Source organism: Methanohalophilus sp. (assembly GCF_030156785.1).
Taxonomy (GTDB): Archaea; Halobacteriota; Methanosarcinia; order Methanosarcinales; family Methanosarcinaceae; genus Methanohalophilus.
In genome coordinates this window covers 1-56,252 of record NZ_JASGLW010000007.1, presented here as the reverse complement: position 1 = coordinate 56,252, position 56,252 = coordinate 1, and the positions used below count along the sequence as shown (strand labels likewise).

65 protein-coding genes, 1 tRNA gene and 2 pseudogenes (1 of these 68 running past the window's edge) are annotated in these 56,252 nt (G+C 42.5%); 37 read left to right on the top strand and 31 right to left on the bottom strand.

Annotated elements, in window-relative coordinates; all coding sequences use genetic code 11:
- The 4 genes from PWQ49_RS05230 to PWQ49_RS05215 form a co-directional block, all read right to left on the bottom strand.
- Positions 1-268, bottom strand: partial view of a hypothetical protein gene (locus tag PWQ49_RS05230; RefSeq protein ID WP_300608707.1) — the 5' end (the start) only. Its footprint begins 866 nt before the window's first position; 268 of the gene's 1,134 nt are visible here — the first part of the coding sequence; the start codon lies at positions 266-268; its stop codon lies off the left edge, out of view.
- Positions 269-349: 81 nt separating this feature from the next.
- On the bottom strand, positions 350-1,303 hold the full coding sequence (locus PWQ49_RS05225; protein WP_300608705.1) for a tyrosine--tRNA ligase: 954 nt from the start codon (positions 1,301-1,303) through the stop codon (positions 350-352).
- A gap of 55 nt (positions 1,304-1,358) precedes the next feature.
- Positions 1,359-2,090 carry a tRNA(His) guanylyltransferase Thg1 family protein gene (locus PWQ49_RS05220; protein ID WP_300608703.1) on the bottom strand — a complete coding sequence of 244 codons (732 nt, stop codon included), beginning with the start codon at positions 2,088-2,090 and terminating at the stop codon, positions 1,359-1,361.
- Between the two features lie 9 nt (positions 2,091-2,099).
- Positions 2,100-2,366: a PRC-barrel domain-containing protein gene (locus PWQ49_RS05215; protein WP_300608795.1), complete on the bottom strand. Its 267-nt coding sequence runs from the start codon at positions 2,364-2,366 to the stop codon at positions 2,100-2,102.
- A 177-nt stretch (positions 2,367-2,543) separates the two neighbouring features.
- On the opposite strand from PWQ49_RS05215, the gene PWQ49_RS05210 reads away from it, so the two are divergent.
- From PWQ49_RS05210 to PWQ49_RS05195, 4 genes are all read left to right on the top strand, one after another.
- Entirely contained in the window at positions 2,544-3,296 is a 753-nt protein-coding gene (locus PWQ49_RS05210) for a ribonuclease H-like domain-containing protein (protein WP_300608701.1), read from the top strand.
- Between the two features lie 15 nt (positions 3,297-3,311).
- Positions 3,312-5,102 (top strand): excinuclease ABC subunit UvrC, encoded by a 1,791-nt coding sequence (uvrC, locus tag PWQ49_RS05205; protein WP_300608699.1) that lies wholly within the window; start codon positions 3,312-3,314, stop codon positions 5,100-5,102.
- 75 nt (positions 5,103-5,177) lie between these two features.
- A complete protein-coding gene (locus PWQ49_RS05200) occupies positions 5,178-5,600 on the top strand; it encodes a universal stress protein (RefSeq protein WP_300608697.1) in 423 nt (140 codons plus the stop codon).
- A gap of 36 nt (positions 5,601-5,636) precedes the next feature.
- Positions 5,637-6,341 carry a YkgJ family cysteine cluster protein gene (locus tag PWQ49_RS05195; RefSeq protein WP_300608695.1) on the top strand — a complete coding sequence of 235 codons (705 nt, stop codon included), beginning with the start codon at positions 5,637-5,639 and terminating at the stop codon, positions 6,339-6,341.
- A gap of 7 nt (positions 6,342-6,348) precedes the next feature.
- Here PWQ49_RS05195 and PWQ49_RS05190 read toward each other — a convergent pair whose 3' ends face one another.
- The 7 genes from PWQ49_RS05190 to PWQ49_RS05160 all read right to left on the bottom strand — a co-directional run bounded on the left by PWQ49_RS05190 (position 6,349) and on the right by PWQ49_RS05160 (position 13,006).
- Positions 6,349-7,452 (bottom strand): TIGR04013 family B12-binding domain/radical SAM domain-containing protein, encoded by a 1,104-nt coding sequence (locus PWQ49_RS05190; protein ID WP_300608693.1) that lies wholly within the window; start codon positions 7,450-7,452, stop codon positions 6,349-6,351.
- Positions 7,453-7,461: 9 nt separating this feature from the next.
- Positions 7,462-8,571 (bottom strand): site-2 protease family protein, encoded by a 1,110-nt coding sequence (locus PWQ49_RS05185; protein ID WP_300608691.1) that lies wholly within the window; start codon positions 8,569-8,571, stop codon positions 7,462-7,464.
- Positions 8,572-8,573: 2 nt separating this feature from the next.
- On the bottom strand, positions 8,574-8,978 hold the full coding sequence (locus PWQ49_RS05180; protein ID WP_300608689.1) for a DUF126 domain-containing protein: 405 nt from the start codon (positions 8,976-8,978) through the stop codon (positions 8,574-8,576).
- A complete protein-coding gene (locus PWQ49_RS05175) occupies positions 8,968-10,158 on the bottom strand; it encodes an aconitase X catalytic domain-containing protein (RefSeq protein ID WP_300608687.1) in 1,191 nt (396 codons plus the stop codon). The genes PWQ49_RS05180 and PWQ49_RS05175 overlap by 11 nt, the downstream gene beginning before the upstream one ends.
- 9 nt (positions 10,159-10,167) lie before the next feature.
- Entirely contained in the window at positions 10,168-11,436 is a 1,269-nt protein-coding gene (locus PWQ49_RS05170) for a UbiD family decarboxylase (protein WP_300608685.1), read from the bottom strand.
- A gap of 183 nt (positions 11,437-11,619) precedes the next feature.
- On the bottom strand, positions 11,620-12,144 hold the full coding sequence (locus PWQ49_RS05165; RefSeq protein ID WP_300608683.1) for a DUF5806 family protein: 525 nt from the start codon (positions 12,142-12,144) through the stop codon (positions 11,620-11,622).
- Between the two features lie 61 nt (positions 12,145-12,205).
- The gene (locus PWQ49_RS05160) at positions 12,206-13,006 is read right to left on the bottom strand and encodes a sugar phosphate isomerase/epimerase family protein (RefSeq protein ID WP_300608681.1); all 801 of its coding nucleotides are present in this window, start codon (positions 13,004-13,006) and stop codon (positions 12,206-12,208) included.
- 105 nt (positions 13,007-13,111) lie between these two features.
- Here PWQ49_RS05160 and PWQ49_RS05155 point away from each other — a divergent pair, with 105 nt between their 5' ends.
- From PWQ49_RS05155 to mtrH, 10 genes are all read left to right on the top strand, one after another.
- A complete protein-coding gene (locus PWQ49_RS05155; protein WP_300608679.1) occupies positions 13,112-14,095 on the top strand; it encodes a peptidase U32 family protein in 984 nt (327 codons plus the stop codon).
- Positions 14,096-14,117: 22 nt separating this feature from the next.
- Positions 14,118-14,495 carry a DUF5402 family protein gene (locus tag PWQ49_RS05150; RefSeq protein WP_300608677.1) on the top strand — a complete coding sequence of 126 codons (378 nt, stop codon included), beginning with the start codon at positions 14,118-14,120 and terminating at the stop codon, positions 14,493-14,495.
- A 173-nt stretch (positions 14,496-14,668) separates the two neighbouring features.
- Positions 14,669-15,574, top strand: coding sequence for a tetrahydromethanopterin S-methyltransferase subunit E (mtrE, locus tag PWQ49_RS05145; protein WP_300608675.1), 906 nt, complete (start codon positions 14,669-14,671; stop codon positions 15,572-15,574).
- Positions 15,571-16,290: a tetrahydromethanopterin S-methyltransferase subunit D gene (gene mtrD, locus PWQ49_RS05140; protein WP_300608673.1), complete on the top strand. Its 720-nt coding sequence runs from the start codon at positions 15,571-15,573 to the stop codon at positions 16,288-16,290. The genes mtrE and mtrD overlap by 4 nt, the downstream gene beginning before the upstream one ends.
- 1 nt (position 16,291) lies before the next feature.
- The gene (gene mtrC / locus PWQ49_RS05135; protein ID WP_300608671.1) at positions 16,292-17,107 is read left to right on the top strand and encodes a tetrahydromethanopterin S-methyltransferase subunit MtrC; all 816 of its coding nucleotides are present in this window, start codon (positions 16,292-16,294) and stop codon (positions 17,105-17,107) included.
- Complete coding sequence (locus tag PWQ49_RS05130; protein ID WP_300608669.1) at positions 17,104-17,430, top strand: tetrahydromethanopterin S-methyltransferase subunit B; 327 nt, start codon at positions 17,104-17,106, stop codon at positions 17,428-17,430. Before mtrC ends, PWQ49_RS05130 begins: the two co-directional genes overlap by 4 nt.
- Positions 17,431-17,434: 4 nt before the next feature.
- Positions 17,435-18,157, top strand: coding sequence for a tetrahydromethanopterin S-methyltransferase subunit A (gene mtrA / locus PWQ49_RS05125; RefSeq protein WP_300608667.1), 723 nt, complete (start codon positions 17,435-17,437; stop codon positions 18,155-18,157).
- Positions 18,158-18,162: 5 nt separating this feature from the next.
- Entirely contained in the window at positions 18,163-18,390 is a 228-nt protein-coding gene (locus PWQ49_RS05120) for a tetrahydromethanopterin S-methyltransferase subunit F (protein ID WP_300608665.1), read from the top strand.
- Between the two features lies 1 nt (position 18,391).
- Positions 18,392-18,619, top strand: coding sequence for a tetrahydromethanopterin S-methyltransferase subunit MtrG (gene mtrG / locus PWQ49_RS05115; protein WP_300608663.1), 228 nt, complete (start codon positions 18,392-18,394; stop codon positions 18,617-18,619).
- 12 nt (positions 18,620-18,631) lie between these two features.
- Positions 18,632-19,588, top strand: a complete 957-nt coding sequence (gene mtrH / locus PWQ49_RS05110; protein WP_300608662.1) for a tetrahydromethanopterin S-methyltransferase subunit H — start codon at positions 18,632-18,634, stop codon at positions 19,586-19,588.
- A gap of 148 nt (positions 19,589-19,736) precedes the next feature.
- On the opposite strand, the gene PWQ49_RS05105 is transcribed toward mtrH, so the two are convergent.
- From PWQ49_RS05105 to PWQ49_RS05085, 5 genes are all read right to left on the bottom strand, one after another.
- The gene (locus PWQ49_RS05105) at positions 19,737-20,882 is read right to left on the bottom strand and encodes a HEAT repeat domain-containing protein (RefSeq protein ID WP_300608660.1); all 1,146 of its coding nucleotides are present in this window, start codon (positions 20,880-20,882) and stop codon (positions 19,737-19,739) included.
- A 171-nt stretch (positions 20,883-21,053) separates the two neighbouring features.
- On the bottom strand, positions 21,054-22,202 hold the full coding sequence (locus tag PWQ49_RS05100) for a HEAT repeat domain-containing protein (protein WP_300608658.1): 1,149 nt from the start codon (positions 22,200-22,202) through the stop codon (positions 21,054-21,056).
- A 106-nt stretch (positions 22,203-22,308) separates the two neighbouring features.
- Positions 22,309-23,412, bottom strand: coding sequence for a S1 family peptidase (locus PWQ49_RS05095; RefSeq protein WP_300608656.1), 1,104 nt, complete (start codon positions 23,410-23,412; stop codon positions 22,309-22,311).
- Positions 23,413-23,637: 225 nt separating this feature from the next.
- A complete protein-coding gene (gene nth / locus PWQ49_RS05090; RefSeq protein ID WP_300608654.1) occupies positions 23,638-24,264 on the bottom strand; it encodes an endonuclease III in 627 nt (208 codons plus the stop codon).
- Positions 24,265-24,347: 83 nt separating this feature from the next.
- Entirely contained in the window at positions 24,348-24,701 is a 354-nt protein-coding gene (locus tag PWQ49_RS05085; RefSeq protein ID WP_300608652.1) for a helix-turn-helix domain-containing protein, read from the bottom strand.
- Positions 24,702-24,820: 119 nt separating this feature from the next.
- Between PWQ49_RS05085 and PWQ49_RS05080 the strand changes: the two genes are divergently transcribed.
- On the top strand, positions 24,821-25,003 hold the full coding sequence (locus tag PWQ49_RS05080; RefSeq protein WP_300608650.1) for a hypothetical protein: 183 nt from the start codon (positions 24,821-24,823) through the stop codon (positions 25,001-25,003).
- 46 nt (positions 25,004-25,049) lie between these two features.
- Here PWQ49_RS05080 and hdrB read toward each other — a convergent pair whose 3' ends face one another.
- Both hdrB and hdrC read right to left on the bottom strand, forming a co-directional pair.
- On the bottom strand, positions 25,050-25,943 hold the full coding sequence (hdrB, locus tag PWQ49_RS05075) for a CoB--CoM heterodisulfide reductase subunit B (protein WP_300608648.1): 894 nt from the start codon (positions 25,941-25,943) through the stop codon (positions 25,050-25,052).
- A 4-nt stretch (positions 25,944-25,947) separates the two neighbouring features.
- The gene (hdrC, locus tag PWQ49_RS05070) at positions 25,948-26,430 is read right to left on the bottom strand and encodes a CoB--CoM heterodisulfide reductase subunit C (protein WP_300608646.1); all 483 of its coding nucleotides are present in this window, start codon (positions 26,428-26,430) and stop codon (positions 25,948-25,950) included.
- A gap of 259 nt (positions 26,431-26,689) precedes the next feature.
- Between hdrC and PWQ49_RS05065 the strand changes: the two genes are divergently transcribed.
- Entirely contained in the window at positions 26,690-27,505 is an 816-nt protein-coding gene (locus PWQ49_RS05065; protein ID WP_300608644.1) for a protease inhibitor I42 family protein, read from the top strand.
- A 606-nt stretch (positions 27,506-28,111) separates the two neighbouring features.
- On the opposite strand, the gene PWQ49_RS05060 is transcribed toward PWQ49_RS05065, so the two are convergent.
- From PWQ49_RS05060 to priS, 9 genes are all read right to left on the bottom strand, one after another.
- Positions 28,112-28,234, bottom strand: a tRNA-Ser gene (locus PWQ49_RS05060).
- Positions 28,235-28,346: 112 nt separating this feature from the next.
- On the bottom strand, positions 28,347-29,447 hold the full coding sequence (locus PWQ49_RS05055) for a TIGR00375 family protein (RefSeq protein ID WP_363321813.1): 1,101 nt from the start codon (positions 29,445-29,447) through the stop codon (positions 28,347-28,349).
- A 65-nt stretch (positions 29,448-29,512) separates the two neighbouring features.
- Positions 29,513-30,289, bottom strand: a complete 777-nt coding sequence (locus tag PWQ49_RS05050) for a proteasome assembly chaperone family protein (protein ID WP_300608643.1) — start codon at positions 30,287-30,289, stop codon at positions 29,513-29,515.
- On the bottom strand, positions 30,271-30,450 hold the full coding sequence (locus PWQ49_RS05045) for an RNA-protein complex protein Nop10 (RefSeq protein ID WP_300608641.1): 180 nt from the start codon (positions 30,448-30,450) through the stop codon (positions 30,271-30,273). Before PWQ49_RS05045 ends, PWQ49_RS05050 begins: the two co-directional genes overlap by 19 nt.
- 6 nt (positions 30,451-30,456) lie before the next feature.
- On the bottom strand, positions 30,457-31,254 hold the full coding sequence (locus tag PWQ49_RS05040; protein ID WP_300608639.1) for a translation initiation factor IF-2 subunit alpha: 798 nt from the start codon (positions 31,252-31,254) through the stop codon (positions 30,457-30,459).
- A gap of 11 nt (positions 31,255-31,265) precedes the next feature.
- The gene (locus PWQ49_RS05035; protein ID WP_300608637.1) at positions 31,266-31,442 is read right to left on the bottom strand and encodes a 30S ribosomal protein S27e; all 177 of its coding nucleotides are present in this window, start codon (positions 31,440-31,442) and stop codon (positions 31,266-31,268) included.
- A gap of 7 nt (positions 31,443-31,449) precedes the next feature.
- Positions 31,450-31,728: a 50S ribosomal protein L44e gene (locus PWQ49_RS05030; protein WP_300608635.1), complete on the bottom strand. Its 279-nt coding sequence runs from the start codon at positions 31,726-31,728 to the stop codon at positions 31,450-31,452.
- Positions 31,725-32,438: a hypothetical protein gene (locus tag PWQ49_RS05025; RefSeq protein WP_300608633.1), complete on the bottom strand. Its 714-nt coding sequence runs from the start codon at positions 32,436-32,438 to the stop codon at positions 31,725-31,727. Before PWQ49_RS05025 ends, PWQ49_RS05030 begins: the two co-directional genes overlap by 4 nt.
- Positions 32,425-33,651: a DNA primase catalytic subunit PriS gene (gene priS / locus PWQ49_RS05020; RefSeq protein ID WP_300608631.1), complete on the bottom strand. Its 1,227-nt coding sequence runs from the start codon at positions 33,649-33,651 to the stop codon at positions 32,425-32,427. Before priS ends, PWQ49_RS05025 begins: the two co-directional genes overlap by 14 nt.
- Before the next feature lie 111 nt (positions 33,652-33,762).
- Between priS and rqcH the strand changes: the two genes are divergently transcribed.
- Both rqcH and PWQ49_RS05010 read left to right on the top strand, forming a co-directional pair.
- Positions 33,763-35,772 (top strand): ribosome rescue protein RqcH, encoded by a 2,010-nt coding sequence (rqcH, locus tag PWQ49_RS05015; protein WP_300608629.1) that lies wholly within the window; start codon positions 33,763-33,765, stop codon positions 35,770-35,772.
- Between the two features lie 9 nt (positions 35,773-35,781).
- Complete coding sequence (locus tag PWQ49_RS05010) at positions 35,782-36,822, top strand: mRNA surveillance protein pelota (RefSeq protein WP_300608627.1); 1,041 nt, start codon at positions 35,782-35,784, stop codon at positions 36,820-36,822.
- On the opposite strand, the gene PWQ49_RS05005 is transcribed toward PWQ49_RS05010, so the two are convergent.
- A complete protein-coding gene (locus tag PWQ49_RS05005) occupies positions 36,819-37,679 on the bottom strand; it encodes a diadenylate cyclase (RefSeq protein WP_300608625.1) in 861 nt (286 codons plus the stop codon). The two genes, PWQ49_RS05010 and PWQ49_RS05005, sit on opposite strands and share 4 nt — an antisense overlap.
- 36 nt (positions 37,680-37,715) lie before the next feature.
- Between PWQ49_RS05005 and thpR the strand changes: the two genes are divergently transcribed.
- Positions 37,716-38,351: an RNA 2',3'-cyclic phosphodiesterase gene (gene thpR / locus PWQ49_RS05000; RefSeq protein WP_300608623.1), complete on the top strand. Its 636-nt coding sequence runs from the start codon at positions 37,716-37,718 to the stop codon at positions 38,349-38,351.
- Here thpR and PWQ49_RS04995 read toward each other — a convergent pair.
- Entirely contained in the window at positions 38,345-39,364 is a 1,020-nt protein-coding gene (locus tag PWQ49_RS04995) for an FAD:protein FMN transferase (protein WP_300608621.1), read from the bottom strand. The genes thpR and PWQ49_RS04995 overlap by 7 nt on opposite strands.
- A gap of 347 nt (positions 39,365-39,711) precedes the next feature.
- On the opposite strand from PWQ49_RS04995, the gene mmcA reads away from it, so the two are divergent.
- The 10 genes from mmcA to PWQ49_RS04945 all read left to right on the top strand — a co-directional run bounded on the left by mmcA (position 39,712) and on the right by PWQ49_RS04945 (position 48,064).
- On the top strand, positions 39,712-41,283 hold the full coding sequence (gene mmcA / locus PWQ49_RS04990) for a methanogenesis multiheme c-type cytochrome (protein ID WP_300608619.1): 1,572 nt from the start codon (positions 39,712-39,714) through the stop codon (positions 41,281-41,283).
- A 14-nt stretch (positions 41,284-41,297) separates the two neighbouring features.
- Complete coding sequence (gene rnfC / locus PWQ49_RS04985; RefSeq protein WP_300608617.1) at positions 41,298-42,656, top strand: Rnf electron transport complex subunit RnfC; 1,359 nt, start codon at positions 41,298-41,300, stop codon at positions 42,654-42,656.
- Between the two features lie 2 nt (positions 42,657-42,658).
- Positions 42,659-43,582 (top strand): Rnf electron transport complex subunit RnfD, encoded by a 924-nt coding sequence (rnfD, locus tag PWQ49_RS04980; protein WP_300608615.1) that lies wholly within the window; start codon positions 42,659-42,661, stop codon positions 43,580-43,582.
- A complete protein-coding gene (rnfG, locus tag PWQ49_RS04975; protein WP_300608613.1) occupies positions 43,575-44,144 on the top strand; it encodes an Rnf electron transport complex subunit RnfG in 570 nt (189 codons plus the stop codon). The genes rnfD and rnfG overlap by 8 nt, the downstream gene beginning before the upstream one ends.
- Positions 44,145-44,158: 14 nt before the next feature.
- On the top strand, positions 44,159-44,776 hold the full coding sequence (gene rnfE / locus PWQ49_RS04970) for an Rnf electron transport complex subunit RnfE (protein WP_300608611.1): 618 nt from the start codon (positions 44,159-44,161) through the stop codon (positions 44,774-44,776).
- A 1-nt stretch (position 44,777) separates the two neighbouring features.
- A complete protein-coding gene (gene rnfA, locus PWQ49_RS04965; protein ID WP_300608609.1) occupies positions 44,778-45,368 on the top strand; it encodes an Rnf electron transport complex subunit RnfA in 591 nt (196 codons plus the stop codon).
- Positions 45,365-46,162, top strand: coding sequence for an Rnf electron transport complex subunit RnfB (rnfB, locus tag PWQ49_RS04960; RefSeq protein ID WP_300608607.1), 798 nt, complete (start codon positions 45,365-45,367; stop codon positions 46,160-46,162). Before rnfA ends, rnfB begins: the two co-directional genes overlap by 4 nt.
- Positions 46,163-46,168: 6 nt before the next feature.
- Positions 46,169-46,516, top strand: a complete 348-nt coding sequence (locus PWQ49_RS04955; RefSeq protein WP_300608606.1) for a hypothetical protein — start codon at positions 46,169-46,171, stop codon at positions 46,514-46,516.
- 82 nt (positions 46,517-46,598) lie between these two features.
- On the top strand, positions 46,599-47,555 hold the full coding sequence (locus PWQ49_RS04950) for a replication factor C small subunit (RefSeq protein ID WP_300608793.1): 957 nt from the start codon (positions 46,599-46,601) through the stop codon (positions 47,553-47,555).
- An 8-nt stretch (positions 47,556-47,563) separates the two neighbouring features.
- Complete coding sequence (locus PWQ49_RS04945; RefSeq protein ID WP_300608604.1) at positions 47,564-48,064, top strand: small multi-drug export protein; 501 nt, start codon at positions 47,564-47,566, stop codon at positions 48,062-48,064.
- A gap of 9 nt (positions 48,065-48,073) precedes the next feature.
- On the opposite strand, the gene PWQ49_RS04940 is transcribed toward PWQ49_RS04945, so the two are convergent.
- Positions 48,074-48,292, bottom strand: a complete 219-nt coding sequence (locus PWQ49_RS04940; protein ID WP_300608602.1) for a histone family protein — start codon at positions 48,290-48,292, stop codon at positions 48,074-48,076.
- Positions 48,293-48,430: 138 nt separating this feature from the next.
- Positions 48,431-48,766: a hypothetical protein gene (locus PWQ49_RS04935; RefSeq protein ID WP_300608600.1), complete on the bottom strand. Its 336-nt coding sequence runs from the start codon at positions 48,764-48,766 to the stop codon at positions 48,431-48,433.
- A 192-nt stretch (positions 48,767-48,958) separates the two neighbouring features.
- Here PWQ49_RS04935 and PWQ49_RS04930 point away from each other — a divergent pair, with 192 nt between their 5' ends.
- From PWQ49_RS04930 to PWQ49_RS04895, 8 genes and pseudogenes are all read left to right on the top strand, one after another.
- On the top strand, positions 48,959-49,543 hold the full coding sequence (locus tag PWQ49_RS04930; protein ID WP_300608598.1) for a hypothetical protein: 585 nt from the start codon (positions 48,959-48,961) through the stop codon (positions 49,541-49,543).
- Positions 49,544-49,663: 120 nt separating this feature from the next.
- Positions 49,664-51,304 carry a methylamine methyltransferase corrinoid protein reductive activase gene (locus tag PWQ49_RS04925; protein WP_300608596.1) on the top strand — a complete coding sequence of 547 codons (1,641 nt, stop codon included), beginning with the start codon at positions 49,664-49,666 and terminating at the stop codon, positions 51,302-51,304.
- A 760-nt stretch (positions 51,305-52,064) separates the two neighbouring features.
- A pseudogene (gene mttB / locus PWQ49_RS04920) lies at positions 52,065-53,555 on the top strand ([trimethylamine--corrinoid protein] Co-methyltransferase).
- Between the two features lie 28 nt (positions 53,556-53,583).
- Positions 53,584-54,231 carry a B12-binding domain-containing protein gene (locus PWQ49_RS04915; RefSeq protein ID WP_300608594.1) on the top strand — a complete coding sequence of 216 codons (648 nt, stop codon included), beginning with the start codon at positions 53,584-53,586 and terminating at the stop codon, positions 54,229-54,231.
- A 189-nt stretch (positions 54,232-54,420) separates the two neighbouring features.
- Positions 54,421-55,461: a DMT family transporter gene (locus PWQ49_RS04910; RefSeq protein WP_300608592.1), complete on the top strand. Its 1,041-nt coding sequence runs from the start codon at positions 54,421-54,423 to the stop codon at positions 55,459-55,461.
- Between the two features lies 1 nt (position 55,462).
- Complete coding sequence (locus tag PWQ49_RS04905) at positions 55,463-55,759, top strand: hypothetical protein (RefSeq protein ID WP_300608590.1); 297 nt, start codon at positions 55,463-55,465, stop codon at positions 55,757-55,759.
- 1 nt (position 55,760) lies between these two features.
- The gene (locus PWQ49_RS04900) at positions 55,761-55,907 is read left to right on the top strand and encodes a hypothetical protein (protein ID WP_300608588.1); all 147 of its coding nucleotides are present in this window, start codon (positions 55,761-55,763) and stop codon (positions 55,905-55,907) included.
- Between the two features lie 240 nt (positions 55,908-56,147).
- Positions 56,148-56,252: pseudogene (locus tag PWQ49_RS04895) on the top strand (dimethylamine corrinoid protein 3); the annotation flags it as partial.

Sequence of the window (56,252 nt, the reverse complement as noted above, 5' to 3'; positions counted from 1 at the left end):
TGACGGAATCCCTGTAATTTCTTATTTCGTCGTAATCATTGTTCCCTATAACAGAATCAATGCATTGTAGCATCTTTTCATGAATCCCGGTTAATTCCTCTAGCTTTGCCTGCAAACTGGCAGTTGTTTCCCGAACCTGCTCGGTTTTTTCAATTGCAGCACTCTCTACCGGAAGTACCTGCTTGCAAGCTTCCATGAAATCACGCATATCACGAATGAAGTCACGTTGTACCGGTAACTCTGTAGAATCCTGAAATGTGTATTTCATAAAACCCCGCTCGATTGGATTCGCTTATTTTAATCTGTGTTGCAAATGATAAATAAATTGCGTCAACAAGAAATGGAGAAATTAGAGAAGAACTTCTCTAACTGGCTCAAGGATCATGTTCATGTATTTTGCAGCACCGTTTTTCAGATCCATAGGGTGGAGAGTACCATTCTCAAATACGGATTCAAGTTCTTCATAGCCTTTACATTCAAGATCCCCGCCGAATTTAGCCGGTCTTTCAAAAACAACTCTTTCATAACGCGGGATGATGTGATACTTGAATAAGGCAAGAACTGGATTATCATGTATTTCACCTGCGGGACAGAATGCCTTTTTCATCTTCTTTTTTATTGCAGCTTCATTATCATCAACCGAGATGTAGTTTTCACTGGATGAAGACATCTTTTTTCCATCAAGTCCCAGTAATATAGGTGTGTGTATACATATTGGAGATTTATATCCCAGACTAGGAAGACCTTCCCTTGCAAGCATATGGATCTTACGCTGATCAATTCCACCAAGGGCAACATCAACTCCTAGCATAGCAATGTCAATTGCCTGCATAATTGGATAGACCATCTGGGATACTTTCGGATCTTCCATTTTTCTTCCGACTTCATCCATGCTCCTTCGGGCACGATTCAGGGAAGAAGAACATGTAAGTTTCAGGACATTCAGCATGTAGTCAGAACTTAATTGGAAATCCGATCCATAAACAAAATTGGTTTTTTCGGGATCAAGCCCCAAAGCGAGGAAACATCTTTTGTTGTAATCCGCGATCTTGCGCACTTCTTCAAGAGTCCCTTTCTGATTAAGGTAAGCATGCACATCAGCAAGCAGAACGGTGACGTTAAATCCTACTTTTTGCAAATCCAGGAGTTTGTTGACAGTAAGTACATGACCAAGATGGATTTTGCCGCTTGGTTCATAACCTGTATAGACAGACGGGGATTCCGTGGATTCCAGCAGCTCTAATAATTCCTTCTCGGTTACGATTTCCTGTACATTTCTTTTGATAAGATCAATTTTCTCCATAGATTCACCGCACATCGCTAATGTGAAACAGATATAAAAATATGCACTTCCTTATTCAATCCAACGTTATATATCTTTTGAGATAATCCACTCCTTCATCGGTGCTAAACAGAGGGATATCCCATTGCTGTGTAATTCGGGATCGTGTAGATACAGTATTCTTCTCTCTTAAAGGATCGAAGCCTGTTATGGTATATTCTTCGCGGTGAACTGTTATCCCGCGCCTCTGCCACGCAGGAACTCTGGCTATATTGATACCTCTCTGAAATAACAATTCGTGAATATCGCTGGATTTTTTTCCGTATAGCTCTTGGAAAGCCTGCTTTTGAGTCATTCCTTCGGAAATAAGAGTATAGAATCCATAGGAAAAGAGGCAATTCCTCCATGCTTCAGTTTGTCTCCACTGCATGTAAGAAGTAATTTGATCCGGTTGTACGGGTATTATTCTTGAATCAAAAGATATAGGAATATCAAGTTCCATTAAAAGAGTAAAAGCACTACTCAAAAAGCTGGGAATAATAGAATCCAGTTTTTCAATCCTGCCGTTAAAGGGGATGTCGTAAAATACGATACTTGCCTCATCTGAAAAAGTGTATGAGAATGCGGGATTTAAACCGCTATTTGTAAAAAGAAGCTCCAGTGATCCTGCCATGGCAGAGGCAAACTGCTTATCGTAAGGCTTCTCGAATCCAATCTCATTAAGTGTATTCTTGAAGTTCCTTCCGTCAATGCGAATGATGATGGGAGGCGCGCAACGCAAGTCAGAATAGATCTCCCGGTCTTTCATGATGAAAGATCATTCCTCTTCTTCAGTTTCTTTTTTCTGAAATCTGTTGACAACATCTCTGATAAGGACAATATCACCACATGTTACAACCCAACGATAGGGTATTATAACACCCATTGTGGGAACATCAAACATTTTCCTGTTGATATCGGTAATCGCAAGACCGCTTACTTCCCCTCCCTCTACATTAAGTACAACGTCATTTACTTTTCCCACATGAGTACCAGAAGTGGTGTAGACATTCAGGCCGAACAATGATGTGATATCTGCGCGCATGTTATTCCCTGTCAGCTTTGTTATTTTAGAGGTCATACATAAATTGTACATATAAATACATTTTCTCAAACAATAAATAGTTTGGCTAAAAGCTTACTTAACATTGGTTTTTTACTTATTTACTACCAACAGGTATATATGATTTTCATCACAGCCTCCATTTCAAGGTGATTTCTCATGCTAACAAGCTCATATATTCACATTCCGGGCATAGGCAAGGTAGTTGAAAAGAAAATCTGGTCTACCGGAACACGCTCATGGGATGAGTTTCTTGAAAGAAAACATGAGCTGCCACTTCCCTGTTCCAAATCTGAGAAAATATGTCAGGGTATAGAGGAATCAATGGATAGACTAGAAGCAAAGGATTCGGAATATTTTGCCACCAGCCTTCCCTCTTCGGAACACTGGCGAGCTTTCAGATCATTCTCTGATTCTGTTGCATATGTGGATATTGAAACCACCGGGCTTTCACCTTCCAGTTCAAAAATTACAGTCATTGGGATTTACAATGGGAATGATGTGAAGAGTTTTGTTAGCGGAATTAATCTTGACGATGCGATTGAGGAATTATTGAAATACAAGTATCTGGTAACTTTCAATGGAGCACGTTTCGATTTGCCATTCATAAAAAAAGAATATCCGCAAATTGAGTTTAAGCATCTGCATGCGGATATTATGTACTCCTTGAGAAGAATCGGGTACATAGGCGGACTCAAGCAAATCGAAGAGGATCTGGGGATTTCAAGGACTGAGGATACTATAGGAATCGACGGTTTAGAGGCTATTAGGCTCTGGAATCGTTATGAAAGAGGAAACGATGATGCACTTGACCTTCTCCTGGAATACAATCGCGAGGACATAGTAAACTTGGAAAAGATCATTAAACTCACATACGAAGACCTCATGGATTATACTTTTGAAAGCCAGTAAAATAAAAGGATGTAAATGAAGCCTGATATTTCAAAAATCCCGAATCTCCCAGGTGTTTACCTGATGAAAGATAACTCAGGTAACATAATATACATAGGGAAAGCAAAAGATCTCAAAAAAAGAGTTGGTCAGTATTTCCATTCTCCTTCAAATCTTACACCTAAAACCCGAAGAATGGTGGAAAAAATATCAAACATAGATTTTATTGTCACCTCTTCTGAAATCGAAGCCCTGATTCTGGAAGCCAATCTGATCAAGAAAAACCGACCGCATTACAATGTGGATCTCAAGGACGACAAACGCTATCCTTACATTAAAATAACCCTGAATGAAACTTATCCCCGCATTTTCCTTACACGCCGGCGTTTGATGGACGATGCTGTTTATTTTGGCCCCTACACAAGTGTAAAACCTGTAAGGAAAACGCTGGACATAATTAACCAGTTATTTAAAATCAGAAAATGCAGAAAAAAGCTTGCCGAAAAACCGCAGAGAGCCTGCCTGAACATGCATATAGGTAGATGCATGGGTCCATGTACCGGGAAAGTTGACAGGGATGAATACCGGAAAAACGTGGAAACGGCTGTGAAGTTTCTGAAAGGTGACACAAAGGAATTGTTGTGGCGACTTAATCGGCAGATGGAAGAATACGCTGCAAGGCAGCAATATGAAGCCGCTGCAGCGGTCAGGGATCATATAAAAGCTTTGCATGACTTTGAAAAACAGCAACGAAGTACTGCCGGAATTAATGATCAGGATGTCATAGGGATTGTCTGTGACGAGAAAAATGCCTTTGTACAGATATTTTTCGTCCGCAGCGGAAACCTTGTTGGAAAGGCTGATTTCATCTTGAATCGAGGAAAAGCGGATATTGATGAGATTATTTCCGGTTTTGTAGTACAATATTATCGTGATTCTCCCGTTCCTCCTGTAATAGTTGTGCAGGAGGAGCCAGGCGAGAAGATCCTTCTTGAAAAGTGGCTCACAAAGTGTGCCGGGAAAAAAGTTAGTATCCAGACCCCTGTGAAAGGAGAAAAAAGGAAGCTTGTTGAAATGGCCATCATGAATGCTTCCATGGCAATGGAAAGAGAATATTCCCTGAAAGCTACAGATGCATCTCCGGAGGAAGCATTGATGATACTCAAAGAAAAATTGGGATTGGATAAAATACCCCTACATATCGAGGGTTTTGACATTTCCAATATTTCCGGAACCGATGCTGTAGGTTCCATGGTAGTTTTCCGTAATGGTATGCCCGCAAAAGCGGATTACAGGCACTTTAACATTAAGACAGTTGAAGGAATTGATGATTTCTCAATGATGGCAGAAGTAGTGGGTCGCAGGTATAAGCATATCAATGAGGATGATAATAATAAGCCAGACCTAATTCTCATAGATGGTGGGGAGGGGCAGGTTAATGCCGCCCAGCAGGCGCTTGACAATCTTGGTATCTTCATTCCGCTTGTGGGTCTTGCAAAGAAATTCGAGCACATTGTTTTCCCAAAGCATACAGAAAAAAAAGTTCTTATTCTGCCGCATACATCTCCTGCGCTTAAATTACTGATGCAGGTAAGGGATGAATCCCACCGGTTTGCAGTTACATCGCACCGCAGGAGACGAAGTTCGCGCTTATCCCATTCTGAGCTGGATGCAGTAGAAGGACTTGGAAAAGAAAAGAAGAAAGCATTGCTCCAGCACTTTGGTTCCGTGGAAAAAATCAGGCTTGCATCAGAAAAAGAAATAATGGAAGTTCCGGGAATTGGAAAAAAACTGGCTACCAGAATTCTCAGCTATCTTAAAGACTAAAGCGATAAATAACACGATAGTTATTTAATGCATACAACCAAATTTCTTAGTGGGATTTATTCAGGGAGGGGTTAGATGAAATGCAGCAGGATATTGATAGCTGTGGCAGGCACAGCGCATTCTCATGAAATACTTAAGACCGGTCTTTCGACCGCAGCAGTTCTTGGTGCAGATGCCAACATAATCTATGTCATAGAACCACCTTCACTGCTTTCCGGACAATCCACATGGGCACCTCCAAGAAGAATACTCAAGGAAGTGGGAAAAGAATTGTTTAAAAAAGCCCGAGATATCGCAGAAGAGAATGGTGTTTCCATAAAGACAACCATAGCAGAAGGCAATGCTGCCGAAGAGATAATTTCCTTTGCCAAGAAAAAGGATATGGATCTTATCGTAATCGGGGCCGTAGGTGAAAGCGGATCATCCATTGTCCGCATGGGAGGCGTTGCAGGAAAAATAGTCCGTAACGCCAGCAGACCTGTGCTTGTTGTCCACTGACATGTTTTAAATAGAATGTGTTCCCACGCCCTAAGGATGAAAAACTCCTCTCACAAAGAAATTATGCGGGAAATAGATTCTGCCAGTGATGAGCTTCAGGAGCTGGAAGCATATCCGCTTGAAAAGCTGGCGGAAATCGTAAAGGAAGTAGGGTTTGAATGTGAGAGGTGCACACGCTGCTGTACCAAAGAATATAATGACCATGTGTTCCTGCTGGAAAAAGATGTGGATAAAGTTCTTGCTGTTGATCCGGATTGTATCGTTCCTGCCCCGTACTTTGATTTTTGTGATAAAAATGGAATTTTCTATGTTGAGGGATATGCACTCAGGTACAAGGAAGACGGGACCTGCACATTCCTAAAAAACGGCCTTTGCAGCATCTACAGTGAACGGCCATCTATTTGTAGGATTTATCCTTATATGCTTCACAGGGAAGTAGATGGAGAGGGAAATCTTGACTGGAGACAGGTTTCAGGGCTCAACGAGCATGGCTACTATCATGTTGAAACGGATGATGAAACCAGCCTTGACATCGCCCGCCAAGTCAAAGAGTATGAAACTTTGTACCTGAAACAGAGACTCGAGTTTTTCAAAACAATCCTGAAGCACTTTACCAAAAATAAGTTGCGTCATGTACAGAGGCAATATGATCTGCGAATGCGAGACTTTGAGAACGGGAGAGAAGTTGATGTGCTTGTTTACCATAAAGGCAAATTGCATCTCCATAGCCACAAAATCTGAAAACTTATTATTCCCAGCTACCGATTACCTTTCCTTTCTGGGCGAGCCTCCCCAGAACGCGATGCACTTCTTTTGAAACAGGTGAAGGTTGTGTATTTTCATACGGCGTTGACGGAAGAGGAGTTAGGTAATGGGCACGTACTTTACCGCCTTTGCGGGTAATATATTTTATCATCTCCACTGTGAGTAACTGTTCCTCTTCTGATTCTTCCGGAAAACCGATTATAAAATCAACTGCTGGGATGATTCCATGGGTAAAGCATCGCTCAACCGAATCAATGACATCCGATGTGCTATGTCCTCTCCAAATTGCCTTTAAGATCCTCTCACTGCCAGACTGGGCGCCAAGACTAATGGTTTCATTGGTGCAGTACTGGGTGATGAGTTCAAGTGACTTGTCTGTAACAAATTCAGGTCTCACTTCCGAAGGGAAAGTCCCAAAATATATTTTTTTGTTTTCAAGGGATGCAAGAGATGACAGAAGTTTTTCTACTTTGTCAAATTCCGGTTTAATCCCATTGCCACCGTATGCAAAAGCATTGGAAGATGTAAACCTCAGATCATTGTAATGTTTTGCATACTTAATAATAGTATCAATGCTTCGATGTCTAACCTTGCTTCCGAAAAGCCGGGGTGTCTGGCAGTATTTGCATCCCCATGGGCATCCGCGGCTTATTTCAATCGGACCCCGCAGCCCATCGGGATCAAAACAGGGATAATTGTCAAGGTTTACATGGAGTCGTGCGGGAGTTCGTACAAGTTTTCCGTTTTCCATATATGCTATCCCTTTAACAGCAGCGATGTCTCCGCTACCTCGTATCGTATTTACAAGTTCCGGAAGGGTTTCTTCACCTTCACCAACAACCACATAATCAAAGTGCTTCAGGGCATCTTCTACTGCTCCCGAGGGATGAGGGCCGCCGGCTATGTAAATTGAATCTGTATCGGAACTATCAACTTCGGAATAAATGCTTTCTTTCTGGGGTGTGCTGAAACTGTATATCATTATTCCATCAACAGGTTCTAGCACAAAATCGGATTGCGGAAGCAGGGGAGCAAGCACAGCAAGACTATAGGTATTTTTCTTGTACCAGCGCAGATGAACATCCATAATACAACCTCAAAGGGTAACCAGCGTGAAGGGAACCAGGGTAAAACAGAGTGATCCGAGAATAAATGTGATTACTCCCACAGCCATCCGCCCACGGTCCAGTTTTTTTGAATCGTCAAGGGGGGTAGGATGTCCTGCAGCAGCGAAAAATAGGAGGAAGAAGGACCAGAATATCCACACTGATGCATTTGCTTTCATAACGTAAGCCACATAAAGGGCTACGAGAGCTAATACAATCGGCGTGGCTGAAGAAATATGTTTTGCCCTTTCACCGAGCATTGCCCGCATAATATGGCCGCCATCAAGCTGTCCTGTAGGAAGCAGGTTCAACAGTGTGACAAACATTCCCACCCAGCCCGCAAAAGCCACAGGATGCAATATTTCCCCGTTATATCCAACCATTCTTCCCAGAAATTCAAATAATATTGGAAGCTGCAGATCGATAACCATGGTTCCGGGTTTAGGAGTATATTCTATTGCGGGAAGCATGAGCCCGATTAAGGTTACAACAATTGAAACCATCAGACCTACCAGAGGGCCTGCAACAGCCACGTCAAATAGTGATTTTCTGTCGGGTATCGGTCCCTTGTGTCGGATAACAGCACCCATGGTTCCGATGATTGTGGGGAAAGGGATAAAGTATGGAAGAGTAGTTTTCATTCCCCTGCGTTTTGCCATAAGGTAATGTCCCATCTCATGAGAGCCCAATACTGCCATTATTGCTATTGTAAAAGGCAATCCTTCGAAAATTGCCAATGGGGATGAGAAGATATCAGCACCAAACATAGTGGCACCTGCAAACATCGTGGTGAAGATGGTGATTACTGCCAAAATGATATTTGTTAGCGGGAACTTGTTATCTTCTTGTGCGAAAGGAGTTGCCACCAGGATGTCTTCGCCAAGGTTTGAAGTCAATTGCATATGGTAGCCTCGTGATGCAAATACTGGCCATAGGGATTTCTGAAGAATGGAGATCTCCACGCGGGGAGTCCCGTATAAATAAAGAGACCCATCATAGTATGCTACTTCGTAAACCTTGAAAAAAGGATGAACCTGCGCATATAGAAGCTCTAGCTCCTGCGGATATTCCAGATCACTTTGCGAGATTTTACCTGACATGTTTACTTATCTTCAATTTCAATCAAACCAAGGTTTCCGTTCACCTTGATAATATCCTCATCCTTCAATAAACTATAAGGGTTTTTCTCCAGCCTGTCAACAAGAGGAATTTCGGAAATGATTGCACCCACTGCAACTATGGGTTCCGAGTCGAGGTTAATCATGGCGGCTGGAGCAACTTTGTTTTTACTTAGCTGGTAGATGACATAGGAACCCACTGTGGAACCTTTTCCATAAGGAAATACCAGAACTTTGCCTGAAATGGATTTGCCATAAAGCATATGATTTGGGTCTATTATTTTCCCGGATTCAGGATCAACGTTTCCAAGGAAGGAAATGGGATCTTTCGACAGGAGAACTTTTCCTTCTGCAATTCCTCTTGATATTTTCCTGCCCTTAATTATCATCGGAAACCACCTTTTTGATGCAATGTTCCAGATCGCAAAGTGTCGAATTAATCCTGCACATCCCCGGTATGTATGAATAGGCTTTTCCGGAGTTTACGGCCATGTGATGAAAATTATTCGCAGCCGGTGAGACTATCATGCAGGTATCACAAAGCACCTTTGCCCCACTTTTCTCAATTGTCTCAACAAGATCGGGATATTTTGTGGCAACTTCCCGGGATGTGAAAACCCAGAATTCCTTATCCACTGTTTTTCCCTTAATCATTTGGGCAATTGATTCAAGCTCTTTTGGCGAACAATGAGGACAACCCGCGGCGGCAACATCGCATTCCGAATTGCCGTCACTACCGCCAACGGTTGCATAAACCTCTTCAATATCAGCTCTCTCAATTACCACTACTTCCTCCGGAAAATCATATTTCATTTTCCGGGCTTCAGGGGTCACATTTTCAACATGGTACAATGCTACGGCGCCCGAAGCTGCCATTGCAGCACCAAGGGATTTTAGTTCATCATTTGTGGGATTCGAAGTCAGCGAGAATATAGGTACCATGTTACCACTTATTTTGCCTGCAACATATCCCAGTGCGCCGTAATCGGCACCTTTGAGATTGCATTCTACACGGATCCCGATATTGGGAATGCGTTTTTCATCTAGGTGGTAACCATAATTTGCGGTTTTGCCCACAAGTGCTGCCGAAAGGGCCGAAGGACCGCCTTCACGGTTTGTTCGGGCACCTATTACCGAATTTGCATAGGATACGGCAGAGGATTCACTCCATGCAAGGTGATCCCCATAACCCACGGAAAAACCTTTCAGATAATAGGGGGTGCACGTGCACATGGTGTTGATACCCAAGCGTCCGTATGCTTCTACAATCTGTTTCTGCTTTTTGGCGAAATCCCTGGATATACCCATTTCATTCCAGCGTATCATGTCCATGCCTGCCGGATTTAGCACAGAAGGGACTTTGACATGTCCTTTGAGATCGGAAATCCATTCAAGACCTGCATCACCTATGGTCTTGTAGGATACACCTGCTATCTGGGCACTTTTTATTGGGATTAAGCAATCTGCTCCGTAAATGTCTCCAAGTGCCACCAGTATTTCCATTGCTTTTCTGAGGGTTTCACCTTCTTCACCTTCAAGAATACGCTCTTCATCAGTAGTAAGATACATAAAACAGCCTCAATCAAGCGGCATTTTAGCCCTTTCAAATTTATCGGATTCAGCAAGGACTTTGGTTGCATCAATACCAACCTTGGTGGTAGTCCCGTCTTTTGCTCCCCGGGGATCAAGGGAGCTGCCCCTCACATTGGGTATTATCATGATGTCAGAATCGCCTTTAACACGAGTTGCTACTGCGAATTCCACATCCTTTATATCAAAGATGTCAATATCCTCATCCACAACAATCACATGTTTGAGGCTGGTATGAGCTGCAAATGCCGCCATTATCGCATTCTTTGCATCTCCTTCAGTCTGCTTCTCAATCTGGACAATTGCATGCAAATAGCAGCATCCGCCTTCGGTGAGGACTACATTCTTGACAGTTGTAACTTCGGATACCGCACGGAAGATTTTGGGTTCATAGGGAACGCCCATCATAAGCAGGTGTTCTGAACCTGCGGGCAGTATTCCATGATAAATGGGATCTTTACGATGAAGAATACGGGTAATGTGGATTACAGGTTCCTTACGAACCAGATCGTATGTTCCGGTGATGTCAACAAAAGGTCCTTCATCCACCCTTTCCTCTGGATCGATATAACCTTCAAGCACGATCTCAGCATGTGGAACTTTTACACCGTTACTGCATTCAAAAAGCTCAACGGGCCTTCCCAGAAGAGCGGAAGCATAATGGAATTCCCTCCCTTCGGGAACTCGGGTTGTTGAGGCAAAAGTGATTGCAGGATGGGGGGCAATAACAATTGCAACCGGTAAAGGCATGTTTTTTTCTGATGCTCTTTTGTGAAGTACGTAGGTGTGCCTTGGAGGCACAAGACGAGCGGCTAATTTGTTTTTTCCAACAACCTGAAGACGATGGATGGCTGCGTTCATGATACCTTCAAACTCAGAGACAACTATACCGGCTGTGATGTAAGGTCCACCGTCCTTCTCGAAATGCGTCATAATCGGCAGTGAGGATAAATCCACTTCATCTTCGATAACTTCCATTGTCGGTGAATCTTCTACGATCTGCACTTCACCATCTGGCTGGACTTCAGATAATCTCTGGATGATGGAAGAGCGGTCAACTCCTAACATCGATGCCAATTCTTCGCGACTACCAAGGACATTCATGATAGCTCTTGAGCCGTCTACATCATGGAAAAAAACAGGGCCTTCGGTGTTATGTGCAATTGAAGGCGCTTTGTATTTAGCGGATACAGGATCTTTAACTTCGGTCAGTCTACCGGAAGAGCGAAGCTGTGTGATGAACTCTCTGAAACTCATTATAGGTACTAATCCGAGAAATGATAAATATGTTATTCTATGAAAGGATGTAAGTCCCTCATTGATGAAATGGGAAGGAACCAAAGGAAAGGAGGTTTTGAGGGACTTCTAGCCTTTGCACTACTTCTAAGTAAGCACAACTTGTATATAAACAATTTTATTTGATTTAAATAGGATGTCTTTTTAGATAGCATAGTCTTCATACTCATCGTGTTCTTCATTTTCTTCGAGGGACTCGTTAATGCGCTTGAGAACCTCTGCAATTAGCTTCTGGACTTCTTCCGAATGTTCTTCTGGTGCCTGAACACCTTCAACTTCTATCAATTTTCTAATGTCCGAAATCACATCATGGATGAGCGAAATCATCTGCTTTCTATCAAGAAGTCCTGCATAATATGCATAAAAGAAAGTGACTCCACTGCGCCTGATTTTTTTCTGAAATGCCGAGTGTGCATTTGATACTTCCTGCCTTGAATAAGGACGCTCCACGAAGGGAACCAAATCTGGCAGGTTCTCACCGATCCAGGTCATTTCAGCCTGATTAGACGTGTTCCTGAAATCGGCACATAGGCGGGCAATAACCCATTCCCGTGCAGTTAAATGTGTAGTGGATTTCAGGTAGTGTGTGACATCAGAATATGACTTCTGCTCCAGTTTTTTGAATTTTTCATATGGGTTCAGACAGGCACCTCCAATACCGTATTGCAACCAGTATTATACATTGTTGTGCCTTTAAAGTTTATTCTTGTCAAAAAAGATTAATACCAACTCAAAGGATTTCACTTATAACTCTTTTTCCTTCAAGCACGTCCTCAAGAGAAAAGACTTCTAGATTATAGATCCCTTTGAAATCATGAAGCTCTTTCAAAACACTGTAGTCAATACACCCTCCTCCGGGTGCCATATGAGCATCTCCACAATATTCATCAGTCCAGCAACCATGGTTATCATGCAGGTGCACATGCACCACATGTTCCGATATTTGTCTGGCAAAGTGGCGTAAAAGAGCCTGATCACTCCTGCATGTGAGATTGGCATGACCCACATCAAAGGTAATCCCCAGAGCAGGTGAATCAACTGCATAGACGGCCCTCAACAGTTCGGCATAATCACAACACAGGTTTTCTGGGTCTGTTCCTTCCTTGTTTTCAAGACCAAGAACAACATTTCTATCAAGTGCAAAATCAGCAAGCTGTTTGAGCGCATCTATCATCTTCCTGAACGAATGTTCACGATCAGCATGGATCCTGCCTGGATGAATGACAACCGCTTTTGACCCAAGTTCGGATGCAAGCGAAATGGATTCTTCAATCAGCCTGAAGTGAAGTTTTTTCATTGCAGACAAATCAACTACAATTTCGAAGGGGTAATTGGGCGTATCGGCAAAATACGGGGCATGAATTGAAGTTTCAAGATTGCATGTAGAAAGCTCGTCAATAATTATCTGAATCGCTTCATAGTTAAGCTCATCACTATTATAGACCCCTAATTTAGGAATGTACAATTCCACAGAATCAACATGCTCATCAAGTATGGAGAGGGGGGCAGCAAATGACGATGCTCCAATCATATTAAAGTACGTTCCGATATTGATTAATAACATTTTTGGTGAAAACAAAACTTGGTGAAAATAAAACCAAAATCCTTATCTAAAAAAACCTGTTATGCCTCAACGATGAAACTTTATGTTCCCCATGTAGGTCATATGGAAGGTCTGCGGAGTTTACTTGAAGGTTCTGATGACATTTATGCTGTTTATATGGCAGGTTCTCCTGACTATATCGGCACAGGACGCACAAACTTAAGCGCACCTTCGATTGAAGACATCGCAGAGCAGGTTGAGTATGCCCACAGTAAAAACGTAAAACTTGAAATTGTGCTCAACAGTTCCTGCATGGGAGGGCAGCAGCTTTCTCCGGAAGGCTACCGCACAATAAGCTGGTATTTTGACCGGCTCAATGAAATGGAAGTAGATTCAGTTACAGTAGCAGACCCTTACCTTGTAGAAATGTTGAGCAGGGATTACGACATAGAAGTTGTAGTTTCGGTACTTTCATTTGTGGATTCTCCACAGAAAGCAATGTTCTACGAAGAGTTGGGTGCAGATACCATTGTTGTGGATCCGGTGGTAAATAGGGATTTCCAGAAACTTGAAGCTATCAAGGAATCTGTTTCCTGCAACCTTAAATTGTTGGTTAATGAAGGTTGTCTGTATCAGTGTCCCTTCAGGTATGCCCACTTCAACTTCTTTTCCCATGCCAATGGTCCCGGACCCAAACCCAATGTTCTCGATGACTATTATTACTACAAATGCCTCTCAATCAGGCTGAGGGACCCTGAACAAATCATAAAGTCTCCTTGGATTCGCCCGGAGGATCTTCCCCATTACCTTCCTATAACAGACACGTTCAAAATAGGTGGAAGAACTCACTTTATCAACTGGATCTTGAACACTGTCAATGCTTATTCAAACCAGCATTATGACGGGAATCTGCTGGATCTGCTTGACAGTATCCGGGATCTCCGGGAAGTCTTTGAAATCCCTAACTCTGAACTTGATGGTACTATCAAACAATGGGAAAACTGCAGCAAAAACTGCAAGAAGTGTGGATATTGCAAAAGGCTCTCTGAAAAAGTTGTACGGGTCATAGAAAGATAAACGGCATAAATGAGGAAATACAATGACAATTGCGGAATCTCTTCTATCTGTCAGAAATGATCTGGAAAGAAAATTAAGGGAAATGCTTGGAATCCCCGTATTTCTTGCTGAACTTGATGCCTTTGCCCTCCCCTGTGGATGCAGTGGTGCCACTATAAACATACGTGGACTTCGTGTTGATGATGTTGATGTTTTTGAGGAGCACATCCTGAAATTCATTGATGAATCTGCGGAAAAAATGGAAATGGATCCCTTTTTTGTTTTTGCCAGATTGATCCCGGGAACTGCAGAAATTGCATCCCTGAACATACGAATGCTTTGCGATAGCTGCTATCAGGAATTCGGTAGAATTGAAGGAAAGCAACCAAGACCTGATATTTATGTCCTCAGAACTGCATAAAACCTATCATTTTGTATGGATTTCCGAAAGCTTTATGAATTATATAATATAATCCCATGCATCCCTGTATTAGGTAATCTCATATTCATAAACTGGAGTACATGACTCTTCAGGATTGCTCTTTATTATAATACAAGGAGCTATGTTAACTAAACAAAGGAGGAGAAAAGCGAATGGAACCACTTATGGGTATGGGTGTGCTTGCAATAATAGGAGCTGCAGCAACTATTGCTGGCGCATCTGAAGACCTTGAGTCGGACGTCGGGTCACAAAGTAACCCTAACTCACAGGTCCAATTAGCACCCCAAATGAATTACCCTCATCGGATTTTCAATAAAGCTATTTCTGGTGAGCCTCCCTCTAACGCAATGTTAGGCGCTGTTGGCGGTACAGTTACCTCCGTGCTTATGAATGCATATGGTCTATCTGTAGTATTTGCAATTGCTGCAGGAGCACTCGTTGCTGCACTCATTCACGGGACTTACTGTACATCCGCGTATATGGGAAGAAGTGCAAGTCAGAAACGTTTCAGACAACCAATCTACCTGGACATAATACGCTCCCATGTCCCGGTAATGATGGGATTCGCATATATTACTACATTTTGTATTCTTGTCGTATCCTATCTTATGACAGCTGTTCTCGCTCATCCGTTCCCACTGCCACTTCTGGCATTTATCTGGGGAATTACAGTTGGTGCAATCGGTTCTTCAACCGGTGATGTCCACTACGGTGCAGAGCGTGAATTCCAGAACGTAGAATTTGGGTCAGGTCTCAATGCCGCAAACTCCGGTAACATTGTCCGCAAGGCAGAATCGGGTTTAAGGAACGGTATTGATAACTCATGGTTCTGTGCCAAGTTCGGCGGACCTGTAACAGGTATCGCATTTGGTATGACCGTATTCCTGAGTGGCTGGATTACAGCTGTTTTCGATCCATCTACCGGCACCACTGCTGGATGGCTTTCTGTTATTGCAGGTGCTATAATCGTACTTGCCCTTATTATCTGGAACAGAAGGATTGAAGTCGCAGCGCGCAATACCTACGGACCTTACAAGGAAGACGAGGTGGAAGCATGATAGATATAGCCGGAATTCTTATTGATAACATCTTGTTTGTCGCTTTGATCACTCTTGGTGGCGTACTGATTTCATGGAGTGTTCACTTCGTGCCTGTAGGTGGTGCACCTGCAGCTATGGCACAGGCAACTGGTATCGGAACCGGAACTGTTCAACTCGCTGCTGGTGCGGGTTTAACCGGATTGGTGACAGCCGGTGCAATGATCAATGTAACCGATAGCCTTCCACTTATCCTTGCATCTGGTGCAGTGGGAGCAATGATTATGATTTCAGTTACAATGATTGTAGGTACCTGGGTATACACCTATGGTGTAGGAGTGCCCCCTGCCTCTGCAAAGGTAGATTATGATCCAATTACAAAAGACAGACAGGATATTTATGTGTCACAGGGAACAGAAGGTCATGGACTCCCAACGGTCTCTTTTGTAAGCGGTGTCATCGGAGGAGGTCTTGGAGGTATTGGTGGTGCAATGGTTTACTACTCCCTTGTGAACATCACTACCGGTCTTTCAGCTACTAACCTGATGGGTCTTGCAAGTATCTTTGCAGTAGGTATCTTCTTCGTGAACGCGGTAATTCCATCCTACAACATTGGTGGTACCATCGAAGGTTTCCACGATCCAAAATTCAAGAGATGGCCAAAGGCTGTAATCACATCATTCATTGTCACATTTATGTGTTCAATTGTAGGTGTAATCGCCATAGGAGGACTATAAAATGTCTGCAGGCGGAAGTGGAGGAGGAGCCCCCGAGGCAATTCCCCAGAATAAACTTATCGCATTCGGCGTAATTGCCGGATTAGTTGGTGTGTATCTATCCCATTACCTTGTAGCATATGTCAGCACTGCATTCTCCTTTATAGGAGGACTTGCTGCAATTTGTGCAATTGTATGGGGTGCAGCAGCAGTAAGACGTGTAGCCAGTTATGGTCTTGGTACAGGTGTACCCTCTATTGGTATGCTCGCTCTTGGTATGGGTGTCGTAGCCAGCATGTTTGGCCTTGCAGTAGGTGGCATTGCCGGCCCTATAATAGCCCTGTTAAGTGCAGCAATCATTGGTCTTGTAATCGGAGTACTCGCAAACCGTGTAATCGGGATGGGACTCCCAATCATGGAACAGTCCATGACAGAGATTGCCAGCGCAGGATGCCTTACAATTCTCGGACTCAGCGCATCCATGACAGGAACATTCCTGTTTGACGCAGTCCTTAACAACGTTGTTGCAACTGGATACATTGCAGTAATCTTCATTGCGGGCGGTCTTGCTATCCTACACCCATTCAACGCAAACCTTGGACCTGATGAAAAACAGGACAGGACTCTTATGACAGCAGTTGAAAAAGGAGCTATCGCAATGATAATTGCAGGTATTGTATCTATCACAACTGATGGAGCTGCATCAGCACCTACTATCCTGATTGGACTGTTCATATGGTATATGGCATTTGAACAATACAGGAAGTATGTTGATAGGGATGCATATGATGTCGTTGGAGTTGGTCTCCTGCCTACTGAAGAGGAGGGATCAGAATGAGTATGGTACACGTTGCTCCTGAAACACATCTGGTCATGGATCCGATTGGCGGACTGGTCGCTGAAGAGCGGGAAGATATTATTAGCTATTCCATGGACCCGGTAATGGAAAGAATAGATGAATTAGATAAAATTGCTGATGATCTGGTAAACTCACTTGCTCCGGACAGGCCACTGCTTAACTCATTCAGTGGAAGGGAAGGTGCTGCATACAAAGCAGGTATCTATGGAAATGCTTTTTATGGAATTGTTGTCGGGCTTGTGGTTGCTGGAATTATGGCACTGGTTCTCTATATAATGAGCCTGATTTCAATAGGATTGTGATATTATGGTTGACAAAAGAGAACCCGCAGCAGGATGGCCTATCCTGAAAGGTGAATACGAGGTAGGAGATCCACAGAACTGTGTTGCAGTAATAACTCTTGGATCACATCTTGACGGCGCTCCCCAGCTAGAAGCAGGAGCTGCCATTACAGGTCCCTGTAAAACTGAAAACCTTGGTCTTGAAAAGGTAATAGCCCATATTATTTCAAACCCCAATATCAGGTTTTTGATAGTAACCGGTTCTGAAGTAAAAGGTCATATCACCGGAAATGCATTCCTGATGCTACACAAAAACGGTGTCAGTGAAAACCGTATTGTGGGCGCAATCGGTGCAATCCCTTATGTGGAAAACCTGACTGATGAAGCCATAAAGCGGTATCAGGAACAGGTAGAGTGCATTGATCTGATTGGCACCGAAGATATGGGTCAGATAACCGCTAAGATAAAAGAATGTGCTGCAAAAGATCCAGGTGCCTTTGATGCAGATCCTCTTGTCCTCGAGGTAGGCGAAGAAGGCGAGGAAGAAGCAGAAGTTGGCGGACTTAAGCCAATGGCATCCGAACTCGCAACTATAAGGAACAGGGTCCTTGATATTGAAAGGGAAATGATCAACATTGGAAACCTGAATAAGTTCCATGCAGGTGTCCATGCAGGTAAGATTGAAGGAGTGATGGTAGGTCTAGTGATTACACTTTCACTTCTGGGACTTTTATTGTTCGGGAGGTAAGTAATATGGCGGAAGAACAATACGGACAGGGCGTGCCAATGGTCATCGAGCCTTCAATGGGAGCTATAGATTCCAAGGTTGAAAGCATCCGCTACAGGGCACAGCTTATTGCAAGGAATCAGGTACTTGATTCCGGTGTCTCCGCAACAGGAGTAATCGGATTTGCAGCTGGATTTATCTTTGCCATATTAATGGTACTGGTACTCCCACTCCTTTTATGGGGGGTGATGTGATATGGATAGTGTACAGGAAAAAATCCCGGCAGTTGTAGTGGATCCAGATGATTTCAATGAGGTCCTCAAACGCCTGAACGAAATCGATGAAAAAATCGAGTTCGTGAACAGTGAAATAGCACAAAGAATCGGAAAGAAAGTGGGAAGAGACATTGGTATTCTCTACGGAGCCGTAGCAGGTATCATAATGTTCTTACTCTACATTTCAATATCACCAATACTCTTCTGAGAGGGAAATAATATGTTCAAATTTGATAAGAAACAGGAAGTTTTCGACATATGTGGGATCAAATTCGGCGGACAGCCTGGCCAGTACCCCACTGTGCTTGTCGGTTCCATGTTCTACAACAGGCACAACATTGTGACTGACGAAGACAAAGGAATATTCGACAAGGAAGCTGCAGAGAAACTCTGGGACAGCATGATCGAGATGAGGGATGTTACCGGAAATCCATGTGTCAATCAGATTGTGGGTGAAACACCGGAAGCCATCAAGAACTACATCGATTGGTTCATTGAGTATGATGACGAGACTCCTTTCCTCATTGACTCATCTGCCGGAGAAGTACGTGCAGCAGCAGCAGACTACGTTACAGAAATTGGTGTGGCAAAACGCGCCATTTATAACTCCATCAATGCAAGTATCGACGATGATGAGATCGAAGCAGTAAAGAGAAGTGACATTGATGCTTCCATTGTACTGGCTTTCAATGCAGTTGACCCAACCGTCAATGGTAAACTTGAGATTCTTGAAGTCGGTGGTGCGGGACACAGTATGGGTATGCTTGACATCGCCAAGGAATGCGGAATCACAAAACCACTTGTCGATGTCGCAGCAACTCCACTAGGTGCAGGAGCCGGTGCATCAATGAGGGCAGTTATTGCTATCAAAGGGCACCTTGGTCTTCCGGTAGGAGGTGGATATCACAACCTTGCTTCTGCATGGGACTGGATGAAAGATTACAAGAAACAGTTCGAGACAAAGGAACAGCGCAAAGCAGTCTACATGCCTGCAGACATTGGAACGAACCTTGTCCCACAGACACTTGGTTCAAACTTCCAGCTGTTTGGTCCTATCGAGAACACACCTCTTGTTTATCCTGCTACCGCAATGGTAGACATTATCCTCGGCGAGACAGCCAAAGAACTCGGCCTGGAAATCATGGACGAGAACCACCCTGTGAACAAGCTGGTATAATCCGGCTTCGTTCACTTTTTTCTTTCTTTTTTTGCTCTAACTAAAGACAATCTTCAGATTGATGATTGTGAGCCACAGGCTCAAAAAATCAGAACTTGAACATTTTTGTGCACCCTATAGAACTGAATCTAAAAGGATTCAGCGTAAATTAGGGATTGGTACGGATTTTCCAATACAATAGCAGAATCACCACAAAAAGCAACCATCCTGTTAATCCAGGCGTATCCTGTGTTGCTGGTTCTTGGACCGGGAGGTCATGCGGTTCAATAATTCCATACTCAAACATAACAGGTACATTTTCAATGCCAATTTCCTGCGCATGTCGATCAAAGATGTCATAAATTTCGTTTAGCCCAGATTCACTGACATTCGAACCTACTACGAGTCCAACTGAAATAGAGCCGCCATAATTGTATCCATATGAAGATACTGTGCCTTCAGACCTTATATACTCATCCATTTCTATTTCCGAAGCCTCTACAACAATCTTCAACTTGTCGAGGAAATCCCGTTTTTCAGCTTCGATATAAAAATCTGGTTTTTTCCCATAATTGGTGAGATGAAGCCTCCCATTTTCACTTTGATTTTCAATCGCTTCTATGGAGGACTTTGCAAGAGTTCGAACCTGTTCTGATTCATCGTTCAGGAGCATACCAAGTGGCACAATAGCCCTTTCATCACCAATATCACCAAGGGTTTGAATGGCACGAGACTTCACATCTGGATCATCACTCTCAAGTAATTCTATTAGCGGTCCTACGGCAGGTTCTCCGATTTCGCTCAAGGCATATCTTACGTCACGGTGCAAAACAAAACTCTCATTATCTGACAATACCTGAATAAGGGAGGGTACCGCTTTTTCACCATATTCTATTAAGAAAATTACTGCTAATCTCCGTTCATATTCAACATTGTCCTGATTTTTGGCATAAGCTACTAGCATATCAATACTTTCTTCCCCAATGTCCACAAGAGCAATTTCCGCCGCACCACGGACGTTCACATCGTTGTCCTCAATTAGATAAACAAGAGGCTCAATTGCCCTTTTATCCCCTATTTTACCAAGTGCAAGCGCAGAGTTTTCCCGGATATCCGGATTGTCATTTTCCAATGCCTGAATAAGTGATCCTACGGCAGGTTCCCCGATATCAACAAGACCCTTTACAGCATCAGACCTTACGGATATGTTTCCATCGGCTAATTTTTCTATTAGCTTTTCAATTGTGGCTTCATTTTCGGACGCGACAGGATTGGTATCAGCGTATGTAATAGTTGTGACTAATATTATAACCAAAATTGCTAAAAAGAAATTTTTTGTTAACATTATATCTACCTTGAATGCAGAGAATTTCTACAGAGCCATCATTTTCAAATCGACAGGAATGGGGCCTTGGACCAAAAAATCCAGAACATTATCGTTTTCAAGTGTCTTATAGAACTGAACCTAAAAAATTCAGAAAAGAAATCAAGGGCAAGTACGGACTTTCCCATATAACAACAGAATCACCATAATAGGCAGACACCCTGTAAATCCGGGAGTCTTCTGAGTTACTGGTTCTCCTTCGCCAGCTACAGGTTGCCCCTCACCAGCTACAACATCTCCGTACTCAAACATGACAGGTACATCTTCAACGCCAATCTCCTGTGCATGTCGATCAAAAATGTCGTAGATTTCGTTTAACTTGGATTCATTAGCACCCGAATCTGCTACAATTCCAACTGAAATATATCCGTAATAACTGTATCCATAACCATATACAGGACCTTTAGGCCGGATGTATTTGTCCATTTCTGTTTCTGAAGCAGTTACAATAATATCCAGTTTGTCGAGAAAATCCCACCTTTCATCTTCGATATAGAAATCTGGTGTTTTCCCATAACTTACAAGAGACAAATTTTCATCTTTACTTTGATTTTCAATCGCCTCTATAGCGGACTTTGCAAGATCTCTGACCTGTTCTGATTCATCGTTCAGGACTTTGCCAAGCGGTTCAATTGCCCTATCATCACCAATATCACCAAGGGTTTGAATGGCACGGGATTTTACATCGGGATCAGCGCTATCAAGTAACCCAATCAAAGGTTCTACGGCAGGATCTCCGATCTTGTTCAGGGCAGATCTTACGTCAGGATGTAGCAAAAAGTACTCATCATCAGACAGTAACTGAATAAGTGAGGGTACTGCCTTTTCACCATATTCTCCCAAGACAATTACTGCTATTGTTCTGGAATATACAGCATTGTCCTGATTTTTGGCATAGGATACTAACAGATCTATGCTTTCTTCCCCGATGTTCCCAAGAGCAATTTCCGCCGCATGACGCACTTCTCGATTATCATCATCTAATAGATCAAGAAGAGGTTCAATCGCCCTTTCATCTCCGATTTTACCAAGTGCAATTGCAGAGTTTTTCCGGATATCCGGATTGTCGTTTTCCAATGCCTGAATAAGAGGGGCTACGGCAGGTTCCCCAATATCAACAAGACTTCGTACAACTTCTGACTTTACGGACACATTTTCATTAGCCAGGTTCTCTATTAGCACTTCAACTGCAGTCTCATTTTCAGAAGCATCCGGATTGGTATCGGCGTCTGTTAATGGTGTGATTAACATTAGAGTTATGGTTGCTAAAACTAATATTTTTGTTAGCATGATTACCTACCTTGATTAAAATATTTGTAAAACAAAAAGTAAAAAGTGTTATGCTTCAGATAATACTTCAATATGTAAGGGGAACAACACCTAAATCTTCAGTAATCCCACTTATTGGCGAGAACAGTGAGTAGGAAGTTCCGATCTTCCCGCTTTGTATTCCGTATATGCAGACTGTGGAAGTACCAGTTATCTTAAACACGGGTGCTCCGCTATCTCCACTGTCAGAGCTATACTCGGCTTTACATTGGTCATATAATATGTCATAACCAGGGTATGTTGTCATATAATGAATATCTGTTACTCGACCACTTGAAGTTAGTCCTGAAGTTATTCCTGAAATTCTAACATAATCCCCAACCTCTGGATCATCAAAAGATGTTACGTCCATCAATTGATTAGTATCATCATAATAAATTTTGTTATCAACGCTTCTATAATCATCCTCTATGAATGCCGCATCTGCATATTCAAATTCGAGTCTATCTACAGTACCTACTCTTTTTGTGGTACTAACATAAGGTTGGTAAAACATACTTCCAATACCACCAGCATTAATTGCACTGTGACCTGCAACCAAAAAGCCCTCTTCACTTGGATTATCTTCATCTCTTACTGCAAAACCAAGAGTTGAACTAAATCCACCACTTCTCACAACTCTAATTCCACCAATAAGTGGATTCCACGTACTAGTTCGTGACGTAACTTCAATTTGTGGTGAGTATTGGAATACAACGGGAACTTCCTCGATTCCATCTTTTTTGGCTTGTTTGTTGTATATTTCGTAAATTTCATTCATCGTTGATTCATCAATTTCAGATCCTTCCAATATATCAACAACCAAATACCCTTGATAATTATAACCACATGAGACCAAGGGACCTTCTGGTTGCATATATTGAAGCATTTCTTCGTTCACTTTCCTCCCACTGCTGTCCAGCTTATCAAGCCACTCTCGCTTTTCCTTTTCCTCTTTTATTTCAGGTATTTTCCCTTTTGTCTTGAGAACTTTGTCATCCTTTTCTAGTTTTTCATGGATATTTAGACCATAATCTGGCAATTTCTTTTCTTCGTTATCATCATTTGGAGCAGCTGAGCCCGATAATGACATTCCAACCAAAAACACACTTATTAGCAAAATGTGCAGTATTGATTTTGTACTTCTTCTCATACTTTGCCTCATTCAATTTACCCCAGAAGCAAAGCTATGTTTATATAGTGTAAATGGCAAACTTAGCCTTGCCTCAAGGCACGGGGTTCAACAATCGTTGTTAGGTCAAGTTGAACCCCCAAACATATTTTCGATGTAGAGTAAATCCTATGGAGTATAACTTATAAATATTTTGTGACCATATCGTCCAACTGAAAAGAGAAAGTGCCTTTTTTTCACTAAAGCTTAGTCGGATTTATTTACACCGAGCTTTGCGCACATATCATCTATGGGACATACACCGCATTTCGGGGAGATCGGCCTGCAGATTTCTTTCCCGAAGCTTACAAACAACTCGTTCACATCCCTCCACATATCTTCAGGAAGCACTTCCTTGAGCGATTCCTCAGTTTGTTCAGGATTGGAAGTCTTAACGATCCCGAGCCTGTTGGATATGCGGTGCACGTGCGTATCCACTGCAACAACATCTCTGGAAAAAGCGTAAGCCAGAACACAATTCGCCGTCTTTCGTCCCACTCCCGGAAGATCAAGAAGCAGATCCATATCCTCAGGCACTTCTCCGTCATACTTTTCCAGCAGGATGGAAGCTATCTGAATTACCCTCGGTGCTTTCATCCTGTAAAAACCGACATCCCTGATGAGATGTTCAATATCTTCCACATCTGCGGTGGCGAAGTCTTGCGGCGTGTCATAGCGCTTGAAAAGTCGCTTGGTCGCTACCTGTGTAACCTCATCACGGGTACGCTGCGAAAGCACTGTGGAAATCAGGACATAGAACGGATCATGCCTGTCCAGAAAGAACTGTAGAGTGTAGTTTTCCTTGAGTCTTTCAAAAATAAGAGGTGCTTCCATACAGAAGAATACTCGCTGCTGACACAAATATCATGTGCAACCATTATAGTGTGAGAAAACTGCAGCAAATGAGTGAGAAGTACTTACGCACAATGGTTTTGCGTTTTGTCTCTTTCCTGCACCCATTCAACCAGCGGCACCAGAGCGGTTTTTAGTTCGTCCCCATCATCTGTCAATGAATATTCAACTCTTGGTGGCGTTTCCGGATACACCTGCCTTTCGACTAAACCCTCTTTTTCCAGCATTTTCAAAGTATCAGAAAGTGATTTTGGACTTATTGCACCTATTTCCTTTTGTATATCACGATACCTGATTGAACTTTCTTTTTTCAAATGACTTACTATGCAGATGGCCCACTTCTTGCTAACTACATCTATGATTCCACGAATTGGACACAAACAATTAGCCACATTTTCGCAATTACTTTCTTCACACATAGTTTATCACCGGCCGGATATCTCCTACATTACCATAAACTTTATAGTATTAATACTTTCCATATAATAGTAAGTATTGGAAGCATACAAGATATTGTATGTGTATCGGATGTGAAAATATGTGTTGCAAACCGACCAATACAAATAAAGAAGTCTGCCAGCCCAATATGTGCAATTGTTGCATTGGGAAGAGACAGTTCTTAACCAGAGAAGAAGAAATCGAAATGCTTGAAAAATACAAAAGTGAATTAGAAAAAGAGATCCTCGGCGTGGATCAAAAGCTTCATGAGATAAAGGGATAATTCAAATCCCTTTTCTTTTTTTGACTTCTAGCCATTTGCTCTGCAATTAGCCTTCATGCACCAGCTTTTCTTCAAGGCTGCTGCAATCAGTTACGTTGAATTGCAGACCCGCATCCTCCGGTGAATAGCCAAAAGCAAGAGCAAGCAGTTGTGTGAAATGCAACACAGGGATTGCATAATCTTCACCGCCTTGTGTTTTGATCTCCTTCTGACCATCATCAAACTGCAAATGGCAGAACGGACAGGCATTTATGATACAATCTACATCTGCTTCCTTTATTCGGGAAAGTTTGTGATTGGTAATAGAAAGAGCACTATCAGATAACCCTGACCGAACACCACCCCCTGCCCCACAACATTCCATCTTATCCGGATAATCAACACTTTTGCAACCTGTAGCTTCAACAATCGAATCAAAGAAAGTTGGTCTTTCTATGCTCTCAAATTCCCGATCCCTAGATGGTTTGAGAAGATGGCAGCCATAATGCACGGCAACCCTCAATCCCAGCGGTTTTGTTACATTGAGCTTGATTGTGTCTGCTCCTATTTCCCTGAACAGGAATTCGGTTATGTGACGGACATCTACACTACCCTTATACTCCTTCCCGATTTTTGAAAGATGCTCGTTTGTCATTTCCCTGAGCTTTGAACTTTCCTTGAGCTTGTTGTTGGCCTCTGCCAGTGAGCCATAACATCCGTTGCAGAGAGTCAATACATCTCTTTCCATTTCCTCGGAGAGCAAGATATTGCGGGAGGCTATTGCAAGCCAGGAAGGTTCGTCAAACGAACGGAATACTCCCGGCGCGGGGCAGCAGGAGGCACCTACAAGGTCCTTGCAGTCAATGTCAAGTTTTTCAAAGCATAGTTGAGTAGCCTTTTCAATCCCAGGATATCGGTTGGGGATCAGACATCCCAGAAACAGTGAAACCTTATCGGACATCTTTTTAGTCCTCCACAATTTCCTCAAAATCACAGCTTTTAAGCAGCTTTTTAACTTCCATCAGCGCATCCGGCACGCTGTGTACTGTTGGAGGCAGTTCGGATAGTCCCAGTTGTTTGCGTCTTTCTGTATTTTCCTCATTAATCGGAACAGCATGCCCGGTTTCAAGAAGCAGGCTGGCTACCTTTCGGTGGGAATCCAGAATAATTCCCTGATGGACAGCAATCTCGCGAATTCTGAGCACTGCATCAACAATCCTGACCGAGCGGGGGCAGCGCTCCTGACAGTTGTAGCAGGTAGTGCACATCCACAGGGATTCATCCTCCATGACAGCTGGATCATGTGATGCCCTGCGTACAAGTCTCCTTATATTCAGCACAGTGTGTCTCCCAGAAGGACAACTACCGCTGCAAATACCACATTGCATGCATTTCAGGATGTCGAAATTCTCAATCGCAGATTCAAGAGAAGCTGTACCTTTCAGCATCTATTCACCCTCGTACTTTTAGGGGTTTATGAGTTATAAAATATGGTTTTTTTTTCGGATTTTAATACTGGAAGCGAGTTTTTATTTGAAATTGTGGAATTCTCAAGATTGCACAAATCAGGAACTCCATTAAATCTCTAATCTTTACTCTGTTCAATCACTGCGTAAGTTATGAAATTGACAGTAGCTTCAAAATGATTCGTATCTTAAGTAAAGGCTATATGCTTTTCTTCTCCTCTTTGTTTTGGGTGATAATGACATGAAGATTAATAGGTATGCAACTCTGGGTATTATTTTGATGGTTTTCACAGTTGCATTGGCGGCAGTGATGCTATCTGGATGCATGGAACCTTCCTCGCCGATAGACAATGTTTCCAATGGAGATAACGATGCAGAGGAGGTTGCTTTCTACAGTGAAGATGACAGTGGTTCTACAATATACGCTGAAGTAGGGGATACTTTTGAAATCCGCCTTGAAGAGAATCCTTCCACGGGTTACCAGTGGAATCTAACTGTTTCGGAAGGTCTTGGGATAATTGAAGATGAGTTTATTCAATCTCCTAAAGAGGAGGAACTTGTGGGTTCAGGTGGATTTCATGTCTGGGTAATTAGGGTAAATGAAGCAAGTGAGCAAACTATCGATGCAATTTACATGAGACCATGGGAGAATGTAACAGGTGAAGAGGATACTTTTTTCATGACGATTTCAGTGGCGGCAGAAAATGGAGATATGCAGGAAGGTGATTATGTATATGGCACAGCAGTTGTTGAGAACGTACAGGTCATGATCCTTGAATCCTTCCCTGTGCAGGTTCATCTCTCGGTCTCAGGCTACCTTCCTGACGGATGCACGGAGATTGATGAGGATGGTATCAAAGAGCTACGCGATGGCTTCAATTACACCGTCAATATTCCAACAAAACGCCCGGCAGATGCTATTTGCACACAGGCAATCGTCCCCTACAACATCAACGTACCCCTCGATGTGTACGGGATTGAAAAAGGCAGTTATACAGTGAACGTGAATGGATTCCGGACAACATTCGAGTTGCAGGTGGACAACGTGATTGAATAAGGATGGATGTTTTGGAGGAGATGCCGATCGTGGGGTGAACTAGTTTGACAACGTTCGCCCCTTGATGTATAATCCCAACTTTGACATCAAAAGTAATAAAAGTGTTCTTAATTCTGTTGTTGTATTCGACCAAAAATGCAAACAAAACTAAGAACATACGAGATAATTCCTAACAAGAATATATGCTTTCCTATCGGAACAATTCTGGCTGTAAACCGACTTTACGACATCCTTGATCTTTCCAATGTTTTTGGCAAGCACAAAAAGAATGATGTTGATATCAACAAGCTGCTGAAATCAAGTAAGAATTTGACAGTTCCCGTCGATTTTATGAAAAATCAGGATAAAAAGTACATTTACGCCAATTTTTATGCCATAAATATGCTGATTCTAAGGCAAACGTGGGATTTTCATGGCAATTAGTGTGAATTTTTTCAAACTATCAAGCGTTTTCCGACAAAAAACGAAGAATGTGGGTTGAATAGAAGACATTCTATTCATAATGTAGTGAAAGCTGTCAGACTTTAGGCTGTTTCTTGAGTATATGCGATGAAATAGTTGGGTTATTGAAAAATGGAATGTCCAGTCATAGGCCTTTATTTCAAGCGCCGGGGTTGGGATTCGAACCCAAGCACCCCGTTAGGGGAAACAGGTCTCGAGCCTGCCGCGTATAGACTCCGCGGCAAATTTTTAATTAGCCGTTGGATTAGTCCGCTCTGCCACCCCGGCACGTTTTGATTTGATGGGTTTATGGCTTAAATAAGTATCGTGTTCAAAAGTCGAAAAGGCTGCTCTGCTGCTTTTTCTGTCCCTTTTTTTCCTGTGGTTTGGAAATTGTATCCTAACCGGAAAGTTCCAGCCAGCCGTACTTCCCTCCGCCACCTGGATGAATGATAACTTTCTCCTCTCTGAATGCCCGGATACCGTCAATGATACGTTTGTCCACGAAATCAAGTTCTTCAAGGTCTGCATCCAGCATTGCAGCAGTCTCGCTGCCGAATCTGTCAACTAATTTATTCCATGCTGTGCTGACACCTTTGGTATTGATGCTGGAATGTCCCAGTGCCATCATAATAATCTCGGCCAGAGGCAAAGTATGGAGATATGGTGGTCTGTGATCCGGATGAGATGGCTCATCATAGTCTGCAAGCTCGTTCACCCTGTCGTATACCCCTTTCTTAACCTGCCCTCCGCAAACCCTGCATTTCCAGTCAATTTCCTCGCATTCCTCAAGGGTATAATGCCTGAAACATTTGATACATGCGGATTCATTGTACTTACCCTCCTGTGGGTAGAAGCCCACATTCAGCACACACTTGTATCCCTCTTTTCGGAGGATTGCCTTTTTGAGCCCCTCAAAACTAATATCCGGAACCTTGAATCTGTTAAACTCCCGTGCCAATTTGTTGGACCACGGGGAATGTGCATCCGAATTCGAGAGAAAGGTTAGGTCCTGCAACTCTGCGATCCTGTCCGCATAATCACTGTCCGCACTCAATCCAAGCTCAAGAAAAGCGATTTTGTCAGTCATATTTCCATAACAGCTTTCCAAACTATCATGGTAGGCGTACATACCAGTCCACGGCGTAAATGCATGACATGGTCCAAACAGTGCACCGACATCATGGGCAATCTCTGCAATTTCCTCACCGTCAAGCTGGACAGTGGGGCGGCCGTCAATCTTAAGATTGCCGTAGGGGCTAATGCGCTCCGCCAGCTCCTCAGCCTTTGAAATTGACGGTAAAATGAGCAAGTGATGGACTCTTTTTTTATCTTCGATTTCAGTTGTCAGAACAAACGATGTGCCATCTATTTCAACAGTTGTGTCATCAGAAGCATATTTCTGGATATCCGCAAGCCATTTAGGATGTATACAGTCCCCTGTTGCGACAAGGTCTATGCCTTTTCTGGCGGCTTCCCTTGCCATCACAGGCAGCTCCATCATGTTGGAGCAGGCCATTGAATACTTCGAATGAAGGTGTAGATCTGCGTTAATGATCATTGCGATTATCCGATATATCTCAGATCTTCGTCAGGGGTTTTATCAGGAAGCATTTGTTGCTGTTGTTGTTGCTTTTGCTCCATAAGATTTGCAACAATTTTTTCCATTTCCCGGGCACGTTTTTCAAGTTCGCTGACGTCAATTTCGACATCTAACAAATTGCTTAGCACTTTAATCAACGACTGTGCGCTCTTTGGATCAACCATGTAGCCGGATGTTAGTCCCATAAGGCAGGCTGCATCGATATTCCTAAATTTGCTTAAACCCAGCATAAGACCGGATGCCCCAACAATTCCGCCACCAGGTTCACATTCTTTAAAAGTTACGCCACATTCTTGAAGGGGTTCCACCAGTTCCACATTGTTGACAGCTCCCATCACCTCATCTTTATGTTCCAATTGGCCGGTGGGGAATCCGCCAAGGGTATAGATTCTGGAAACACCGTATTCTTCGGCAATATCAAGGTAGAGATCACAGAGCTCATATTGACCTTCGGTTGTTGCACTTTGTTGGTCTCCTGCCAGTAAAAGGAGATCAGTATCCCCCGCTTTGCACGTGTAAAATGAATTGCTTACAAGACGAATGGCACTGTTTTCGTCCACCAGTACCTGAGGGGGAAAGGAGGGAGAATAAATCTCTACAAGTTTTTCAGCTTTAAATGTTTCTATGATATGATCTACAACAAGTTTTCCCACGTGGCCGACACCGGGCAGTCCAACCAACAGAATAGGATTATCCAGTTCAACATCTTTCTTCAGCTGGATTACTTTTGTGCTCTGCATATCATTCCTTCCTTTTTGCTAATTCTGCGATATTTGCCGTATGGATCTTTTGGAGAAAACTTTGCAGGTCTTGGATCAGTTGTATCTGCACCGCAAACAGGGCATTTGTTCCGGAGGGAATATCTGCCGCAATCACGGCATTTCCTGATCGAATATCCCACCGGTAATCACGACCTTGCGGCTTCAATGTGACGGTGGAAAACACCTTTGCCACCCAATTGCTGAATCTTATCAATAGCTGTTTCCGCCGATTTTTTAAGAACTGCTTCAGCAACTTTGTAATCCGGAGCAATTACCTGGATACGGTATCTTGGTGCACCGGTGTAAGTAATATTTAACCGGACATCATCTCTGTCTACATTGTTTGCCTCTTCAAGAGCCATCCTGATAAGTTCAATGCCATTAGGTGCATTGTTTGTAAGATCGACATAACCGGCGATTTCAACGTATGGAAGTTTGATATTTTCCTGTGCAAGCTTCACGATGTTTGCAGCGACTTTCTTGCTGATCTTAACATCCTCAAATGCATTTTCGCCTTGGATTGCAGCTTCCTCAAATGCCGCATAATTGCTGCCAAATTCATCAAAAAGAGTATTCTCAAGTTTCTGCAGTTTTTTCTCATCGAGTTTAGATTCCTCTGCAACAAACTGCAGCCATTTGGTCGCCTTCTGTTCGTTTTTCCAATCCTGGATTTTAGCCCTTTTTTGGTGCTCATTCACATCTTTGAGGGAAAGGTCAATATGGCGTCTGGTAGTGTCTACGTTAAGGACCTTACAAACAATTTTCTGTCCTTCCTTTACGTAATCCCTAACGTATTTGACCCACCCTGCCCTTATTTCGGAGATGTGGATGAATCCCTCTTTGCCATTATATTCCTCAAGGGTTGTATAGGCCCCAAAGTCGGTAACGTTCTTGACTTCACAAACGACAAATTCACCAACTTCCGGCCATTTATTGTTATCCATCTGGAATCACTTTACTCGAGTACTTCAAGTATATGGGTTGTAATAGTGGATTTGCCACCAGTGGGTTCAGCAAGGGTTCTTCCGCAAACGACGCATTTAACCTTTCTGCTTGCGCTTCCGAAGATAACCTGTTCATTGGAACAATCATTGCATTTTACTCTGAGGAATCTGCTTTTTGGGGTTTCCATTATGATTTCACTCCTTAAAATCGAATTTCTTTGCTCTAAAACATGGTCTCTGGTGTGCTTTGTTGCACACGGTGCAACGGTATCTGAGTGCAATCCTCTTTGTGGGTTTATCACCACTAGGTACCTTAGAGAACTTTCCGCTGTTTCCAATACCAGTCTGTCTCTTCTTCTGCCTTCTAATGCGCGTCATCATTGACTCTCTGCCCTTCTTTACTTTCTCTGCGACATGCTCTGTGTGTTTATTACAGTACGGGCAATGTGTCCTGAATCTCTTTGGAATCTTCATAATCTCACATCTTTTAACTTGATTCGCCTTCCTTCAACAGGAATGGCTACGCCGCGTTTTACCAGTCCTTTTGCATTAAGGGCAGGCAATACTACGATGTCCTCCGCGGCAAGGGTGTAATTGTGATCATCTGCTGCTTTGAACGTAGGCAGGTCCTTTAGTATTCGGACAAGACAGTACTCTTCATTTATATCCTTTTTGCTTATCTGATTGCTTTCTTCTGGTTGCATGGTTGCTTCTTCAAAGTTATCCTGCTCCCGGATTACGTTACCATCAGATTCTTTTTTTTCCCCTTCGTTTTCATTAAGTGAAGGACTTGGTTTTGAAGTATTTGGTTTGAATATAGGATCAATTAATTCTTCTCTTGCGGTTTGTATTGCTGAAAGAATTGCTTTATATACCTTCTTCTCCGAAGGAAGCAATTTACTCATATCCTCACTGGAAGAAACCTCCAAAAACGCATTGGATGTGGCTCGAGAAGTTATTTTCCTGATCCTTCGGATGAAAATGGTTTCCACATCATTAAGGGCAGCTTGTAATTCATCTTCAAGGATCTTGGATTCCACTGATCTGGGGTTATTGATCTTTCTGATCTCTTCCTCAAGCTCATGAATGTAATCATTAACACGATTATAAAAATCGGGTGGTAAGGAGTTCAGGGATGGACTATTCTCCTGCCTGGAATATCCTTTGAACTCATTTCGATCCATATTCTGCAGCTCCTCTGCACATGAGGTAAATTGCGGCATATTCGGGGACCTGCTGCACTCCTTCCTCAACCTGCAGTTCCTCGCCTTTCATTTGTATCTCGTATGGTTTCATAACTTTTATTGTTACCGGTTTTCCTGAAAATACAACTGCATCTGAGAGGGGTTCGAAATTCTCAATTTCGTCAAGTCTCAGTGTTACGACACGCATCCCTGATCCACCGTGAAGGGAGCCGGGCAGGCGTATGAGTCTTTTGATGTCCGCAGTAACGGGTTCATCCACCTGTGCTGGATTAAGGAGATGTATATGATTTTCCTCTATTGCCATATTAATTAATTTGAGCAGCAGATCCTGTGAAATATTTGATCCGAAATCAAGCATGCCGGTTTTTCTAAAAGCATCCAGCCTTTCAGGATCAACAGCTATCCTTTCAAGTTGTGAAATAGCTTTTTTCCCAAAACCATCAATCTTTTTGAGTTCTCGGAATCTCTTTTTCTTGTCCTTTTCCATCTCTTCTCTAAGATAGCAGGCAATATATTCCGTAATTCTCCGGCTCCAGCCTGTATCAGGGTTTTTCAGGACATATCGACTGGATAACTCTGTTTTTTCCTTGAAACTCTTGGTGCCGGTTCCGGAATCTCCTTCAAGGAACTTTCTTTTATAAAAAAATTCGGCACGTATCCCCTTTCCCCCCACATAGTCAACAATTTCCCTTCTTTGAGGGCTTTCCAGTTGCCGGACCTTAGGATCTTCAATATGGAAGTGATATCCTCTGCCACCGGAAAAAACCGCAGTAATGCTGTCTTCCGGGAATCCGAAGTCATCCATAAGGAAATCCAGCAGTTTTAAAGCCTCGTTTTTCACCATATCAAGCATATCGGCATACGATTGAGGTGAGTTGGGAAGGTGATCTGCATCCAAGTCAAAAATAAGATCAGCTCCCAGCCAGTTTTTCTCTTTCATTGACGGGGCACCAGGATACTGATAATATGCAACAGAATGATACACATGAGCAGGCTGCATTGACACAAGGTAATCACGAATCTCTCCTGGAGCTTCAAACGCTTTGTGCCTGTACATAATGGTTTGGGGCATCTGATCAAACGAGATAAAACCCCATTCGCGGGAAGGAAGTTCTGAAGGCAGATCTAAATTTGCCATTCTATAGTATTCCTTGAATTTGCTTTTAAGGTATCTTTTTGTCCGGATGTCCATAAATAATAATCCTACCCAGCCTTTGTTGGAGACTCTGACTTTATTCATCTTAGCCTTATATAAGCTATTGGACAAACCTTTTTAGCATCTATTCCTTTATTAGTATCGGCCATGAAAGAAGAAATGACAAGTGTGGATGTTGCCGCATTGATAAATGAATTCAACACTCCTTCTATGACACTGGTAGATGCAAAAATCGGTAAAATTTACCAGCCGGCAGAGGAAGAATTACGCATTAATCTGAACCTGTTTACGAGAGGTCGCGTAAATCTTGTAATTGAATTGGGCAAACGTTTTCATCTGAGCAACTACATTCGACCCAGCCCGAAGATTCCTCAGGCATTCCCAATGCTTTTGAGAAAGCACATTATGGGAGGCAGAATCCTTTCCATTAACCAATATGATTTCGACAGGATTGTGGAGATACATATTATAAGAGGAGGTGAAACTACTGTCCTAGTTGTCGAGCTTTTTGGGCAGGGGAATATTGTTTTACTTGATAAGAATCGTCGCATCATCCTGCCGATGAAACCGGTTACTTTTAAGGGCAGGCGTATCAGGCGTGGCGAAATCTACCAGTATCCTGAGGCACAGTTAAGTCCGCTGGACATTGACAGTGAGCAATTATCCCAGATCTTCCATTCCTCAAATGCCGATGTTGTGCGTACGATTGCCAGTAGGTTTAATCTGGGAGGGGTATACGCCGAAGAAGTGTGCCTGCGCAGTGGTATAGATAAGACCCTAGATGCGGCTTCACTTGAAGAAAAGGAAATTAATGCTCTGATAGAAGGCTTGAAAGAAGTATTTAAACCACTTATAGAAGGTAAATTAAAGCCCTGCATAGTTCGAGAGGAACAAAATGGCAAACAAGTGGATGTCAATGTCATCCCCTTTGAACTGAAGCAGTATTCAGGTTATCAAATACAGTACTACGAATCATTTAACAAGGCTCTGGATGAGTTTTTTGGAAAGCGTTCAGCAGCTACTTTTGAGGAACAAAAGGAATCAGTCAAAAAAGAAAAAGTCGATGTTCTTGCCCGGCGTCTCCAGCAGCAGGAAGATGCAATTAATAAGTTTGGCAGGGAAATCGAGAAATATACTCAAACCGCTGAACGTATTTATGAATACTATCAGGACATCGAAGGATTGCTAGGTGTTCTGTCTTCAGCACGTGAAAAAGGTTATTCATGGCAGGAAATCTGTAAGATAATTGATGGTGCAAAAGAAAAATCTGAGGCGGCAAGATCAGTTGTTAATATCGATTCCTCCAAAGGAATCGTCACCATGAATCTCAATGGTGTAAAGGCGAATATCGATGTGCGAAAGACGGTTCCCCAGAATGCTCTTGTCTACTATGAAAAGGTCAAAAAGCTTGAAAAGAAGCGAAAAGGAGCCCTTGCCGCAATTGAGCAAACACGCCAGCAGATGAAAAAGAGAAAGAGCAAGAAAAAGGCTGCCACAAGGAAAGCCTTTGTCAAGAAACACTGGTATGATCGCTTCAGGTGGTTTGTTTCATCGGATGGTTTTTTTGTGGTTGCAGGACGTGACGCTGCCACGAATGAGGAAATCGTCAAAAAGTACATGGAAAAAAGGGATGTAGTTTTCCATACTCAGGCACCGGGAGCGCCCATGACTATCATAAAAACCCAAGGGATGAAAGTTCCCCAGTCTACCCTTGATGAGGTTGCCCAATTCGTAGTCTCCAACTCCAGTATCTGGAAGGCAGGACAGTTTGCAGGGGATTGTTATTGGATATTACCCGAGCAGGTTACCAAAACTCCAGAGTCGGGAGAATATCTCAGGAAGGGTTCATTTGTAATACGGGGAGAACGTAACTATATGCGGGATGTACCCGTAAGTGCTGCAGTAGGTCTTGAGCTTGGGAAGGAAACCCGTGTAATCGGTGGTCCGCTTTCAGCCGTGGAATCCAGAGCTGAACACGTAATTGAACTTGTTCCCGGTAAATTTAACCAGAATGACATTGCCAAAAAGATCTACAGGATATATGTGGAAAAGCTGGGGGATGTACATTTTGTGAAACAGATCGCATCTCCTGATAAAATCGCCATGATGCTTCCCCCAGGCGGTTCTGAATTGAAGAGATTAAGCGGAGTAAACTGAGGTATGTAAATGCGAGTTCTGAAAAAGAATCTTAAGGGAAATGAAGGAGAGATTACCCTTGTACCGCAAACGCTGGATGATCTATGGCATCTCAAATATATTATTGAGCCAGGGGATCTCGTATTTGCCCTTACCAAAAGGAAAGTTGATTCCGCAACTGACAAGCTACGACCCGAAAAGTCGGAGAAAAAAACAGTTCGCCTTGGTATTCTGGTTGAATCTCTTGAATTCCACAAATTTTCAAACCGTCTGAGATTGCATGGTCCTATAGAACATGGTATGGATGAGGGCTCCTATCACACCCTGAACATAGAGCAAGGGAATGACATTTCAATTGTCAAAGTATGGAAAGGAGATCAGCTTGAGAGAATAGAGGAAGCTGAAGCGGCAGCTAAGCGACCAAAAGTGATAATTGTCGCAGTGGAAGAGGGTGATGCAGATATTGGTTTTGTACGACATTATGGTATTGAATTATATGCCCATGTTCGCCAGTCTTCCGGTAAAGGTGAAGGATCTTTAAGGGAAGATTTCTTTGAAACACTTCTGGAAAAATTAAAATATCCCCTTACGGGAGAAGAGTCCATTGTGCTTGCAGGTCCCGGATTTACAAAAGAAGATTTCCTCAACTATGTAAAAACCAGAGAGCCTGAACTGGCTTCAAGAATTCTAATCGAAGACACTTCATCCATCGGAATGTCTGGTTTCCAGGAAGTACTGCGAAGAGGTGCGGTTGACAGGTTAGTGGAGCAATCTCGCCTTTCGAGGGAAGCTGCCCTGATGGACGAGCTTTTGAAGGAAATATCGATCGATGGTAAAGCTGCATACGGGATGGAAGAAGTTTGCAAGGCACAGGATTACGGTGCAATCGAGACACTTCTTGTTGCTGATGAATATCTGCGGCAGGAACGGGAAGAGGGTAGCATAGATTCGTTCATCCGGAATGTGGAATATTCCAAAGGAAAACTTGTGGTGTTAAGCACAGAATTTGAACCTGGACAAAAACTTGCTGCCCTTGGAGGTATTGCAGCAATCCTCAGGTTCAGGATTTAATTATTTTTTAGAGGTCTGTCACTGGCTTCAATAGATAGTCGTTCCTTACCATCCATAAATAATCGGACTGTACCGCCGGATTCTGATACGGTTAAAGCAACTGCCACAGTGTCACGTGTCATCGCCGCTGCGGACACATGTCGTCCTCCGAATCCCTTGTTTATATCAAGATCTTTTGCGTCAACATCCAGATAACGTCCCGCATTCTGGATTATCCCCTCAGCCGAAACAACAAATACGCCATCCAGAAGTGCAAATTCCTTTATGGATTCCCAGTTCTTTTTATCAAGTATATTTCGTTCTTCATCCGGATGCCCGGAATAGGGGTTCAGAATCATCTGGTGTGAACGCTGCATGACTTCTTCGTGATCTCCAATCAGGAATGCCGTTCCAACATGCCTTCCCTCACGGCCAGCAGCAGATATCTCAAGACATAACCGCAATGCAGCACGCATAACTTCCGGAGGAATACGTTTCTCACACTCCTGAATTGCATTAAGAAAAATGCTTTTTGAGAAATCATGAAAAATTACAGCTACGGATTCGCTTGATATGGAGATTCCAAGGACAATTCCTTTTTTCATTTCCCCTATAATGTGCTCGATAGATGCTGCCTTCTCGATATCAGAGATGTGATATGCTGTTTCCCTTCTGAGATTATCTTTCATAGAAGAAAGATTGCCACTATCAGGAGGAATGAAACTTTCTACAAAAGTGTTTGGATTTCCCGGAAGCTGGTACACAGGAATAGTTGTCTCAATGGGAAATGTGATATTTCCTGAAATCAGGATTGCTGCTGCATTGTTTTTCTCTGCCAGCCTCAAGGCACTTTCTATTAGTACTTCAATGGATTCCATTCCATCCCCGACAGTTTTTTTATAAATATGCTTTGTATGTTTATTAAACATACTGCTATATTAAAGAAGGGACGTCTTTTAGATATTGTTTCTGTTCCTTTTGGAAACAAGGAAGTGATTATTTTGATAAGAACTTTTGTAGCCGTTGATATTCCGGAAAAACTCAAGAAAGGATTTGAAGATATTCTCTCTGATTTGAATGCCATAAAAGGGATCAAGGTAGTTCATCCGTCTAATATTCATGTAACGCTTAAGTTTCTAGGAGATGTGAAAACTTCCCGGATACCTGATGTCATAGAGAGGCTTGATGAAGTGAAGGCTTCTCCTTTTATGTGCAGAATTGAAATGGTGGGTGTTTTCCCATCTTCTTCAAGACCGCGGATTATTTGGTTGGGATTAGGGGGTCAATTTGATAATCTTCATTTGCAGGTTGAGCATGCTCTTGATGGAATGGGCTTTAAAAAAGACAAACATGAGTATATTTCACATGCAACCATTGGTAGGGTAAAATTCCTCAAGGGCGAGCAAAAGGAAAAGCTGAAAAATTTCCTGCAGGAATATGGGGACAAATATTTCGGTGAATTTGAAGTAACCAGCTTTAAGCTCAAAAAAAGTACTTTAACCCCAGAGGGGCCGATTTATGAGACTCTCCACGAGTTTTCACTTCAATAATCAACTGTTTCATAGGCTTCAAAACCTTCTGTTCTGACAATTCTTTTGTCAGGGGTTATTATCAGGCATTCAACCCCTTCAAGACTTTCCACCAGTTTCAGTCCATCTTCTTCACCCAAAACAAATACGGATGTAGCCAGAGCATCTGCCTCTAAGGCTGAATCTGCGATTATAGTTGAACTGATGAGGTTTGAAACCGGATAACCTGTGCGTGGATCTGCAATATGTGAAACTCTGGCGGAATCATTGAAGTATCGCTCATAGTTTCCGCTGGTTGTAACAGCTTTGCCAGAAAGTGTCATTACGGTAACAGGATCGACCTTTTTCTCCGGATCCTGCAATCCGATAATCCATGGTTTGCCATCCGGTTTTGTTCCGAAGTAAAATCCATCCCCTCCAGCGTTGACAAAGCCATTTTCAACCCCATGGGATATCAGAACTCTTGCAGCTTCATCAACTGCATAACCTTTTGCTATTCCCCCAAGGGTAATTTCCATGCCCTCATTGATTGAAACAGAAGTTCCGTTGATTATTATTGCAGAGGAATTCACAAGACGGAGGGCGTCATTAATTTCGTCTTGTGTAGGGGGTTGATTTGGTTTTCCATCTCCATATTTACTTGCCCAGAGATCAAGTACAGGTTTAATTGTGACATCAAAAGCTCCAGAGGTTATCTCGCTGTAGTATATTGACTTTTCTAAAACATAGACAAGTGAAGGGTCAGTATTGTCAACATTTTTTTCTTTGTTGAGGATGGATAACTGGCTTTGGTCATTGTAAGTGCTCATCAAGCTTTCAATTTCTTCAATCCTTTCAAACGCCTTGTCAATAGATTCATACATTTGGTCTTCATTCGATCCGACAGCAGCAATTGTGACAGTGGTTCCCATTGCTTCCCTTGTCTGGCTGTAGATTTCGATTTTAGCAGGAATCTCGTTTTCAGAACCTAATTCCACAAAAGCAATTGATGCGATTATCAGGATCATGAATGCGATTACAATCTTTGCGTCCATGTCCACTGGTGGGTTTTCATAAATATTAAATTTTGGGGGAAAGTGGGAATTACCTGGAAATACATGCATATTATGGCGAAACTTTTTAAAATCCATTGCAAATTTGGGACTCAAAATTAACATTCATGACATTTCTACACATTTCGAAGCCCATTTTATGGACAATTCGAAAGCTATAAATACAGTAAATAAGTCAAGATTTGCAATCAGTAACAACTATGGAACAACATTGTTATCTCCGCTGGCTATCAGGATTTGGACATAATTACTTAATCCTGCCAGTAGTGATGCTAATATTCAATACTTTACGTCTCGGGAATTTATGAATTTAAAGATGTGTGATTTTTATGGCGGAGCTTAGAGGTATTCTTGTTGCGATCGCATTGATTGTTTTTGCGTTTGCAGGCATCAACATATATCTTGGCTACAGTGGTAATGAAGCACTTGCCCACCATTATATGACAGAAGGTAAGTGGTCTGATTCAAGCTGTGGAGGGTGTCATGTTGGCGTTCCTTTTGCGGACTATGATGAAGTATCAGAGTCCACGCATGTCCAAAGAGTCCCTGAATGGGAACCTTTAACCAATTTCCAGGTAGAATCAGAAGGTGAGGATGCCTGGGTGCAGAAATTCGGTCGTTATCATCCGGGTGGTGGAATCCTCGATGAATACGGTGTCGGAATTGACTGTATGATATGTCATGAGCAGTATGGTCTATATGATGCCGAAGCTAGGGCTCTGGAATTGGAGAATGGCAATTATGAAAATGCTAATGATGCAGCAATGGAAGATGCTCGGGTTATTGTGCAGCAGGATCCCATACGAATCAGCACTTATGCTCTAGATGTTTTAACTCCTGCTCCGGTTTTGCTGATATTACATGATACTGTAAATGGAGCACCTCAGAAATCTTCCTGTATCAACAATTGTCACATTAAAGATGCACAGGTTATGCCGGTGTTGTGGGGTGCTGAAGATTATGAAGAATTTGATGTACATGCGGAAGTAACCTGTGTGGAATGCCATGAAACACATGAACATAATATCGCTGGAGCACAAGCTCCCATATTGGAAACTGAACATAGCGAAGGATCTTCTGTTCACGAAGATGTTATCTCAGTGAAAAGCTGTACTGATGAATCGTGTCATGCGGGAATCACCCACGGTGCAACTGCAGATTTCCATCTTGAATTCCTTGATTGTACTGCCTGCCATATTCCACGCCTCCCCGGAGGAGATATCCCCGCCGGAACTCCAATTGCATCTTTTAATTGGTCAAACGGTGAACGTGTGGACACATATCATATGACAGATTTCTCTCCCACACTTGCATGGACCACTGGTGTTTCGGAAGGTCTTAATGTGGCAGGAGAAAGGACTGAAAATTCAGTACTTGCTCCTTTCAATGTGATTAACGGTGCCTGGTGGGACGAAGGACTTGATGAGGAGATAGTTGCATTTCCAGATACAAGTGCCCTGAAAGGAAACCCAATTCCAAATGATGATGTATTGGCTGCGGATACTAACGCAGACGGTGAAGTTACTGTTGAAGAAATGCGTTCATATGATGGAAACGGCGATGGTACACCTGATTATCCCAATGCTATTTTAAGGCAAGTTGATCTGTATTACAGGCTGGGACATGGTATTTCCGGATCAGAAATAGGTATGACAGATCCTCTTAAATGTGATGACTGTCACGGTGCATCAGCGACTCCGGTATTGCAGGATATCCACTTTGTGGAAAGGCCGGATTGTGAAACATGTCATGATATAAAACCTGTTATTGACTGGGCAATGCTCGGTTATGACAGGGACCCTGCAGAAACTGATCCGCCCACAGATTTCTCAGCACAGGTGATAAAAGTAACAATACCAGGCGAAAAACCGCCGGAAGTAGAGAGGGAACCGGCTTTCTAAGGAGTTGATGCGGTTTGGCAGAAATATCAATTATGAAAAACATCCCTGAAAAAGTAATAATCCCACTCAAACAGCATAATGGGACTGTCTGTGAACCCCTTGTAAGCAAAGGAGACATCGTTAAAGTCGGGCAAAAAATAGGAGAATGCACTTCCGACATCTGTGCAGCGGTCCATTCCAGTATCTGCGGAGAAGTGATTTCAATTGAAGATTTCCCCACTCCATCTGGTACAAAAGTTATGAGTGTTATTCTAAAGCCAACTGAGGTTGCGGAATGTGTAGATTTCACTCCAAGGGATGCTACAAAAGAGGAAGAACTTATTTCAATCATCAAAGATGCAGGAATTGTGGAGAACTATGGAACCCCAACACACTTGGTTTTAAGGCCTGGCGATGGTTTTAATATTGACATTGTTTTGATCAATGCTACTGCATCAGAGTGGATATGGGGAGATTACAAATCCCCCCGTGACTATGCGCTCCAGATACTTGAATCTCTGAAACTTCTGATGAAAGCTTCCAATGCATCCAATGGTGCGATTGTTCTGCGTAATGATAATAGTGAGTTCATCTCAGCCTTTGATGGATTAGTGTTTGATGGAAAAAGATTGAATGTCGCACCCCTCGTGGGAAAAAGACGTGCAAGCTACTACTTCAAGGACCAGCAATCAGACATTGTGATATTATCACAAGATCGTATTTATGGGCAGAACATTCTCAACCTCTTTACTTACAATGTAACTGGCAGGCATGTACCTTTCAATTGTAATCCAGCTTCAGTTGGAGTTGCAATATGCAGCGTACAATCTGCCAAAGCTTTCTATGATGTTGTCCACAACGGTAAACCCTACATAGAAACGGTTGTTTCAGTATCAGGGAAGGTAAATAATCCTCAGAAGATTCTTGTAAAAATAGGAACTCCTTTCAAGGATGTAATTGAGGCATGTGGCGGTTACAAAGGTGAGCCCGGCAAACTCATTGCTAATGGTGCGATAACCGGTGTGGCTCAGTATGTGGATGAAGTTCCTGTTACCAAGACTACGTTTTCGATCACAGTACAGGACAAAAGTGAGGTTCTCAGGGATGAGCCACTTCCCTGCGTGCACTGCGCAAGATGTGTAGATGTTTGCCCTGTGAATCTGATTCCTGCAAGGCTTGCGACACTTGCAGATCAGGGACGTTTTGATGAATGCAATCAAATGTATGTTAACAATTGCATTGAATGTGGCAGGTGTGCCGCCAGTTGTCCTTCAAAAATCCCGATTTTACAACTAATACGTTATGCAAAAGTTGCAATTAAAAAAGCATATGAAGATGTGCCACCAAAGGAATCATCCAATCTTAAGCTAGGATGCTCTTGTGGGAGTGTGTGATTATGACATTTACAATTTCAGCCCCTCCTCATAGGAAACAGGATATAACTTTGAGGAAAATTATATTTGCAAAAATACTTGCTCTTGTCCCAGTCTGTATTGTTGCTGTTTATTTCTTTGGGTTGTATGCCCTCGCACTGATTATTGTGAGTATGGTAGCTGCAGTGGTTACAGAAGCGATTATCCAGAAAGTATTTGATAAGCCCTTGGAAATTAACAACGGACACGCAGCATTAATTGGTTTGATGATCGCACTTGTGGTTCCTCCGGAAGTACCCATATGGATACCTATGATTGGTTCGATTTTCGGCGTTGCCATTGCAAAACACGCGTTTGGGGGACTAGGTTCCTCTGTGTTTAATCCAGTTTTAGCAGCGTGGGTATTCCTGAGTCTTGCATGGGGACCACTAATGCAACCGGTTTCTTTCCCGATGATCGGTGCAATCTCAGATCTTGTGCTTGAAACAGGCGCAGGACATTTAATAGGCGTGTCGCCTCTTGCACTGATTGGTGGAGTATATCTGATTTACCGGAGATATATAGAGTGGAGAATTCCAGTGTTTTATTTCCTGACAACAATTGTATTTGCACTTATAATCGGTGATAGCTTATCTTATGTATTGACAGGCGCTTTCATCTTTGGTGTACTTTTCCTTGCAACAGATACACCATCTTCTCCGGTCACAAAGAATGGAAGGATCATTTATGGTATTTTGTGTGGTGTCCTTACAGTTATTTACGGACACTTTGACAATTATATCTACGCGACTTTCTATGGCCTCTTCCTTGCAAACTGTGTTGCTTCTTTCATAGACAATAACACCCTGCCAGGTTCTTATGCCGAAGAGTCTTTCTTCCAGCGTAAATACAATCAGATAATGGATAAAATACCCTTTGAGAAACTGGGGGTGTATTTGGATGAGTGACTCAAGAAAAGATATTGCCATAATTCTTGGAAAACTTGTGCTTGTTTGCCTTGTTGCATCTGCATTACTCGGGATCACTTATGTTCCTACTCAGGAGCAGCTCAAGCTTAATTCAATAGAAGCACAAAAACTGGCACTGGCAGAGATTCTTCCTCAAGCCAGTGAATTTGAGCCGGTTTACGGTTCCGTGGCAAATGAAGACGGTGACCTTCCGATACTTTATTACAGGGCATTTGATTCGTCTGGAAATCTGGTTGGTTATGCATTTTTCCAGGAGTATCCCGGAGCGCAGGGTCCAATACAGATTGTTGGTGGAGTTGATACTTCATTCTCTACAATTACAGGCGTACAGATTATGAAACATGGTGAAACCCCGGGTCTTGGCGCAAAAATAACAGAACCTGATTTCAGGAACCAATTCATAGGTATTCCACTGGCAGATATGAAATTATCAAAAGATGGAGGAAAAATCGATTCCATTACAGGTGCTACAATATCCTCCCAGGCAGTTATTGATGCCCTCAACGCAGGTGTGGATTTAGTAAAGGAGCATGAAGCTTGAGGTGGTGAACAACAATGAGTAATGTTTTCAATGAATATATGCGTGGTATCACAAAGGATAATCCTATTTTTGGTCTTGTGCTTGGTTTATGTCCAACACTTGCAGTAACAACATCGGTTGAGAATGCTATTGGGATGTCTGCAGGTACTGCATTTGTACTAATTTGTTCAAATATTATGGTCTCAGCACTGAGGAAACAGATTCCGGCTTCGGTAAGGCTCCCGATTTTTATTTTGATTATAGCTACCTTTGTATCAATTGTTGAAATGGTTATGGAGGCATATACCCCTGCACTATATAACGCACTTGGTGTCTTTATTCCTTTGATAGTGGTTAACTGTATTATTATCGGCCGTGCGGAAGCATATGCAAACCGCAATGGAGTCTTTGATTCCTTTATTGACGCACTGGGAGTTTCATCAGGTTTTCTTCTGGTTCTCGTGCTCATTGGTGGAATCAGAGAAATGTTTGGTACAGGGCAGATTGAGGTTTTCGGACATCTTCTTTTCACAATACCTATGATGAATCCCGCCACCTATATGATCCTGTCACCGGGAGCATTCCTCACAATTGGTACACTCATGGCGATTGTGAATTACCGCAGGGCTAAAAAACTGGAGAGAGGTGAATAAAATGGCTGCTGATGTTTCTTTGTTTTCCATATTTATGGATGGCGTTTTCATTAGAAACTTTCTTCTCATACAGTTCCTTGGACTTTGTTCATTTGTAGGCGTGACCAAGGACACCAAAAGTGCAGCAGGGATGTCTGGGGCTGTTATTTTTGTGATGACAATGGCCTCCGTGGTTTCTTTCCTGCTTTATACATTTGTGTTAGTACCCCTTGACCTGATGTTCCTGAAATTGATAAGTTTCATTGTAGTTATTGCAGCTCTTGTGCAGCTTGTGGAATTCGTCGTACGTAAAAACCTACCTTCGTTGTACCACTCACTTGGTATTTACCTACCGTTGATCACCACAAATTGTGCAGTACTGGGTGCTGTTCTTTTGAACGTGATGAGTGAATATTCATTTATCCAGAGTGTGGTATTTGGTTTTTCCGCAGGTCTTGGTTATACAATTGTCATGCTGATGATGTCAGGTATCCGTGAACGTGTAACTCTCATGAATGTACCTTCCGCTATGAAAGGCCTCCCGCATGCATTTCTTATAGCATCTATGCTAGCAATGGCATTTGTTAACTACTTCAAGGTGATTCCCTTATGAACGTTACAACACTGTTAATTCAGTCCATGGCAGTTCTCGGAGGCCTTGGTCTTGCAATCGGTATTATGCTCATTGCAGCATCCAAAAAATTCCATGTAGAAACTAATCCCTTGGTGGATGAGGTACTTGAAATCCTGCCAGGTGCCAACTGTGGAGCATGCGGCTATGCAGGCTGTGCCGACTTTGCAGCGCGTGTTGTGGAGGAAGGTGCTCCCCTCACAGGTTGTCCTGTGGGAGGGTTTGAGGTGGCCAAACAGATAGGCAATATTATAGGTCAGGAAGTTTCCGAAGGTGAAAAAAAATATCCCTATGTTCGCTGTCAGGGAGGTGTCAACTGTACCAACAGGTTTGACTATGTTGGTATGGAGGACTGTAAAGCAGTTATGATGCTCTCAGATGGTGAAAAAAGTTGTAGCTATGGCTGCATGGGTCGTGGGACCTGTGTACGTGCATGCCCATTTGATGCTATTCGTATTGGAGAGGATAAGCTTCCACATATTAACAAAAACCTGTGTAAAAGTTGTGGTCTCTGTATTGAAGCCTGTCCCAACGACATACTAGTCTTTGCAAAGGAAAATGAAAAAGTGCATGTAAGGTGCCTGTCTAATGATAAAGGCAAATTTGTCAAAGAAGTGTGTAAGTTTGGTTGTATTGGATGTAAGCTTTGTGAGAAAGCATGTCCTGCAGATGCCATACACGTCACCAATTTCCTTGCCGAGATTGATCAGGAAAAATGTACTGCATGTGGTGCATGTGTGGAAAAATGTCCGCAGAAATGCATAGAAATGAGGTGATACCATATGGAGAAACAAAAATATCAAACGACTCTTGGTTTAAATGAAAATGTGGAAGCAGTGCTATGCTATATTGGATTCTGGATTACCGGACTCCTGTTCCTTTTAGTTGAGAGGAACAACCGCTTCGTTCAGTTCCATGCATTGCAGTCCATGCTTACATTCCTTCCATTGACCTTTATTGTCTACGCAGTGGGTTGGGTGCCTTTTGTTGGATGGCTGTTTGCTGATTTCCTTGGATTCTTTTCACTATTCATCTATCTTGTATTGGTAGTTATGGCGTGGAGGGGATCAAAATTCAGGCTTCCGATATCAGGAAAGATTGCTTACAATGAAGTATATCAGGAATCCTGATTACTTCCTTTTTTCATAAGGCTTAAAAACCATATTGACATTATCAGTTCATCTCTTTCATATTTTTGCGGGAGGAATTTCTATAAAAGAAGAGATTTGGATCGAAAAGTACCGTCCTCAAAAACTATCAGATGTTGTGGGGCAAACCGAGGCAATTGAAAGGCTAAAGTCCTATGTATCAACAAAGAACCTCCCCCATCTTTTGTTCTCAGGTCCTCCTGGTGTGGGTAAAACCGCAACAGCTGTCTCTATAGCAAAGGAACTGTTCGGCGATGACTGGAATGAGAATTTTACCGAATTGAATGCATCTGATGAACGTGGCATTGATGTAGTGCGAACCAAAATCAAGAACTTCGCAAAAACATCTCCTATCGGAGGTGCGGATTTCAAGATTATTTTCCTTGACGAAGCGGATGCACTGACTTCAGATGCACAGTCTGCACTTCGTAGGACAATGGAACGCTACACAAGTAATTGCAGGTTTATCCTTTCATGTAACTATTCTTCCCGTATAATTGAGCCCATTCAGTCTAGGTGTGCTGTCTATCGTTTCCGTCCCCTTTCCGGTGAAGCCATTAAGGAAAGGTGCATCTACATTTCCAGGCAGGAAGGTCTGGATATTGCAGATGACGGACTTGAGGCAATAGTATATATTTCAGGTGGCGACATGAGAAAAGCCATCAATGCACTTCAGGCAGCATCAATGTTTGATACTACCATACATTCTGATAGCATCTATCGAATAACTGCCACAGCCCATCCGGAAGAAATTGTCAAGCTCCTTGAAACGGCTTTGTCCGGAAATTTCCTTAATGCACGCAAAATGCTTGACAATCTTATGGTAGAAAGGGGTCTTTCCGGCGAGGATGTAGTGGGGCAGATTTACAGATCACTTATTGGGATGAAAATTCCTTCCAAACAACTTGTTCATATAATGGATACTCTTGGAGAAACAGATTTCCGGCTTACAGAAGGAGCTGATGAAAGGATCCAGCTTGATGCACTTTTGGCACGCCTTTCAGATCCAATTGTGGAGTAATAACCTCTATGCCCATTGAAGAAGTGCTGGTAGACTTTCTTTCATCTATTCCGCCATGGATGTCAACAGTCATATTGGCAGCTTTGCCGGTTTCCGAGCTAAGGGGTGCAATCCCACTTGCGATAGGCGTTTACGGGTTTAGACCAGTAGATGCATATGTGCTGTCAATAATCGGGAACATGCTTCCTGTGATCCCTCTTTTGCTATTTCTTGACCCTGTTTCAAACTATTTGAGACGATTCAGATTCATGGATATGTTTTTTGACTGGCTCTTTAGCAGAACTAGAAAAAACCATTCCGAGAGGTTTGAAAAATTTGGTCTTCTTGCACTTACTCTTTTTGTTGCAGTCCCATTTCCTATGACGGGCGCATGGACAGGCTGTGTTGCGGCATTTGTATTCGGGATTCACTTCAAATATGCATTGCCTGCTATATTTTTAGGGATTCTTATTGCAGGAATTATTGTTACTTCACTGACAGTTGCAGGCATTAGCATTGCAGGAATCTGAACTTTTTGCTTAATTGTGTGATTGCATCATTTCGTAAGCCAACAAGATATCCTCTGCTTTCACTGTCTTCCTGCCTGCATGATTTGCAAGTTTGATAGCTTCTTTTGAGATTTTCAAGCCATGCTCCTGTAAGATTTCGGCAAGGGCCTCTCCTGCACTTTCACTAACTCTTTCTGCTCCTGCCTTCCGGATGACTCTTTCTATAGGTGCATATGGTATTATCTGCATCAAAATCAGTCCTATGTTCTTGTTTCCTTATTTTTATAGGTGTTTTGGATAAATAGGTTTGCTAGCTTTGTTCTCTGTTTTGATGCAGTAATCTTATAATTAAAAAATGGGCGTTTCTGTTAAAAATTGAATTTGAGATCAATTGGATTCTTCATCTTCATCTATAAATTCAATGCTTACATATTTTGATTTTTTTGCAAGGGTGTCGGAAATGAATCCCGCTTCTATATTACAGGCATGAAGAACTCCGCTTGGAACAATACAGGATGCACATGCTTTTGCTTCATGTGCCTTTTCTGTAACATAATTGTCTTTAATATCAAATATTTTCATCATTGGAACATCAAGGTGGGACATTTGAGCTATTTTTTTACATCCTGTTTTGATGTCAATTGATATCTCTTTCCCTTTTTTCTCGCCATGGATTTTATGCTTGTAACCGCAGATATTTGAGTTTACTTTTATGTTTATCATAAGTCACCAGTCCTTTTATTTTATTGTTATGGAACATTTTCTATGGCAAAGTATATAATGGTTTTGTCAATTGTTGACACAACCACTATTTACACGAGCTTTTCGATATTCTTAAATATGGAGGGAAAATAGTTTCTTTATATTTTTGAGATCAGCCATTTGTTTAATCCAAAATTTAAAGGAGGGACTAATTTGGAAAACGAGGATGTTATCAATAAAGTAATAGATGAATTATCCAAGATAAAGGGTGTCGGACACTGTGAAGTGTTAACCGATGAAGATCGGCGTGTAATCGAAGAAATGGAAGCCAAAGCAGACGAGATGACCTTGATGGGTCTTGGAAGAGGGGATAACAAAGGAGTAAAGAAAGTTCTCAAATCTGACTTCTTGTTGGTATTCACCACAGATATGGATTACGAGTGGCCTCCGGCACCCAATGTAATTCTCATGCAAAATGGAGAAGTTGTTGGTGAAGATACTGACGATGAAGAAAAACTCAAGGAACTTGCAAACTCCGATGATGCTATTGTGATGGGCAATATTATAATCTATAATAAAAATGCCCTCTCTTCAATGGGTGGGAAATGTGAACCTCTTGTAGTGGTTTTGCCTCCAAAGAAATGTAATGAAATTGAGTGTCTTCCAAATATCTCCAGCGCATATCTTGCATCCCCTTCTCCACCAACTGATGAGTATCTCAAGAAACGCATTTGTCATAATAATGAATCTGGAACGGGAACTTTCCTGCTTGGATTTGATATCGGAAGGGGTACTTAATGTCAAAATAGATCTGAATACACTGGTTTTGCATCTCGGGTACAAAACCTTATATGTATCAAGTTCATTTAACTATTGTATTTATTCAAATAAAATCTATCATTTAAAGATGTGATCTTAGTGTATGGAATTGCTCTTGATTTGGGAACAAGTGGATTCAGGGCTCAATTGATTGATCTTGAATCAAAGGAAACGATAAAGACAGCTATTACGATGAGGCATCCTCTTCCAGGCGGAAACGTTATGGATCACCTGGATTTTGCAATTCAGGTTGGGGAAGAAATTGCCCATGAAATAATTCTTGATACTATTAAAGAGATTATCAATCTCTTCGACATTGATAATTCTAAAATTGAAAGGCTTGCTGTTTGTGGGAATCCCATCCAGCTATCACTCTTTCAGAACATTGAGATAAGGGATCTGGCATATGCAGGTGAAAGCAAGCAAAAGAAGCTTGGTGTTCAGAACATTACCCGTGATGCGCGGGTCTTCAAAGCAAATGAACTTTTTAAAGACATTTTAGATCTTCCCAACTGTACTGTCATCGTACCTCCTGCAATTAAGCACGAAATTGGAGCTGATGCCCTTGCCATGATGATTAAGACTGATTTTGCGGATCAAACGGCACCGGCAATTGTAACTGATTATGGCACAAATGCGGAAATGGCACTAAAGGTTGGTGACAAAATAATTACAGGTAGCGCTGCGGCAGGGCCAGCCATTGAAGGTCAAGGTATAAGCTGCGGTATGCTTGCTAGTCCGGGTGCAATATCTGATGTCAATGTAGAAGGTGACTACTGGAGAATAACTATCCTTGATAAAGATATGGTGCCTCAGAAAGCTCATCTTATAGATCCTATTTCTGGTGAAATAATAGAAGAATCAGATCTGGTTGCAAAGGGTGTTACCGGCACAGGTGTCGTTTCTGCATTGGCTGTAGCGATGAAGTATGGTGTATGTAGTAATACTTCCTGTTGCTTTGGACAGATCCCGGAACTTCCTGACGGTAAACTGACTCTTGCAAAGGACGTTGTGATCACTACAAAAGATATTGAAGAGGCAGGGAAAGCGATCGGTGCTATCCGTGCAGCTCACCTAACACTCCTTGTTGAAGCGGGGGTACCTTACAAAGATCTCGAATATGTGTACATGTCGGGTGCTACAGGAACTTATGTTGATGCTGAAAAGGCAAGGAGACTTGGATCCTGCCCGAATTTTGCGAAGAATATTGTACAATTTGGAAATACTTCTCTGGCTCTTGCAAGGGAACTTGTGCTTGACAAGTCAAAGCTTGATGTGGTGATAGCCATAGCCCACAAGATTAAGGCTGATCACATTATGATGGCAACAAGTGATATTTTTTCCAAGTTCTATCTATGTGAGCTTTCCTATTGGACGCAGGGTATGCCCATGGAGGTATATAATCAGATGCTTGAAATGTACAATCTTCCGACATTACCGGAAATTTGTGAATCAGTGGTTATTGAAAAACGCGTTTCAAAGGACATTGATGACGTTGGTAAAGAGGGTCTTAGTATTCTCGATGATATTGGTATCACTATTGAGGAACATGCCAGGGATTGTATCCTCTGCCATAAATGTGAGGCTGAATGTCCAGAGGATGCAATTAAGATTGTGGAAAAAGGCAGCGTACGGTATGCTAACTATAATAGCGAGAGGTGTCTGGGAACAAGTTGTCACAGATGTGTTGCAGCTTGTCCAGTTAATGCAATTCATTACTTAGATATCTATATCAAATAATTGGGATTTTTATTATGCAACTTCTTTAGGGCGAGCAGTTTCTCACACAATATGCTTTTTCCAAAGGGGTTGGCAAATTCCCATAGGGTGCGCAATTTTGACGGGTGCCGCAACTTGCGGCACATATATTATTTAAATGTTTGCATCTTTCTGTGTTTTTTCAATGTTTATTATGCACATTCTCGATCAGTTTTTTTAGGTTGTTGCAACTTCATAAAATTGTTCTGATCATTCGTTGTACATATGTACTAAGATCAAAAAATGAGTAAATTTGCTTGATCTAATTCTCTCTTTATATTCTGTATATATCTACATTCGGGCAAGCTATTGTTTTCTCTTTGAACAATTCTGTTAAAACTATCGCGTTTTCCACAAATAGAGTTGTTTTGTGTAAAATCCCTATGAGGGACCCAAATCATCTACTCTTAATTTTCCTTTTTGTACTATTTTTAGTACATATATTCCTCTTCTTGCCCTCGATACATATATATAACAGTAACTAAAACAAGCTATTGATAGCTTGCAATAAAGGTGGAAGCTACAACTTTAACAAGTCTAGCAATTTAAGTTTGTACACTTATGAGGAGGTTGTAAGCCTGTTAATGATCCCAAGTTCCATAATTGAAACAGATTGTTGGGTTCATTTGCAAATTGCTGGTTCATTCCAGTTGTGTCCCTTGGTAGGGATCACTGGTTTGTGCACTATGCTTCCGCCTTTGTTACATACTAAATAAAACTAAAAATAAGGAGTGAAAGGAAAATGAAAGAACACTACTATCCAGGACAGAGACCACTGGAAGGTGTAGAGCTTAACCTGTTTTCTGAGGAAGACTTAAGGCTTATACACTATGCAACAATGCAGGTTTTCCAGAATCCAGGTATTCAGGTTTCCGATGCAGAAGCAAGGGACATCTTCAGAAATGCTGGTTGTGAAGTAGATGACAAGGCACAGGTTGTAAAAATCCCTGAATATCTTGTCAGAAGGGCTCTTATGGATGCACCATCAAGGTTTGTCCTCTGGGGCCGTGATAAGAAGAACAACACCCCGCAGGAGCACCTTGGTAAAGTAAACTGGACCTGTTTCGGTACAGGTGTCAAGATGTGCAACTATGAGGGTCCCGGCAAATACAAGACAGTCGATTCAGTCGAAGAAGATGTTGCTACAACAGCAAAACTTTGTGACTGGGCAGACAACATTGACTACTACTCTCTTGCAGTTTCCGCAAGAGACTGGGCAGGAAAGGGTGCACAGGATGTTCACGAAACATTTACTCCAATAATGAACACCTCAAAACACTATCACCACATAGACCCTGTGGGTGAACATGTCGATTACTACAAGCAAATGATCGATGCTTACTATGGTGGCGACGATGAAGAAGCCCGCAAGAAGCCAATTTTCTCTATGCTTCTCTGCCCAACCAGCCCACTCGAACTCAGTGTTAACGCCTGTCAGGTCATTATCAAGGGTGCACGCTACGGCATTCCTGTTAACGTCCTGAGTATGGCTATGTCCGGTGGTTCTTCACCAGTATTCCGTGCAGGTACTCTTGTTACACACAACGCAGAGGTTCTTGCTGGTATCGTGCTCGCACAGTTGACTGTACCTGGTACACCTGTCTGGTATGGTAGCTCAACCACCACCTTCGATCTGAAGAGAGGTACAGCACCTGTAGGTGCTCCTGAGCTTGGACTCATTAGTGCTGCAGTCGGTAAACTTGCACAGTATTATGGCCTCCCCTCTTTTGTGGCAGGTTCTTAGGCAGATTCCAAGATACCAGATGGTCAGGCAGGACACGAGAAGACAATGACCACTCTTCTTCCAGCATTTGCAGGCTGTAACACCCTGTATGGTGCAGGTATGCTTGAGCTTGGTATGACCTTCTCCCTTGAACAACTGGTAATCGACAACGACATAATTGAAATGACAAAATCCGCAATGCGTGGAATTCCTGTCAACGAACTAACACTTGGTGTTGAGTCTATCCAGAAAGTTGGTATAGGCAACAACTTCCTTGCACACAAACAGACAAGGGAGTACATTAGTATCGTTTCTGATCCATCACTGTTCGACAGGAACATGTTTGGGGACTGGGAAGCAGCTGGTTCCAAGGACCTTGCTACTGTTGCACACGAAAAAGTTGTTGATGTCCTCAAGAACCACGAAGTGACACCAGTCGATGCAGACCTTATGAAAGATATGAAGGCTGTAGTGGACAAGGCCGATGAAGCAGTCAGGGCTTCAATGTAATTTTAAAAACATTCAGGAGTTTACAAAAATGGTTACTCAAGAAGAATTAAACGAGAAAGGAAAAGCCGCAGTCATGGAGTTCGACAACGATGCCGTTGTTGAAGTCGCAGAAGAATGCATATCCGCTGGTCTCGATCCTGTTTCCCTCATCCAGGATGGTTACACTGCCGGTATGAACGAAATAGGTGATCAGTTTGAGCAGGGCACTCTTTTCCTGCCTCACGTCATCGCCGCTTCCGAAGCAATGAGCGCAGGTGTCGAAATACTCACTCCCGAGCTCGAGAAAGCAGCAGCAGAAACTGAAAACAAAGGCACAGTCGCAATCGGTACCATCGAAGGTGACATTCACACCATCGGCAAGGACATCGTTGCAACCATGCTCAAGATTGCAGGTTTCAAAGTTGTCGACCTCGGCAGAGACGTTCCAATTTCTGCATATGTTCAGGCTGCCAAGGATGGTGCTGACATTGTCGGTTCCTCTGCACTCATGACCACCACTATGGTTCTCCAGACCCAGATCGAAGAACAGCTCAAGGAAGCCGGAGTTCGTGACAAGGTCATGACCATGGTTGGCGGTGCACCTGTCACCCAGGACTGGGCAGACAAGATAGGTGCGGACATCTACGGTGAAAACTCCGCAGATGTAGTCGTAAAATGTAAGGCAGCTCTTGAGTAAGTTTGTCTTTAAGGGATGTATCCTTAAGGATACATCTCCCATTTCATTATTTCAGTTGTATCTTACAGTTGAAATAATGCTTTATTGCGCCTCTGATATCTATGATCTATAACATCTGTAAAGACAAATATCAATTGTTTCAACTATAAATTATTGTAAATGAGGAAATGAACTGGAGGAGGAATATTTTTGGATGTTAAAATTTTAAAAAGTCTTGAAAATAAGAAAAAATATCGTTATGGTTTTATGTGGGCATTCTTTTGTGCCTTACTGTGGGGTCTCTGGTATGTCCCCGGTTACCTCGTATGGGTTGCAGAACCGTTTGGCGATATGTTCATGAATATTGATACAACCAGCGGTGGCTCGGCAGCTTATGTTGTGACGGCAGCACTGATCTCGGCATTTAATGCCATTGCGGTAATTGTTGCTCTTCTTATCTGGAACCTGTATCTTGGTAAGATGGGTGAACTTAAGCGCACCCTTGTGCAGTTTAAGACATGCTCCAAATGGTTCTTTGCTGCAGGTATTTTTGGTTTACTTGCAGTCTACGGCACATATATTGCCGGAGGTTACATCGGAGCGGGATTCGCCGCTGTAGCAGGTCTTTTGTATCCCCTTATTGGTAGCATGCTCGCATATTTCTGGTATGGTGAACGTATTACAAAAAGAGGTTATATAGGCATTTTACTGATCGTTATCGGTGGTGTCAGCATATACGGCGGCCAGTTTATGGGTGAGGTCACTGGAGGTATCCCATGGCTTGGTCTTGCCGGAGGTCTTATGGCCGCTATCGGATGGGGTGTTGAAGGTGCTGTTGCCGGTAAGGCACTGGACATGGCAGAACCTGATGCAGGTCTTACTATCCGTTTCATTAGTGAAGGTGGTATCTGGCTCCTTGTATTGTTGCCGCTGTTTGCACTCATGGGTTATCCAATATACGAATATGCAATTCAGGTCTTCACTCCGATTACTATAATGATTCTGGCATTTGCAGGTCTGACCTTTGGTTACTGTTATGTGACCTGGTACAAGTCATTCCCGCTTATAGGAGTTGGTAAGGGACAGGCAATAGGGAACCTCTATGGTCTTTTTGCAGTGATCTTTATCTGGCTCTTCCTTGGTGGTGCCCCGACTTCAACAACTCTCATTGGAGGTCTGCTCTGTATTACCGGAAGTTTTGTGATTTTTGGTGAAGATTCAAGTGATATTGATTCCCTGAGAGGTGATTGAATTGGCCACATTACCTATAAAATTCCAGATAATAAAGACGCTTCTGGATGGTGGAGAACACTGGAACTATAATATCGTGCCTCCTATCCAGAAAGCCTGTAGTATGGAGTCCAATTATGGAAGGGATACTATCAATTTTGATCTGTTGGAGTTGCTTTCAGCAGGTATGATTGAAGACCTTGAACAACAAGTGGATGAGGATGGCGTGTTCAAAAAAGATTTTCTTCTCCATAAATACAGGATTACAGACTTTGGCCGTGAATGGGCAGAAGCAATGAAATTAAGTGAGGAGGACTGAAATGGCACTTAGTTATATGGAAGTTTGGGAAGGTACTTTGCTTGGAGATCCCGTTGTACCAATGGCTGAATGGGCATGGATCGTTTTGGTTCTGATCATCTCTGCTATTGCATTGTATCTTGCCAGAAGCTTTGTAAGTGACTTCTAAGAAGGTACAAAGAACCTCAGGCCGTTTGTAAAACCAGAACGGTTTCTGTATCTATCAGATACAGAACCCGTTCTTGATTTATCTGCCTCTTTGTAGTTAATAAAATGTGCAGAGGGAAATGACTATAACAGGTCCTTGTAGATAAATATCCGCAATATTACGCTTATCCTTCTGAGGCGTTTCTGCCTCATGTAGGGTTAGAACTTTCAAATATCTTACACATTGACGTGGTAGATAAATATGAGCAACGAAGAATTATACAAAGAATTAGCAGATGCTATCGTCAGCTGTAAAAAAGATGCTGTAATAGCAGCTGTTGAGAAAGCCCGTGGCAAACTCAGTGCA

Bases quoted from the DNA above. Each gene is read 5' to 3' on its own strand.
- PWQ49_RS05095 (WP_300608656.1), bottom strand. From the start codon at position 23,412: ATGAGAAGAAGTACAAAATCAATACTGCACATTTTGCTAATAAGTGTG.
- rqcH (WP_300608629.1), top strand. From the start codon at position 33,763: ATGAAAGAAGAAATGACAAGTGTGGATGTTGCCGCATTGATAAATGAA.
- PWQ49_RS05050 (WP_300608643.1), bottom strand. From the start codon at position 30,289: ATGCAGAGCACAAAAGTAATCCAGCTGAAGAAAGATGTTGAACTGGAT.
- PWQ49_RS05195 (WP_300608695.1), top strand. From the start codon at position 5,637: ATGAAAAACTCCTCTCACAAAGAAATTATGCGGGAAATAGATTCTGCC.
- rnfE (WP_300608611.1), top strand. From the start codon at position 44,159: ATGAGTAATGTTTTCAATGAATATATGCGTGGTATCACAAAGGATAAT.
- PWQ49_RS05085 (WP_300608652.1), bottom strand. From the start codon at position 24,701: ATGTGTGAAGAAAGTAATTGCGAAAATGTGGCTAATTGTTTGTGTCCA.
- priS (WP_300608631.1), bottom strand. From the start codon at position 33,651: ATGGACATCCGGACAAAAAGATACCTTAAAAGCAAATTCAAGGAATAC.
- PWQ49_RS04955 (WP_300608606.1), top strand. From the start codon at position 46,169: ATGGAGAAACAAAAATATCAAACGACTCTTGGTTTAAATGAAAATGTG.
- PWQ49_RS05190 (WP_300608693.1), bottom strand. From the start codon at position 7,452: ATGGATGTTCATCTGCGCTGGTACAAGAAAAATACCTATAGTCTTGCT.
- nth (WP_300608654.1), bottom strand. From the start codon at position 24,264: ATGGAAGCACCTCTTATTTTTGAAAGACTCAAGGAAAACTACACTCTA.
- PWQ49_RS04940 (WP_300608602.1), bottom strand. From the start codon at position 48,292: ATGCAGATAATACCATATGCACCTATAGAAAGAGTCATCCGGAAGGCA.
- PWQ49_RS04900 (WP_300608588.1), top strand. From the start codon at position 55,761: ATGGCACTTAGTTATATGGAAGTTTGGGAAGGTACTTTGCTTGGAGAT.
- hdrB (WP_300608648.1), bottom strand. From the start codon at position 25,943: ATGTCCGATAAGGTTTCACTGTTTCTGGGATGTCTGATCCCCAACCGA.
- rnfA (WP_300608609.1), top strand. From the start codon at position 44,778: ATGGCTGCTGATGTTTCTTTGTTTTCCATATTTATGGATGGCGTTTTC.
- rnfD (WP_300608615.1), top strand. From the start codon at position 42,659: ATGACATTTACAATTTCAGCCCCTCCTCATAGGAAACAGGATATAACT.
- rnfG (WP_300608613.1), top strand. From the start codon at position 43,575: ATGAGTGACTCAAGAAAAGATATTGCCATAATTCTTGGAAAACTTGTG.
- PWQ49_RS04935 (WP_300608600.1), bottom strand. From the start codon at position 48,766: ATGATAAACATAAAAGTAAACTCAAATATCTGCGGTTACAAGCATAAA.
- PWQ49_RS05035 (WP_300608637.1), bottom strand. From the start codon at position 31,442: ATGGAAACCCCAAAAAGCAGATTCCTCAGAGTAAAATGCAATGATTGT.
- PWQ49_RS05200 (WP_300608697.1), top strand. From the start codon at position 5,178: ATGAAATGCAGCAGGATATTGATAGCTGTGGCAGGCACAGCGCATTCT.
- PWQ49_RS05215 (WP_300608795.1), bottom strand. From the start codon at position 2,366: ATGCGCGCAGATATCACATCATTGTTCGGCCTGAATGTCTACACCACT.
- mtrE (WP_300608675.1), top strand. From the start codon at position 14,669: ATGGAACCACTTATGGGTATGGGTGTGCTTGCAATAATAGGAGCTGCA.
- PWQ49_RS05100 (WP_300608658.1), bottom strand. From the start codon at position 22,202: ATGTTAATCACACCATTAACAGACGCCGATACCAATCCGGATGCTTCT.
- PWQ49_RS05225 (WP_300608705.1), bottom strand. From the start codon at position 1,303: ATGGAGAAAATTGATCTTATCAAAAGAAATGTACAGGAAATCGTAACC.
- PWQ49_RS05220 (WP_300608703.1), bottom strand. From the start codon at position 2,090: ATGAAAGACCGGGAGATCTATTCTGACTTGCGTTGCGCGCCTCCCATC.
- PWQ49_RS04945 (WP_300608604.1), top strand. From the start codon at position 47,564: ATGCCCATTGAAGAAGTGCTGGTAGACTTTCTTTCATCTATTCCGCCA.
- hdrC (WP_300608646.1), bottom strand. From the start codon at position 26,430: ATGCTGAAAGGTACAGCTTCTCTTGAATCTGCGATTGAGAATTTCGAC.
- rnfB (WP_300608607.1), top strand. From the start codon at position 45,365: ATGAACGTTACAACACTGTTAATTCAGTCCATGGCAGTTCTCGGAGGC.
- PWQ49_RS05160 (WP_300608681.1), bottom strand. From the start codon at position 13,006: ATGATTGGAGCATCGTCATTTGCTGCCCCCCTCTCCATACTTGATGAG.
- PWQ49_RS05150 (WP_300608677.1), top strand. From the start codon at position 14,118: ATGACAATTGCGGAATCTCTTCTATCTGTCAGAAATGATCTGGAAAGA.
- thpR (WP_300608623.1), top strand. From the start codon at position 37,716: ATGTTTATTAAACATACTGCTATATTAAAGAAGGGACGTCTTTTAGAT.
- PWQ49_RS05155 (WP_300608679.1), top strand. From the start codon at position 13,112: ATGAAACTTTATGTTCCCCATGTAGGTCATATGGAAGGTCTGCGGAGT.
- PWQ49_RS05170 (WP_300608685.1), bottom strand. From the start codon at position 11,436: ATGAGTTTCAGAGAGTTCATCACACAGCTTCGCTCTTCCGGTAGACTG.
- PWQ49_RS05055 (WP_363321813.1), bottom strand. From the start codon at position 29,447: ATGGAGCTGCCTGTGATGGCAAGGGAAGCCGCCAGAAAAGGCATAGAC.
- PWQ49_RS05025 (WP_300608633.1), bottom strand. From the start codon at position 32,438: ATGGATCGAAATGAGTTCAAAGGATATTCCAGGCAGGAGAATAGTCCA.
- PWQ49_RS05065 (WP_300608644.1), top strand. From the start codon at position 26,690: ATGAAGATTAATAGGTATGCAACTCTGGGTATTATTTTGATGGTTTTC.
- mtrD (WP_300608673.1), top strand. From the start codon at position 15,571: ATGATAGATATAGCCGGAATTCTTATTGATAACATCTTGTTTGTCGCT.
- mmcA (WP_300608619.1), top strand. From the start codon at position 39,712: ATGGCGGAGCTTAGAGGTATTCTTGTTGCGATCGCATTGATTGTTTTT.
- PWQ49_RS05185 (WP_300608691.1), bottom strand. From the start codon at position 8,571: ATGTCAGGTAAAATCTCGCAAAGTGATCTGGAATATCCGCAGGAGCTA.
- mtrC (WP_300608671.1), top strand. From the start codon at position 16,292: ATGTCTGCAGGCGGAAGTGGAGGAGGAGCCCCCGAGGCAATTCCCCAG.
- PWQ49_RS05210 (WP_300608701.1), top strand. From the start codon at position 2,544: ATGCTAACAAGCTCATATATTCACATTCCGGGCATAGGCAAGGTAGTT.
- PWQ49_RS05175 (WP_300608687.1), bottom strand. From the start codon at position 10,158: ATGTATCTTACTACTGATGAAGAGCGTATTCTTGAAGGTGAAGAAGGT.
- mtrH (WP_300608662.1), top strand. From the start codon at position 18,632: ATGTTCAAATTTGATAAGAAACAGGAAGTTTTCGACATATGTGGGATC.
- PWQ49_RS05120 (WP_300608665.1), top strand. From the start codon at position 18,163: ATGGCGGAAGAACAATACGGACAGGGCGTGCCAATGGTCATCGAGCCT.
- PWQ49_RS05005 (WP_300608625.1), bottom strand. From the start codon at position 37,679: ATGGAATCCATTGAAGTACTAATAGAAAGTGCCTTGAGGCTGGCAGAG.
- mtrA (WP_300608667.1), top strand. From the start codon at position 17,435: ATGGTTGACAAAAGAGAACCCGCAGCAGGATGGCCTATCCTGAAAGGT.
- PWQ49_RS05030 (WP_300608635.1), bottom strand. From the start codon at position 31,728: ATGAAGATTCCAAAGAGATTCAGGACACATTGCCCGTACTGTAATAAA.
- PWQ49_RS05130 (WP_300608669.1), top strand. From the start codon at position 17,104: ATGAGTATGGTACACGTTGCTCCTGAAACACATCTGGTCATGGATCCG.
- PWQ49_RS05080 (WP_300608650.1), top strand. From the start codon at position 24,821: ATGTGTTGCAAACCGACCAATACAAATAAAGAAGTCTGCCAGCCCAAT.
- PWQ49_RS05040 (WP_300608639.1), bottom strand. From the start codon at position 31,254: ATGGATAACAATAAATGGCCGGAAGTTGGTGAATTTGTCGTTTGTGAA.
- uvrC (WP_300608699.1), top strand. From the start codon at position 3,312: ATGAAGCCTGATATTTCAAAAATCCCGAATCTCCCAGGTGTTTACCTG.
- PWQ49_RS04915 (WP_300608594.1), top strand. From the start codon at position 53,584: ATGGTTACTCAAGAAGAATTAAACGAGAAAGGAAAAGCCGCAGTCATG.
- PWQ49_RS05010 (WP_300608627.1), top strand. From the start codon at position 35,782: ATGCGAGTTCTGAAAAAGAATCTTAAGGGAAATGAAGGAGAGATTACC.
- mtrG (WP_300608663.1), top strand. From the start codon at position 18,392: ATGGATAGTGTACAGGAAAAAATCCCGGCAGTTGTAGTGGATCCAGAT.
- PWQ49_RS05180 (WP_300608689.1), bottom strand. From the start codon at position 8,978: ATGATAATTAAGGGCAGGAAAATATCAAGAGGAATTGCAGAAGGAAAA.
- PWQ49_RS04995 (WP_300608621.1), bottom strand. From the start codon at position 39,364: ATGGACGCAAAGATTGTAATCGCATTCATGATCCTGATAATCGCATCA.